The following is a 57,671-nucleotide window of genomic DNA, read 5'->3' as shown; positions in this document are numbered from 1 at the left end:
ATCGATCGATTCGGGATCGTCTGCATTCAAGTATTTTTGTGCCTTACTTAGGTCCTGCGGGTTATTAGCAGTGCCGACAACGTTCACCAGGTCGGCTTTCAAATCATCAATGAAGGCTTCAGAATCTAGGTTGTAATCACCTTCAAAGTCTTCTCTGGTGTAAAGAGTATTGTTGTTACTAAAATCGCGAACAAAAAGGGTGGCTTCATAAAGCGTGGCAAGCAGTTCTTCCTCTGAAACAAACACATCCAGCACCGCTGTATCGATCGCTGTTATGTCTGCTTCGGCTACATCGCCGCCTGCAACCGTTGTGGTTTCAATGCGGTAGTCCAGCACACTGCCAGAGAAGATTGCGGTGTCTTGGCCTTCACCACCCACCAAGGTGTCGTTGCCTTCGCCTGCGATCAGTACGTCGTCGCCTGTGCCACCATTCAGCGTGTCATCACCCAAACCACCAATCAGTACATCATCACCCGCGCCTGCGCGGATGTCGTCACGCCCGTCGCCACCAATGATGGTGTTGTCAGTCATGTCCACGAAAGGAATGAAATCGAGTGGAATTGGTGTGTCTGTGTTGATCACATCGTTTGTCAGGTCAATGATCGTGTCCTGCGCACCCAACACCACAATGGTTTCCATACCCTTGATGTTCTGGATGAATTGCGCTGGTGCAACCGGTTCTTCGAGTGTGCCAAGTTCCGCACTGCCCTGAATGACCAGCATGTCGTCACCGGCACCGCCATCCAGTTCTCGCTGAACTGCGTTGTCAACGTAGATCACGTCGTCACCAGTGCCCGCCTGCACAGAATGGTCGAAGCCGCCCTCAACTGAAATGAAATCGTCGCCTTGATTACCACGAACAATTACACCAGAGCCCGCGTTTGTGTTCACCGCCTGGATCTGGATCGTGTCATTGCCCTCGCCCGCATTAACAAAACCACCTCTTGCGCCTGTGATAAGAATGGTGTCGTCGCCCAAACCACCATCGGCCTGACCGGCATTTACGTTTGCATTGATCGTGATTTGGTCGTCGCCATTGCCACCCGATGCGAAATGAACTGCGCCACTGCCCTCAACGCCATTGATCTCGATGGTGTCGTTGAACATCGAGCCACGAACCTGTTCAATGCTCACCAAGGTATCGCTGCCTTGACCTCCACCAACAGCCTGTGGACCGCTGAGGCCCGTGTTGACCCTGATGCCGCTGGTGGCCTTGCTGTAGTCAACAAGGTCATCACCATCCCCACCATCAAAAAGATCATGCCCATCGCCCGCACTAATAGAATCGCTACCTGCACCACCGTAGATCTTGTTTGACCCTGTGCCGCCATCAAGGGTGTCATTTCCGCTTTCTCCGTAAATGAGATCGTTACCACCCCCACCCATCACTTGGTCATTACCAGATCCACCATAAATTAAATCGTTACCTGTACCACCATCAATCGTGTCGTTGCCGCCATTGCCTCGAATGGTGTCCGCAAATGCACTGCCCGTAATCAGATCGTCTTCACCTGCGCCAACAATCGTCTGCTTTTTTGTTTCGGTGGATTTATTGATAGTCGCCATTTTGTGTCCTTGATTTGAATTGCTTCCAAGCGGGCTGATGCACGCAAAGAACTATGAATTGGTGATGCCGGAAAGCCCAACTGGGGCATGTGGTGAGAATTTACAGAGACCGGATCAGGCGATGCAATCGAATGACAAAGTATTTGCAGGCCGTTAAGTAAATTACGGAAAAATATTGAGAGGAACTGTGAGAATTTTCACAAGACGTAATTCAGCAGAAACAAAAAAGCGGGCTTGTGGCCCGCTTTCCTTTTCTTCTACCGGGCAACCTCGCTTGGTCGATTGCCCGGTTTGTTCCCCCACCGCTTGTTTACAGAATGATGTTGCCGTTGTTGATCGCAACCTGCAGGTTCGCCGCACTCACCCCAATGAACTGGATGCTCATGTCCACTACCGCGTCATCATCAATGTACAGGTTGATTGTTCCCGTCGTCCCTGTCGTGCCACCAGACAATCTCAGTGTCCCGGCGTTACCCGATGCGGGTACTCCGGTTAGATTGAACAATGAATTGCTCGCGTTAACAAAGGCATTGTCACCCGACAGGATGCTGTTTGCATCTATACGGCTTAAGTCGACACTCTCACCTGACACAAAGTCCGTGATGATATCCATCGCAGCACGATAGGAGTTGCCACCCGGCACAAGGTTAAACAAAGAGGAGAGCTGGTAATCACCGTTCTCGAATACAAACGTGTCCTGACCCGCACTACCCTCAAGACGATCGTTGCCCGAGCCTCCATACAACACGTCATTGCCGGCCGCTCCGAGCAAAGTATCCGCACCGTCCAGCCCGCGCAACGTGTTGTTATTCGCATTTCCAACCACCCTGTTTGCAATGTCGTTGCCTGTACCATCAATTGCATTGGCGGAATTAATCAATGTCAGTCTGTCCACATGGGCTGACAAGGTGTAACTGACTGTCGCATTAACCGTGTCAACACCCTCGTTCGAGGACTCAATAACAATGTCACTCTGTGAGTCAACACGATAGGTGTCGTCACCTCGACCACCACTCATTGTGTCTGCACCGGCATCTCCAGTTAAGGAGTCATTGCCGTTGCCGCCAAACAGGGTGTCATCACCGTTACCACCACTGATAGTGTCATCTCCGTCATCACCATGGAGCATGTCTGCTCCGTCTCCACCGGACACGAAGTCTGTGCCTTCACCACCGTAAATGGTGTCGTCACCTGCCAGGCCCAACAGCTGGTTGTCGCCAGCATTGCCGGTAATCACGTTGTTGCCGCTGTTACCCACAGCCGTGAAGCTGTTGTCTTCGCCTTCTTCAACATCCAGCAAGGTCAGGTTTTCAAAGCTTGCACCCAGGGTGTACGTGGCTGCAATTTCAATGGTGTCCACATCGCCCATCAGACCAGCCCCTTCAACAATCATGTCGTCAAGGTCGATGCGGTAGGTGTCGGAACCGTCGCCACCGTTCAGGGTGTCGATTTCGCCGTCGTTGCCAATCAAGGTGTCGTTGCCTGCGCCACCCAGCAAGGTGTCCACACCGGCACCACCGGTCAGGGTGTCGTTACCCACACCGCCCACCAGGAAGTCTGCTCCACCTTGTGCAGTCACCGTGTCGTCGCCGGCACCGCTGTTGATGTACACATTCGGTGCAATGACCATGCCTTCTGGTGCAGCAATGGTGATGGTGTCACCTGCACTGGAGCCCAAGGTCACGCGGTTGAACTGGTTGCCACGCTGTGTGCCTGCAACCAAATCGCGAACATCAAATGTGGTGCCTGCCTCAGTCAGGAACGTGATGCCTTCGTCGTCGGTGCGAGCAATCGAACCCACCAGGTTGCCTTCTGCGTCTTCGGCCTGCAGGCGAACTGCCAGATCGCCGTCTTGGTTGGCCAATGGCATGGCTGACTTGGAGTCGGTTGAATCAAAGGCACTACCATTACCCACTTCGGCGCTGGTGAATGTCACACGAATTTGTGAAGCCTGTGTTTTAACAGGCGTGTCACCCAAGGTCATCGTGACTGAAGAAGTCACGTTGACCACGTCGTCGCCTGTGCCCAGGTTAATTTCATCTTCACCATCACTGACCAGGTTGTAGGCCACTACCGTGTCGTTGCCGCCATTCAGATCTTCAATGGTGTCGTCACCTGTGCCGGCGATGTAGCTGTCGTTGCCTGTACCACCCAGCAGTGAATCGTTGCCTGCACCACCGACCAGGAAGTCGTTGCCGCTGCCGGTGGTCACGGTGTCGTCACCTCGGCCGGCATTGACGTAGTAGTTGACTGTTGAAGCGCTTTCGTCGATTTGATCGTCGCCATCTGTACCCAGTTCCGCTGCATTGAATTGATCGCCACGGGATACACCGCTGACCAAATCACGCACGTCAAAGGTCACGCCGGTGGCGGCCTTGAAGGTGATGCCTTCGTCATCGAAGCGGCCAATGCCGGATTCTGCATTCAAACCACCCTTGGAGTCTTCAGCCTGTGCACGCACAGCCAAACCACCATCCTGGTTGGTCTGGGTGTTTGCATCAAATGCATTGCCGTTGCCCACTTCACCACTGGTGAAGGTCAAACGAATCTGTGTTGCACCGGTGGCTGACAGGTTAACCACGTCATCACCCACTCCAAGCTCAACATAGTCCGAACCATCGGTGGCCAGGTTGTAAGCCACCACCACATCATCACCGTCTGCACGGTCCTTGATCGTGTCGTCTCCCAAGCCGCCAATGTAGCTGTCGTCACCCGCACTGGCCTTAAGGGTGTCGTCACCCGAACCACCCACCAGGAAGTCGTTGCCTGATGTGCCTCGAACATCATCATCACCTGCGCCCGCGTTGATGTAGATGTCTTCCAGTGGGACCGATACAGATTCTCCCTGCTCATTCAGAGCAGCCTCTGTGGTGACCGAGCTATAAATCTCCGTAGTGATGTCTGGCTGGCTTCTTACGTGGAACCCTGCTTCAATATCACCAACCGGTTGACCGCTTAGCATCAAGGTTACTGAAATTGTGTAGGTTCCCTTCTCAAGGGGGAAAAACTCATCATCAAAATCATAAAGAAAACCATTTATTGCAGAGTCCGTGGTGTCCGAGCTGATTTCAAAGTAAGCAAAAACGCCACCAGTCATCGAAGAATAGAGGGAAACGAATTGCGATTTTTCCATCGTGAATTCATGTGTGAATGTCACGCTGGATACCCCATCGCTGTCTGCCGGCCCAAAGCTGGACTGATCAACAATCAATCGGTCAAATTCAACAATTGTAGGAGTGCCTTGAATATTAAACTCAAGCTCCAGAGAACCGCCTGGTCCTTCAAAAATTGACGAACGAGGCAACAAAATCGACTCTTCTACCGGCGCTTCAAAAATATCGTTCCCATTTGTACCCAGTTCAACGACCTTGAACTGATTTCCTCGCTCGGTGCCGCGCACCAGGTCGCGTACATCAAATGTGGTGCCCTCTTCGGCCACGAAACGAATGCCTTCGTCGTCCGTGCGGGTGACCTGGCCAGTCAAGCTGTCCATCGCACCCTCAGCTTGCACACGCACTGCCAGTTTGCCGTCCTGATTGGCCAAGCCCATGGCCGGCATGTCATCTGTCGCAGGCATGAAGGTTGTGGAGTCAACGGCAGAACCATCACCCACTTCCGCGCTGGTGAAGGTAATGCGGATTTGATCTGCTCCACCCAACACCACCGTGTCACGACCTGCACCCATGTTGATGCTGTCGCTGCCGTCTGTAGATACATCCAGCGCGGTAACGTCATCACCTTCACCTGCGGTGATGGTGTCGTTGCCTGCACCACCGATCAGGATGTCGTCGCCAGCCAAACCTTCCAATGTGTCGTCGTCGCTTAGGCCGTTGAAGAAATCATCTTCAGCGGTGCCTACGAACATGTCTTTCACATTGTCTTCACCAATGTCGGCTACGTTCAAAGTGACTTGCTGCTCAGACATATTGTCTGCGGCGTCTGTTGCAACTACAGTGAACTTGTACTGCTTCTTCAACGATTCGAAGTTGGGTGGTGTGGTTCCCGCTGCAAAGCTAACTTCACCTGTTGTTTCGTTGATCACAAACAAGGCACTGTCGTCGGCCATCATGTCGCCTTCTTCGAACACCTTCAAGGAGTACGTGACCTCACCCAGATTATCCGTGTCTGGGTCGAGTGTTTCCATGGTGGGCTCTTCGTCCATTGGCAACATGCCCAATGGCATGATTTCCGGTTCCATTGCTGGAATGGTGTCGTCATCGGCCTTTGCTGTGTACACAGTGATGCCAGCCTCGGTATTTTCAACCACAGTGGCTGTGGTTGCAGATACGAACAGCGGTGCACTTTCGTCCAGGTCAGTCACGTTTACCGTGACTGTCTGGAAGCTCGCATTGCCAGCTTCATCGACCGCGCGCACTTGGAATGTGTAAATAGGCTTGGATTCATGATCCAGCTCTAGTGGTTTTCCGTCCTTGTCTTCAGATGCCAGAGTCACCTCGCCTGTTGCTTCATCGATTTGCAATAAATCAAAATCGTTGACCAATTCGACAGGTGCGCTTGCGTTATCAAATGCTGTTTGTGCAGCATCAACAGCCTCAATCAAATCTTGAAATGTTTCTGCATCTGCAGCTATTTCTTCAAATTGAAGATGCGATTCATAAAACTCGACCAATTCGGCGATTTTTTCATCTTCTGTTGTTGCAGTACCCATCGGGAACGTCCCGGCGTACTCAATATCCACAAATGCTGTGAGCTTAGACTTGGCTTGATTCAATTCCTGTTGAGCTGCATCGACAACTTGAGCATCTGGTTCAATCAGGATAGGGCCACTAACCAGGTTGTATTTGACAAAGCCATCCATGCCAGCGGCTTCTTCATCGGTTTCAACATCGTACAATTCAGTCGTGTTTTCATCAGGTGTAGCCGTAGCTGCGGACTGAATGACTGGTGCGACAGTATCCAATGTGTAGTCAGTGTCTTTCTCTTGACTTATGGTGTTCAGTACGGTTTCAATGCGGGTTGAAAACTTGTATTCGCCATCGGCGGCTACAGGCATCATCTCTGGAGTAGTCGGTGTGCAGACGATCCAATCACCAGACTCTTCTGCAAGCAAATTCAAATCCACATTCACAAAGCCAGCTTCAACATCATCGGCAGTCAAAACGTGCTCAATGGTACGAATCACCACGAACTCGGTTATTGCAGGTTCAGTATCTGTCGCGGGTGTGGTTTCCTGCTCTTGCCTGATCACCACCACCACAGTGTCGCCCACGAAACGGGCAAACTCACCGAAAGTTACTTTCAGTGTTGGTGTGCGGTCGTTGCTCAAACCATCCAGTGAGCTTTCACCAGTGTCTGAACCCATGGCCAACGCAACTTCGGGTGTATCGGGCGTGGCCAGTACATCGCCAGTTGCGAAAGAGAATACTTCGATGTCACTCTGCAAACCACTTGGGGCAAGCTGATCACCAGCTTGACCGAAGATCTCTTCCCCATCGTTTTGAGCAGCCACAGTTGTAATTTGACCCGCGGAAAGCACAAACTCATGATCAACAACAACCTGAGATTCGATCAAGCTTGGAGTATCTTCAAGAGTTCCTTCCGCGAAATCAAAAGCCAGAAAAAGATTACTTAATTCGCTACCTGGCTCGAAATCACTAGAATCATACAGACCGTTAACGTTCGGGTTTTGAGAGTTTTCAAACGCTGCAGCTTGAAGAGCTTCGGCATCGTCACCTGGAATGCCAGATGGAATGATAAGTCCACCGTCATTCACGCCATACTTGTTGTTCAACATGTTGAACTGTACATAAAAAGCTTGTTTTGCTTCTGTCACTTCAGCCAAAGCTATTGCATAGGCTGGATTTGCAATCGACTGCGTAGCTTCAACCGCGCGCAATTTAACTACGTAGTCAATCACATTGCCGGAGAGAATCAGAGTGTCTTGGCCTTCACCACCCACCAGGGTGTCGTCGCCTTCACCTGCGATCAGAACATCATCACCTGTGCCACCATTCAGCGTGTCATCACCCAAACCACCAATCAGCACATCATCGCCCGCGCCTGCGCGGATGTCGTCACGCCCGTCGCCACCAATGATGGTGTTGTCAGTCATGTCCACGAAAGGAATGAAATCACCAGGAGGCAGTGAATCAGTGTTGGTCAGGTCAATGATCGTGTCCTGCGCACCCAACACCACAATGGTTTCCATACCCTTGATGTTCTGGATGAATTGCGCTGGTGCAACCGGTTCTTCGATTGTGCCAAGTTCCGCACTGCCTTGAATGACCAGCATGTCGTCACCGGCACCGCCATCCAGTTCTCGCTGAACTGCGTTGTCAACGTAGATTACGTCGTCGCCCTCACCTGCACGCACTGAGTGATCAAAGCCGCCCTCAACAGAAATGAAATCGTCGCCTTCTTCACCAACAACAATTACACCAGAGCCCGCGCGTTCGTTTACTGCTTGAATTTGTATAGTGTCATTGCCCTCGCCCGCGTTAACAACACCACCTCTTACGCCTGTGATAAGAATGGTGTCGTCGCCCAAACCACCATCGGCTTGGCCGATATTTACGTTTGCATTGATCGTGATTTGATCATCGCCATTGCCGCCCGATGCGAAATGAACTGCGCCACTGCCTTCAACGCCGTTGATCTCGATGATGTCGTTGAACATCGAGCCGCGAACCTGTTCAATGCTCACCAAAGTATCGCTGCCTTGGCGTCCGCCAACAGCCTGCGGACCGCTGAGGCCTGTGTTGACCTTTATGCCGCTGGTGGCCTTGCTGTAGTCAACAAGGTCATCACCATCCCCACCATCAAAAAGATCATGCCCATCGCCCGCACTAATAGAATCGCTACCTGCACCACCGTAGATCTTGTTTGACCCTGTGCCGCCATCAAGGGTGTCATTTCCGCTTTCTCCGTAAATGAGATCGTTACCACCCCCACCCATCACTTGGTCATTACCAGATCCACCATAAATTAAATCGTTACCTGTACCACCATCAATCGTGTCGTTGCCGCCATTGCCTCGAATGGTGTCCGCAAATGCACTGCCCGTAATCAGATCGTCTTCACCTGCGCCAACAATCGTCTGCTTTTTTGTTTCGGTGGATTTATTGATAGTCGCCATTTTGTGTCCTTGATTTGAATTGCTTCCAAGCGGGCTAATGCGTGTAGGAAAAAGTGTTTAGTAACTGGAAAAACGTGAGCGTTATTTGTAAGGTATTCCCCTACAAACCAGCAAGTGAAAACAAACCTGAAACTGTTAACCTTGGTTAAATCAGGGTTTTTCGGCAAACAAATTGAACGAAAATGTGAAAAAAATCACAGGGCTGTATCAACCCTGTGATTTTTAGTTCAGCAGAGGCAAATTTAAGAGGGGTAATTCTTCCTGGTTTTGTTGCCCACCCGGCACAGGCAAATCAAGCAAGCGGGGAATTTCTACCGGGCGAGATGCAGGATCGAAAGCACTAAACAGACTGGCCACTTCTTCAGGACCACCTGCACCAGTCAGCAACTTCAGCTTCAGCAACGCGGTCATGGTTTCATACCGGGTGCGCACATAATCTCGCTGGGTTTGATACAACTGCTGTAAGGCGTTCAGCTCATCAAGCTGCACCCGCAGGCCGGCAGACTGACCCAATCGGGCAGCTTTTACGGCCTCGTTGGCTGAATACACGGCTTGTTTGTAAGCCTCTATTTTCTGCTTGCCCAGTAAACACTGGGAGTAAGCCTTTCGAAGCTCGGTGTCTTTTTGCAAGACCATTTCATCAAGTGCGGCTTTTTCCTGTCGCACTTTTTCAACGGCTTGGTCCACTTGTGCAGTGGTACCAAAACCAGAAAACAAGGGCAACTGCATTTGCACCTGCATCACTTCTGAATCAGTTATCTGGTTGATGGTGTTTACAGTGTCATTCTCGGACAATGACTTCACCGCCACAAAATCAACCCTTGGGGTATGACCTGCAAAGGCTCGTTTTTTCTGAATTTTTGCCTGATCTATGCGGCTGCGTGCCACCAGAATTTCGGGGTTGGCGGCCAGCATTTGTTGGCGCAAATTGTCATACACCGTGTTTTCGGGCAGCGCGGGGATGTACTCATCCGTGGCGCCTGCAATATTCACCACCACAAGCCCGGTTAAACCTTCCAGATTTTTTACCTTGCTTTCAAGGTCGTGCTGGGCCTCCAGGTGCTGCGCTTTGGCCAGGTCGTGTTTTGCAGTGACATCCAACACATCCAATCGACTGCTTTCGCCGCCGGCTTTTTGCTTTTGCGTCAGCTTGAGCGACTCGGCCAGGGCAAGTTTTTGCGCATTGGCTGCATTCAGTTGCTCCAAGGCGATCAATACTTCGATGTAGGCTGTGGCAATACGCTGTATCAGATCGAACTCATTGAACTGATAAATGTAGTCGGCTTCTTCAGCCAATTCCTGACCCAAATCGTAGCGTGAAGCCGCGTCCAGACTGTACAAGGGCTGGCGAAGCTGAATACTGTAGGATTTCAAATCAACATCACTGGTTTGCGTGGTGGTGTTGGTACCGCCCAAAAACTCCCGGTCGTATTTGGCCTTGCCCTCGCTGTAGTTGGCCACCACCGAGGGCAATAGCAGCGAGCGGCCGATTACCTCATTCAATTTACCAGCCTTGCGTTCAGCCGCCGCAGCACGAAACGCGGGGTCGTTCACGCGTGCAGCATTCAGCGCTTCCTGCAGGCTGACAGCACCCGCGGTTGCGGGCGCAACAATGCAAGCGGCCAAGGCGAGCACTCCAAGCAAAGGCCTGGCATTCAATTTAAAACTCAATCATTCCTCCTTGAGGGCTGCGCCGAGATGATCCTGAATGGGCTTGACCAGGTAATTAAGCAAAGTACGCTCCCCTGTTTTCACCAGCAAATCAGCCGGCATACCCGGTTGCAAGTCCAAACCTTTCAACTTGCCCATGTCCTTTTCCAGCACTTGAACCTTGACGAGGTAATACGGCATTCCTGTGCGCTCCTCAACCACTCGGTCGGCACCCACGGCCCGAACAAGGCCAGTCACTTGCGGCGTAGTGCTGCGGTTAAAGGCCGGGAAATTGATTTGCACTTCAGAGCCGACAGACACCTTGTCGATCAACTGAACAGCCAGTTGAGCACTAATTTCAAGCGATTCACCAATTGGCACAACCTGCATCAACGATGCACCTGCCTGAACAACTCCACCTTCGGTGTGTACCTGTACGTTGGTGACAACCCCGTTAACCGGGCTTTTCAGTTCCCGGTACTGGTTGTCATATCCCGCAGTACGAAGGCGCTCATCAAGCTCTTCAACCACTCGCTGGGTTTCAGTGAGTTGCGTTTGGGATTCACGCATGAACTGGTTGTTGACCAAGGCAATTCGCTGCCTGATTTCGCCCAACTGCCCTTGAGTGCGGGAAATGGCCGAAAGATCATCGGATACCGCCGCACTGGCCAATGAAGATTGCCGCTCCGCTTCCAGTACCCGGTTGACAGGCAGGTAACCCTCGTTGGCCATGGTCCGCATTGCATCAAGTTGGGCTTTCGAAAGACGCAACTGTTCGCGCCTGTCAGCGAGACTTGCATTCATGCTTCTCAGGCTGCTGCCCAGCGCCACTTCTGTTTCACGCAACGCTTGCAACTCATTCCTCAACGTGGCCTTGCGGGATGCGAAAAGGTCACGCTGTAATGCAATGGCGGCGGTTACGCGTGGATCAGTCGAGTTTTCCTGAAGCCAGGGTGCAAATACTATTTCGTCCCTGCCGGCCAATTCAGAAGACAAACGGTTTTGATTGGCCATGGCGGAAATCCATTGCGTGCGGGCCACTTCAAGCGCAGAGTCAGACCGCACATCATTGAAGGTAATCAGCGTGTCACCTTCTTTGACTTCACTGCCCTCTTGCACATGAATTCGCTCAACCACGCCGCCATATGGATGCTGTATGGTTTTGCTGTTGCCGCTCACGACGACAGTTCCGGAAAGGGGCGCACCTTGATCCAAAGGCACCAACGCAGCCCAAAGAATAAAACCCACAAAACCGATTAGCAACACCGCCCAGCCAAAACGCAGGTGCGGCTTTTCGTCTATATCAAGAACCTCGGCCAGGTGTGCGGGTACGGGTGTAGGCGCTTGAGCAGGGAGCTTATTTTTTTTCAATTCAGGCAGCATTTTGTGCTCCATTTGTGGCGCGGGCTTGCAGTGCTTCCAGCACTTTGGGCGTGGGCCCATGCTGACTGACACGCCCACCTTGCAGCACCAGCAACGCATCAGTATTTCGAAGCAAATCGGCGCGGTGGGTCACCATGACCACTGCTTTTCCCAGTTGCCTGAAACGTGAAATTGCTGCCGACAGCGCAGCCACACCAGCATCGTCCAGGCTCGCATTTGGTTCATCAAGCACAACCAATGAGGGTGCGCCATAAAGTGCACGAGCCAGTGCAATGCGCTGGCGCTGCCCACCCGAGAGACCTGCCCCCTGGGGGCCAAGCTCGGTGTCGTAGCCTTTGGGCAAGCGCAAAATCATTTCATGCACGCCCGCTGCCATGGCCGCCTCGATGACCAAGCGATCATCATCGCCCTCGCGAAACCGAGCGATATTTACTGCCACGGAGCCTTCAAACAATTCGACGTCTTGCGGCAAATAGCCAATGTGTGCGCCCAGCTGTTCGCGATTCCATTGGTGAATGTCTGCCCCGTCGATACGTACCACGCCTTGCTTTGCTGCCCACACCCCCACCAAGGTACGCACCAGCGTACTTTTACCAGCGCCACTTGGGCCGATAACCCCTAACACTGTACCTGCGGGCAGAGTAAAAGAAATGTCATGAATCAATGGCTGATCGGAGCCCGGAGACCCACCAGTAACACCTGCAAATTGCACATTGCCTTTGGGCGCAGGCAGCTCAATTCCTTTTTGTTTTACCGGCGTGCTGTTTAGCAGCTCAAGCAATCGGGTGTAAGAAATTTTGGCTGAAGAAAACTGTTTGTAGGTTGCAATCAACTGGTCAAGTGGTGCCAGCGCTCTCCCCATCAAAATCGACGCGGCGATCATCATTCCAGGGGTAATTTCGTTTTGTAAAGCCAACAAAGCGCCCAAGCCCAAGGCTGCGCTTTGCAGGAAAATCCGAAAGTTTTTACTGGCACTGCCCCACTGCCCAGCCTTGTCGCTGGCTACCGCCTGGAGTGCCAAAAATTTGCCATGCTGTTGACGCCAGCGGTTCATGAAGGCACCCATCATGCCCATGGCCTCAATCACTTCAGCGTTGCGTGTATTTTGATCGGCAACCCGACCACTTTTGGCTGCCAGTTCACTGGCCTCGCTGATGGCCTTGCCACTGCTTTTGTCATTCAACCAGGTCAAGGTGGCTGAAACGATCATGCCAAAAACTGCAAGGACGCCCAGCCAGAAGTCGAAAAGAAACAACACCGCGAGATACAGGGGCATCCATGGCAAATCAAAAAATGCGAGCAGACCAGGGCCGGTGACGAACTGCCGCAAATTGGTAAGGTCACGCAAGGATTGGGAAGCAACTTGCTGACCGGTTTTCAGGTGATGCTGAAAGGCTGCCGAATACACGCGGCGATTGATGGCCATGTCGAACCGGGCACCCACGCGCACCAAGACAAACGTACGGGATGCATCCAGCAACCCCGACAACACCAACATACCCAAGGCCAACAATGTCAGCACTGTCAGAGTGGTGGTGTTTTGACTGGTCATTACACGGTCGTACACCTGCAACATGTATAGCGAGGGCACCAATGCCAGAATATTGACCACTGCGCTGAAAACCGCAACGCTGCGAATGACACTTTTTTCACCCTGTAACAGGTCGGTGAGCTCGTTCTTCTGAAGAAATTGGCGAAACACTGGACATTACCTAAAAGGATGAAAAAATTTTAAACGGCAACATCTTATACAGCAGCCCACCCTGAACAGGATTCAGAATTGTAGAAAACCTGACCAACTGAAATGTTAACTTTCAACAAATAACAAAAAAAGATGATAAAAATCACAGGTGGCAGTTTCAATAAGTAGCAACAAGCCAGACAAGCCCGTAGGGCATGAACTTAATTTGTTTTTAATAGTTGCCATTTCCTGTTGCGTTTCAATGCAAGGTATTATCATTAAAGGCGATTAACAAAATTTCCAAGAAAACCCATGAAGATTCAAAGGCGTTCAATCGTTGGCTACATTTGGCTTGGGTGTTTTGACAGGTAACAACACCTATGATTCTTGAGCATCTGAAGGCGATCGTCATTCTAAAAGATCTGGACGACAGATCCATGCGAAGCATTGAACACTTTTTCACAACCAAAGTTTTCAAAGCTGGGACATGTATTTTGAATTACGACAGCGAGACTGACTCGGTCATGGCTTTGTGCAACGGACTGATTCGCGTTAGCCTGATCACCCCCCAAGCGAAAGAGATGGTAATTCGTGACATCAAGCCTGGCGAGCTTGTTGGAGACTGGGCTGCAATCGACGACAAACCGCGCTCCGCACAGGTTGTAGCAATTCAGGACTCTGTAATCGCTTTGATCAAGAAAACGGATTTCCTGGCATTGGTTACACACCACCCACACATTGCCCTGCGACAAATGCAGGAATTGACCAAGCAATTGCGGGCGATGAGCTGGAGGCTTACTGAATTTGTAGCCATGAAAGCGGACCTGCGGGTGCAAAGTGTCATTCTCGACTTTGCCACACAAACCCCAGAGGGCCTCTTCATTCCGAAAATGGCAGGCCACCAGGAAATTGCAGCCAGGGCATTTACCCAAAGGGAGGTGGTTGCCCGCGAAATTACCGCCCTGCAGAAGGAGGGTGTATTGGTGCGGCACAACGAGGGTTTTCTGATTCCAAACCCTGAGCGACTCGAATTGCTACAAGAACGCAAGACCTATAAACATCAATCGACCTGATTCAACTCCTTAGGCATTGTTCGGCTTGGTCACCCCTTTGATCATCCAACAATCGGTCGCTGAACTCCTGGAAACGTTTTTGCGCCTTGGGGTGCAAGGTGAAATCTCCAATTCGGGTTTTCAACGCTGTTTGCTTGGCCGAATTTTGCCAGTGAATCAACCTGTACACCCGATAACCTGCTTTGTCCAAACGCCTGTCCATGGGGCGATGCCCGCAAGAAAAAGCGAGTAGATCTATTTCATCACGTGTAACAACGAGATCGAAACTGTCTGTTAATAATCCGCGGCGCGCTCTAAGGCGTAGAGATCCTGAGGGCAGTCTTGAAAAGAACACATTGTGCGTAAAGAAGCTTTTGCCTTGATTGAGCAGAATGCCCCTACTGAGCACAAACTTGCCCACGAAAAAAATGAAAATGGCGAAAAATAGAATTCCTGCGATGATCATCATCAATCCTGAATAGCAAGGTTGATGAGATCCTATCGAGTGACATGAATGTACATGAGATGAAGATTGCGGGCTTTAATGATAATTAACATTCTGTAATGTTTTTATCGAAAAAATTGTGAATTTTTTCACTGAAGGAATAGGCAGTGGTTGACCCACCACCGCCTATGCTTCGGGTGTACTTACAGAATCAGGTCTTCAGCGCCAAGTTGAGCGACACCAACCAGATCAATTACAAGCTCTGCTTCTGAATCTGCATTGGTACTCAAGAACAAGGTACCGCTTTCAAATCTGATTTGGCCACTTGCATCAGTTTCATCAAAAAACTCCTCGCGAATAAATACAAAATCGCCCCCAATATTCATGGCGGAAAGATCAATAACATCTACACCTGAAAGGAAGTCCAAGATGGAGTCCATGCTGTCGATACCATTGGAGTCATCGGCTGAAGTGAATACAAATCGATCTCCACCTGCTCCGCCGACCAACAGGTCTGAGCCCAAATCACCCACAAGTGTGTTGTTACCCGAGTTTCCGATAATTCGGTTGTCGCTTGAGTTACCGGTGAGCGAAATATTTCCAGCAGCAAGTGCAGTCAGGTTTTCAATGAAGTCAGCCAACTGATAACTTACCGATGAGTTGACAGAATCAATCCCCTCGTTCGCCACTTCAATCACAGTGTCACCGGCGTTGTCTACCCAATAGGTGTCGTTGCCAGTGCCGCCGATCATTTCATCGGCCCCTTGACCGCCATTGATTCGATCGTTACCAGCCCCACCATTCAACTGGTTGTTGCCAGTATTTCCGTTTAACGTGTTGGCAAGACTGTTACCAGTTCCGCTGGTAGCTGATGAGCCGGTCAGTGTAAGGCGTTCAACGTTGTTACCCAAGGTATAGCTGACTGACGAAAGAACGGTATCGGTCCCCGAAGAGGAAGACTCGACAACCACATCAGCTACATTTTCGACGATGTATGTGTCGTTTCCTGCACCACCCATTAACGTGTCTACTCCAATACCGCCATCAAGAATGTTTGCACTTGCATTGCCCGAAATTACATTATTAAGCGTATTTCCGGTGCCAGTAAGCTGCCCCTGCCCAACCAGGTTCAGGTTTTCTAGATTCGCTCCCAAAGTGTATGAAAGTAGAGAGTTGACTGTATCCGAACCACTATTGGCAGCCTCGATAACTTGATCAAGTCCGGAATCAACAAAAAAAGTATCATCGCCTGCACCGCCATTCATGCTGTCGTTACCGGTACCACCATCCAGCGTATCGTTCCCGTTCAGGCCCGATAGCGTGTCGTCCCCTTCTCCACCCAACAAAATATTGGCACCAGTGTTGCCCGAAATGAAGTTTGCAAGTTGGTTACCAGTACCGTTGAGGGCCGCTCCGCCCGAGAGGGCGAGTCGCTCCAGATTCGCGCCCAATGTGTATGAAATGCTTGAACTGACGGTGTCATCACCCTCGGCAGCATTTTCAATAACAGCATCGGCAGACGAATTGACAACATAAGTGTCATTACCTGTACCACCGCGCATATTGTCATTGTTGCCACCGCCATCCAAGCGATCATTGCCGCCCCCGCCAATCAAGATGTCGTTACCATTACCGCCTGCCAGCGAATTCGCTGCATCATTACCTATGAGGACATTGGCAAGTGTGTTGCCAGTGGCGTTGATCGCACCGTTTCCTGTCAAAGTTAAGTTTTCGACATTGACGGCCAGGGTGAAGGTGACTGAAGACAACACTGAATCATTGCCCTCATTTGTCGCCTCAATGACTTGGTCCAAGGTGCTATCAACACTGTAAACATCGTTACCCAAACCACCTTTCAAAGTGTCATTGCCCGCACCACCATTGAGGGTGTCGTTGCCTGCCAAACCTTCAACGGTATCGTCCCCGCCCAAGGCCTCAATCACGTCATCCTGAGCTGTACCAAGCAGCGAGTCTGCACCCTCTGTGGGCACATTGGTTACAGGCAAGCTAGCGGGTACGAAGTTTTCTTCACGCAATTGGTCAATTTGTACGTTTTGCAGCAAGGCCACTTGAACATAACTACCACCTACGCCGGTGAAACTGAATTCAAGAAGGGTATCAGCACCAGCTTGGCTTAACCGTGAGTGACCTGACTGAAATGGATTGCCACCAGCGTAATTTGTGGCGTATTTTAGATAGTCTTGGAAGTCAAGTTTGTCACCCATGGTACCCACAGTAAAGTCGGTGACGGTGAGGCTCATAGCCAAACCAATTGACGCATTGAATGCATTGGTAATGACCAAGTCGCTACCTGCACCCAATGTTAGAACATGACTAGCACCACTCAAGGCCACAGTGTCATTGCCAACACCCAGGTTAGCAACTGAGGTGCTTCCATTGAAATTGGTATGCAAGGACACGAAGTCGTCACCAATACCAGCGTCTACATTGGAGGAACCTGAGTCCATGGTTACGGTAATAGAGTCGTTGCCTGCCCCGCCGATTACAGTAACTTGACCGCTGACTGCAGTGATACCGTCTATTGAAGACACCACAATGGTGTCGTTACCTTCACCACCGTCTGCCAGGTCCGTACCAAAACCAGTATCAGCTACGATCAAACGGTCGTCGCCAGCCCCACCGAATAGTTGATCATTCCCGTTACCGCCATCAAGCGTATCGTTGCCATCAAGACCACTGATTACGTTGGCGGCTGAATTGCCCAGAATAAAGTTGCTCAAGCTATTACCAGTGCCATTGACTGGATTAGAGCCGGTCAGAACAAGATTTTCAACATGAGTACCTAATTCATAATCAATTGTCGACCTTACTGTGTCATTACCTTCGCCAGCTTTTTCAATCACGGAGTCGGTGAGGTCGTCAATTAGATACGTATCATCACCGAGGCCACCCAACAGGGTGTCATTTCCAGCCCCACCCATCAGCCTATCACTTCCAGCAAGACCGTAAATTGCATCGTCACCACCGAGACCATCTAGAATGTCGTCCGCGCTCGTACCTAGGATAATTTCGGAATTGACAGTAGGCGGATCTGCATAGGGCGAAGCAGGCGGATTGAAGTTCTCAGGAAGGAAGGTCGTGATATCGACATTCAATAGGGTTACGACAGTTTGGAAAGATGAGTCCAAACCACGTGCATCTCGATCAAATTGCAACAGAACACTTGAACCAGATTGAACCAGACGAAGGAAACCTGCAGCGAAAGGATTTGAACCATCAGAAGAAAACGGAAATACGAATAGGCGACTCAGGTCAATTACGTCACCGCCTGTGCCTGTTTGAAAATCAGTCACGATGATTGTATCTAGTGTGGCTTTATTGAAGACCATTTTGTTTGCATCAATCGAAATCGTGTCACTTCCAGACCCTGTTGTAACTTGCACCAATCCGCTTGCATTCAAATCGCCAGAAAAACCGCCTTCTATTTGAATTAAGTCGTCTCCGGCACCACCATTCGCTATGATTTGACTACCATCGAGAACTCCACGAACATAAACCCGGTCGTCGCCATCGTCCCCGTTAACACTTACTATTGCCCCGAATGAATCTCCGGCGAATAAAATGTCGTCTCCGTCGCCGCCATTGAGGGCGTCGCTTCCACCGTCACCGTAAATGGTATCTCGCCCTGTACCACCGTTAACTACATCGTTACCGGAACCACCTGACAAGAAGTCATCGCCAGATTCACCGTTAATAACGTCGTCCCCATCATCGCCAGACAAGGTGTCGCTTCCACTACCACCTTCTATGGTGTCATTGCCCTCTCCCCCGAAAATACTGTCGCGACCAGCCAACCCACGAATAACGTCGTTACCGCCAGCACCATTCAGATTGTCATCGCCGGTATTCCCGTTGATGGTTTGGTTTGTGCTTGCGCCGTTATTGATTACCTGGGCTGCATTTGCAGACCCAGCGGGCAAAAAGTTAACCCCGTTGTATGAGAAATTCTCTCGAACGAGTGACGAAGTGGTGGTATTTTTCAACGTGAGGACTGTGCGGAAACTGAATTCTGTGCCTGCGCCGTCTACATCGAACTGTAAATTAACATCTGAATTGTTTTGTACGATGCGTACAAATCTGTTGGCGCCTGCAAAGGGATTGGTGACACCATCATAGCCTTGTGTGTAACTGATCAAAGGCAATAAATCAACAACGTCACCACCAACACCTGCAGTGAAGTCATTGATTACAACCACTGTTGTTGTTTGTTTAAACAATGCATGGATTCCGCCGACACCAACAATATCGACGCCTGTACCAGTATTAATTGTGATGGTCCCCAAACCGCTGTTTGACAAGAACCTACTATTCACCTGAATGTTGTCATCACCTTCGCCACCATTCACGGTAGCCGCAACACCAAACCCACCCAGAATGGAGATGTCATCATCACCGGCACCGCCATTCAGCATTTGTACTGTGCTCTCTTCAGAGACTTCCACACTAAGAAAGTCGTCGCCCTCACCACCGCTCAAGATGTTATTGCCCGAATATTCGAACAATCGATCCCTACCTGCTCCTCCATTTAAAACATCGTCACCAAAGTCACCATACAACTGATCGTTTCCGGCATCGCCGTTCAAAACGTCGTCTGCTCCGCCACCAAAAACGATGTCGTCACCCGAGCCAGCATTAACCAAGTCCTCGCTTGAGCCACTTTGGATCGTCTCATTCAGTGCACTCGCATTCAGGGCAATTTGCCCCACAAACGGGTTGATTCCAAATCCATTCAAACTAAAGTTTTCAGAACTAAGAGAGGCAACTGTGAGATTTTGAAAGATGAGTACCGTTTGAAAGGCAGATTGATTTCCAGAGCCATCTGGGTCTAGTTGCAAGAGCACATCGCTGCCATGTTGCGCAATCCTCAGGTATTGGTTTCTTTCATTGAAAGGATTCGATATTCCGTCGTATCCGGAAACTGCAGCCATTAGAGGCAAAAGATCGATAATGTCGCCGGCCTCGCCGGCAGTGAAGTCTGTAATGATTACATTGGTCGGAAGTTCACCAAAAACGGGGCGAAGCCCACTTACACTGACGGTATCTACCCCAGCACCAGTCGCGATGGTGACGTTTCCACCATTTCCTGTTGAGAATGTAGAAGTTACTCTAATGTCATCTTCACCCTCGCCCGCGCTGATCGTGGCATTTACACCATGTCCGCCTAATACGGTGATAGTGTCGTCACCTGAGCCGCCGTCCAACAATTGAATGGAGTTATCTGTCCTGTTTTCGGAGTAAAGAAAGTCGTCCCCCGCGCCACCATTCAAGGAATTGTTACCTTCGGTGTCGTACAACTGGTCGTTACCGGAACCACCATTCAAAGTATCGTCACCAGCGCTGCCATCGATGTAATCGTCGCCGCCATCACCGTTCAACACATCGTTGCCATCCTGGCCATAAAGCTGATCAGCACCACTCCCGCCGTTTAACGTGTCATTCCCTTCGCCGCCCTGAATGAAGTCATTTCCGCCAGAGCCATTAACTATGTCATTACCACCAGCCCCATTGAGAGAATCACCGCCCGTACCACCGCTGATTGTTTGATTTGAATTGGCGCCATTGTTGGTGATTGGAGTGCCATTTGGGGCACCTGAGGTTAGATAGTTGATTCCTTGATACTCGAAATTTTCTCGCACCAATGAAGAAGAACTTAGGTTTTTCAGTCGAAGAATCGTTTGGAATCGGTACTCAGTTCCAGCCCCATCCACATCAAAAAGCAAAAGGGTGTCTGCTCCGCTTTGGGTCACAGTGACATAACGAGTCGCAGAAAAGAAAGGATTTACAGTACCGTCATAACCCTGCGCCCAATTCATGAGTGAATCTAACCGGATCACATCGCCGTTTACCCCAGCTGTGAAGTCATTAACTGTAACGTTATCCAAGGGTGCTCGGGCATTCGCCTGCGCACCGTTGACGTCGATTTTATCAACACCAGTACCGGTTTGAATGACATATGAGGACGCCTGACTGAATGAAGAATTATTCACTGAGAATACGTCATCACCCTCTCCGCCGTTTGCTTGTACCGATATCTCAGTTGGGCCATTGGACAAGAAAAAGCGATCATCTCCTGCATCGCCGTTCAGCACTATCGAGTCATTATTACCAACGCCAGAAAGGTAGAAAGAATCGTCCCCATCTCCACCATTTGCAATGTCATGCCCACCACCAACATAGAGTGAGTCTCGGCCAGAACCACCATTCAGAACGTCATCCCCGGCATCGCCAAAGACGGTGTCATTTCCTGAACCACCGTTAACAATGTCGTTTCCATTCCCGGCGTAAACAGCATCATTTCCGGAACCAGAATTGATTGTTTCGCTGTCATTCAAACCATAAATTGTGTCGTTTGTCTTGGTACCGTTTTTGATTCGACTCATGAACTCACCCATCCCTAAGGTTCTAAAAACCATTTAATTTAAGGGTCTTATACTAGGGAATACTTGTCGAAAATTTAATCCGAAAAACTACACCAAGAAAATCTTTAAATTTTGAAAAAAATTAAATAAATTTGAAAACCCCACCAACCATAATTCACTTAAAATCGACGAATAAACTAAAAAAATCCATCATTATTAGTTACTTAGAAAAATAAAACTATAACTCTTAATTGAAATTAGGTTAAGAAAATTATTAAACCAATATCTATAAAATACCTAATTTAGGCGACAAGATCATACGAAGCCAAAAACTTCTAAAATGTAAACAATTGTTATTAAAACTTAACAGATGGTCATTTAATCAAATGAATATGACACGGCTAATCAAAACGGGTTGTGTTCAACTCCCAAGTCCAAGCGTGTTGAACAATGACTGACAACTCGGTCAGATAGGGCTTCCACCCTAAGATGGCATTGGCAGCGGTGGAATCGGCAACCAAACGTGCAGGGTCGCCGGCTCTTCGGTCGGCATACGTTACCTCAATGGGTTTTCCCGTTACAGCCTTTGCGGTATCAATAACTTGACTCACCGAAAAACCTTGTCCATTACCTAGATTAAAGTTTTGACTTGTTCCGCCATTCCTCAGGTATTGCAATGCCAACCAATGTGCTTCGCAGAGATCTTCCACGTGGATATAGTCACGAATGCAGGTCCCATCGGGCGTGTCATAGTCAGCCCCAAAAACAGTAATGTTTTTGCGTCGCCCACTCGCTGCTTGCAACACCAAAGGTATCAGGTGTGTTTCAGGTTCATGCCTTTCACCGAGTAGCCCGTCGGGGTTTGCACCGGCGGCATTGAAATAGCGCAGACATACCGACTTCATTCCATAAGCATGATCATAGTCAGGCAGAACTTGCTCTATTAACCATTTACTACGGCCATAGGGATTAATCGGCAACTGCGGGTGTTTTTCGTCAATCGGAGTGTACTGCGGCTCACCAAAAGTGGCTGCTGTTGAAGAAAAAATGAAATTCTTCACCTCGAATTCCACCATAACCTGCAATAAATTCAGCGTGTTAGCGACATTATTTTGATAATAAATAGCAGGTTTATGAACCGACTCACCGACCTGAATACAAGATGCGAAATGCATGACTGCATCGAATTGGTACTGAAAAAAAAGATTGCGAAGAGCTGGGGTGTCCGAAAGACAACCTTGCACCAACGCACCACTTAAAACTGCATCTGCATGGCCGCTGGAAAGGTTATCAAAGGTGACTACATTACAGCCCTTGCCGCCCAACATTTTCACCATGTGCGAGCCAATATAGCCCGCACCACCACAAACCAGAATATTCATAGTCAATCTTTAGAATGAAAATCACTACCTGCCGGAGTGCATAAATAGTTAAACTGTCCAGAGGTATATTGTAAACAATAAGCGCTTGCTCTCTCATGAAAATTTCCATCATCACCGCCGTATACAACCGCGCAACCACGCTAACAAACTCGATTGATTCAGTTCAATCACAGAGTTACGGCAATACCGAACATGTATTAGTCGATGGTGCTTCCAGCGACGGATCTGTCGAATTGATTCAAGAGCGCCTGCGTTCACAAGATTTGTTTGTGAGCGAACGGGACAAGGGCATTTACGACGCACTGAACAAGGGCTTGAAAATGGCCACTGGTGACGTAATTGGCCTGGTGCATTCCGACGACTACCTTGCTGACTCCCATGTATTGAGGGATGTAGCGCATGCGCTGAGCCAACCCGGTGTTGACGGCGTGTATGGTGATTTGCAATACGTGTCGAAAGACGATACCAGCAAAGTCATTCGGCATTGGGAATCAGGCGAATACCACATCAGCAAGTTGAAACGCGGTTGGATGCCACCGCACCCCACGCTGTTTTTAAAGCGCGAAGTCATTGAGCAATGGGGGGGCTATGACACGAACCTGCGCATTGCGGCAGATTACGACGCGATGTTGCGCTACTTGCAAAAGGGTAAAATTCAGCTGGCGTATATTCCGCGCGTGCTGGTGAAAATGCGGGTAGGCGGGGAAAGCAATCAATCACTGAAGAAGATCATTCAGAAAAGCCGGGAAGACATCGTAGCCCTGCGCAACAACGGCGTTGGCGGGTTTGGCACATTAGTATTTAAAAACCTGAGCAAGGTGAAGCAGTTTTTTTGAACTGCTTGTTCAACCTTCACGCCGACGAAAAGAAACGCTCATTTCAAGCATGCGCCTGTACAAACGAATATAGGCCATGACGCTGAACAAAAGCCACGCCATGACCATGGCCAGGCTTTCTGGCCAAAACACGGCGCCCAACATGGGTACAGCAGCGTAAATCCACATCAATGGTGACGTGGCAGCATTGCGCTGCCATGCTGGGGCGTAAGGTAAAAGTGTTCGGTTTACCACGCGGCGGTAAACCAGACTGTGTAGATGCGAAGCGTCGGGCGCGCCAGGGTTGTGTCTTCTCTTGCGAGTGGCACGACGGTAAACGCTGAAAAGGGTTTCAATAACCGGGTAGCCACAAACCAGCAATATGGCCCATGGACTTACTTCAACTGGATTGCGCATGGCCAGCATAACGCCCAACATGGCTACATAATAGCCAAGGAAGTAGGCACCCGCATCGCCAAGAAACAGATGGCCCCTGGGGTAATTGATGAACAAAAAGCCCAAGGTAACCGACACACCCAGTAGTGCAAGCTGGATGATGACCAGATCATCCACGCGCCACGCAATAGTGGCTAAGGTAGCGAGCATCAGAACCACGACACCACCAGCCAAACCATGGAACCCATCTACAATGTTGACCCCATTCGCCAGACCACCCACGGCAAATGCAGTAAACAAGATGCCGACGGGAGCAAGTGCCAGCAACAGGTCAAGGCCAGGCACATTTACAAATTGAACCCAGTACCCGGTTAACAACGCCGCGATTAGGCCACTGCTGATTGTGGCAATCAACCGTGTTTTAACGCCGATTCGCTTGGTTAAGTCTTCAGCCAGACCAAAACCGAATGCTGGTATTGCACCGAGCAGCAACAAACCGAGTAAATATTGCGAGCTGCTGCCAATAGGCAAAAATGCCCAAGCTGCAACAAAACCTACAGCCAAGGCCAAGCCGCCAATGCGGGGAGTAGGCGTAGTGTGAAACTTTTGGATTCCTTGAGGAGCATCCAATGTGAGGCGGCCATGCCAGTTTTTGGTTAACACAATTAACAAGGCCACAAGAAAGCTACAAACCAACCCGATGAAGGCCGAAGGCCAGTTCAGGCTTAATGCCGCTGCTGTTTGCATGATGCACAACACCCATGAAACAGTGCTCGCAGGCAGGCAAGCACAATTGGAAACTGGAAAGGCAAAGATGCCCGAACGGCAAATCGCTACAGGTGGCGCATCTTCGTGATTACGACATCTTCCCCGGAAGGTTTAATACAACACACCTGCCGAAATTATACACACCCTATTCAGGGTAATGAGTTGGATTTTGGGGTGCCGTTGTTGCTTTTACTTCCATTTCAGCCATCTGGATTCACTACCTGAAACAGCCCTCAATCAAACTGAAAATACATCCACCGATGGGCTGAGGTAAAATACGCGCTTCCAAGGCTTTCCCGGACGCGCCTCCATGCCCGACGTCGTACTTCAAAACGGCACCCGCTTTACCTGCAAACCTGCCATTTCCATTTTGGACAATGCACTGGCAAATGGCATCTCTCTTGAACACAGCTGTAAAACCGGGCAGTGCGGGGTATGCGCAAGCCGCGTAATGGCTGGCAATACTGAGGTTCTGAAATCGGAGATCAGCTTGAATGCACAGCAACGCGAGCAGGGATTTGTTCTGACTTGCTGCCGTGCGGCCACCACCGACCTTCAACTGGATTCGGAAGACCTGCCCGAGTTGCAAGGTTTGACCGTGAAAACCTGCCCAGCCCGAATTGATGCCATTGACTATTTGAACAATTCAGTGATCCGCGTGGTGCTGCGCACGCCGCCCAACAACAGCCTGCAATTTTTGCCAGGGCAGTATGTTTCCGTGATCGGCCCAAACAGCTTGAGGCGCAGCTACTCGGTGGCCAATGCACCCCGAGCAGACAACAAGATCGAACTGCATATCAAAAAAGTTGAAGGCGGGGCATTCAGCCAGTATTGGTTTGAACAGGCCAAGGTGAATGACCTGCTGCGCTTTGAAGGCCCGCTGGGCACATTCTTTGTGCGTTCCCCTGCCCCGAAAAAGCTACTGTTACTGGCCACAGGAACTGGTTTGGCTCCGGTTAAATCCATTCTTGAGCAATTTATTCAAATAGATGCTGCAAAACGCCCGGAAATTCATGTGTATTGGGGCAACCGGAATGACGCCGATATTTATACCGACTTACATGACCTGGCAGGGCCAAATGTACAGGCCCATTTGCTATTAAGCCGCCCAGGCCCTGAATGGACAGGCCGAACGGGCTATGTACAACAAGCGGTACTGGAAGATGAACACGATTTAAGTGAGTGCGCTGTATACGCCTGTGGTTCAATCAGCATGATTGAATCAGCCAAGGCGGCCTTGATACAAAGTGGGTTACCATCCCACAAATTCCATTCAGATGCCTTTGTGAGCTCTAACCAATGAAAGCCGTAATTCTTGCAGGTGGCTTGGGTACGCGCCTAAGTGAAGAAACCAGTATCAAGCCCAAGCCCATGGTTGAAATTGGTGGCATGCCAATTTTGTGGCACATCATGAAAAGTTATTCAGCGCATGGCGTGAACGACTTCATCATCTGCTGTGGCTACAAGGGCTATGTGATCAAGGAATATTTTGCCAATTACTTCCTGCACATGTCAGACGTCACCTTTGACATGCGTAACAACAAGATGGAAGTGCACCAGAAGCGCGCTGAACCATGGACCGTGACGCTGGTGGACACCGGTGAACATTCCATGACGGGTGGCCGCCTGAACCGGGTGCGCAAGTACATCGAGAACGACGAGGCCTTCTGTTTTACTTATGGCGACGGCGTAGGCGACATTGATATTACGGCTTCAATTGATTTTCACAAAAAGCATGGCAAGGCCGCCACGCTGACCGCGACTTTTCCGCCGGGCCGCTTTGGCGCACTGGACATGAAAAATGGCCGTGTTTTGAATTTCAAGGAAAAGCCGAAAGGCGATGGCGCCATGATCAATGGCGGGTTTTTCGTACTCAGTCCCAAAGTGCTGGGCCATTTGAAGGGTGATGACACGGTGTGGGAACAAGCCCCCCTGCAGCAATTGGCTGAAGATGGCGAATTGATGGCCTTTGAGCACCACGGATTTTGGCAACCCATGGACACGCTTCGCGACAAGCACCTGCTGGAAGAACTGTGGGCCAGTGGCAAAGCACCGTGGAAAAAATGGGACTAGGATGAAAGCGCGCATGGATGGACAAATGCACGGCCAGGTGAACCCGAAGTTCTGGAAGGGCAAACGTGTTTTTCTGACAGGCCACACGGGCTTTAAAGGGGGTTGGGCTGCACTTTGGTTGCAACACATGGGCGCTGTTGTGAAAGGCTTTTCCTTGCCACCGCCAACCAGCCCTTCTCTGTTTGAACAAGCCCACGTAGCCACCTGCATGGAAAGCGAGCTTGGCGACATACGCGATTTGGCTGCCATCACGAACAGCATGGTGAGCTTTAACCCGGATATCCTGATCCACATGGCAGCGCAGCCCTTGGTGCGGCTTAGCTACCGTGAACCTGTTGAAACCTATTCAACCAACGTGATGGGTACCGTGCATGTGCTGGAAGCAGCGCGCAAATGCGCCAATCTGAAAGCCATTGTGAACATCACGACCGACAAGTGTTATGAAAACCGCGAATGGGAATGGGGCTACCGGGAAAATGAGCCCATGGGTGGACATGACCCTTACAGCAACAGCAAAGGCTGTGCAGAACTGGTAACCAGCGCCTACAGAAAATCGTTTTTCAGCAAACCGGGTTCTCCGGCCTTGGCCAGCGTGCGTGCCGGCAATGTGATCGGGGGCGGCGACTGGGCCGAGGACCGCTTGGTGCCGGATATTCTGCGTGCATTCGAGAAACAGCAAGCCGTGGTCATTCGAAACCCGAGTGCAACCCGACCATGGCAGCACGTGCTGGAGCCCTTGAGCGGTTACTTCGTGTTGGCGGAAAACCTGTACACAGGCGATCACCCTGACTTTGCAGATGGCTGGAATTTTGGCCCGAAGGACGAAGATGTACAACCCGTTGGCTGGATTTGCGACCACATGGTGAAGTTGTGGGGCCACAACGCAAGCTGGCAATTAGACGGCCAAGCCAACCCGCACGAAGCCAATTATTTAAAATTGGATATTTCCAAAGCAAAACGCCATTTGCAATGGCAACCCCAATGGAATTTGGGCACAGCCCTGGAAAAAATTGTGCACTGGCACAAGGCCTGGCTTGCCGGTGACAATGCCCGCGAGCTTTGCATTCAACACATCAACGAATACACCCATATCAGCAACAAGGAAGCAGCATGAGCGAGCCAGTCACATTCCACAAAACCAACCCGGAAGCACTGCGCGCTCAAATCGCAGAACTGGTTCAACAGTACGCAGAAGCCGTGCACGCGCCCAAGGCCTTTGTGCCAGGCGAAAGCGCAGTGCCTGTTTCAGGCAAGGTGGTGGGCACACCCGAAATTCAAATGATGGTGGAAGCAAGCCTGGATTGCTGGCTGACCACAGGCCGGTTCAACACGATGTTTGAGGCACGCCTGGCCAAGTTTTTGGGGGTTAAGCATGTGCTGACCGTGAATTCGGGTTCATCGGCCAACCTGGTGGCATTCTCAACCCTGACCAGCCCCAAACTGGGCGACCGGGCGATCAAGCCGGGTGACGAGGTCATTGGCGTGGCCGCGGGCTTTCCAACAACTGTGAACCCGATTCTGCAATTTGGTGCGGTGCCGGTATTCGTGGATGTGGACTTGCACACCCACAACATTGATGCCACAAAAATTGAAGCGGCCATTGGTCCGAAAACCAAGGCCATCATGCTGGCGCACAGCCTGGGCAACCCGTTTAACCTCGACGTGGTTACTGCCCTGTGCAAGAAGTACAAGCTTTGGCTGGTTGAAGACACCTGCGACGCCCTGGGCGCCAAATACAACGGGCAAACGGTGGGCACTTTTGGTGACATCGCCTCCCTGAGCTTTTACCCTGCGCACCACATCACGATGGGCGAAGGCGGCGCGGTGTTCACCAACAACGACGAATTGAAGGTGATTGCAGAAAGCTTTCGTGATTGGGGCCGTGATTGCTATTGCCCACCCGGCAAAGACAACACCTGCAACAAGCGCTTTTGCTGGAAGCTGGGTGAACTGCCTGAAGGGTATGACCACAAGTACACCTACAGCCACGCGGGCTACAACCTGAAAATCACGGACATGCAGGCTGCCTGTGCATTGGCACAGATGGACCGGCTGGAAGGCTTTATTGAATCGCGAAAAGCCAACTACGATTACTTGCGCAGCAAACTGGAAGGCCTGCAGGATTATTTCCACCTGCCGGTGGCCACACCAAATTCTGAACCCTCCTGGTTCGGCTTCCCCTTGGTACTGAAAGAAGAAAGCGGCGTGAAACGCGTGGACTTGCTGAACTACCTGGACCAGGCCAAGATTGGTACACGCCTTTTGTTTGCCGGCAACCTGACACGCCAACCTTACATGATTGGAAGAAACTTCCGGGTTAGTGGTGAACTGACAAACACCGACATCGTGATGAACCAGACCTTCTGGCTGGGTGTGTACCCAGGCTTGACCACCGCACACCTGGATTACGTGGTGCAGAAAATTGAAGAGTTTTTTGGGGTTGGGTTTTAAATTGCACACCCAATACAAGCCCGCACACCTGAGAAAAACAGTGCTGGACATGGCCTGGCACGGGAAAACCGTGCACATTGGCTGTGCATTTTCGATTATCGAACTGCTTGCTGTTTTGCACCGTTCTTTCTTGCGTTATACCGACAACAACCCACTGGCTGAAGGGCGCGACTACCTGGTGCTGAGCAAAGGCCATGGCGTGATGGCGCAATATGCCTGCATGCTGGAACGGGGCTGGATTGGCCCTGAGCATGTGACAGGCTATTTTGCGGATGGCAGCGATTTGAAAGGCTTGTCCGATTCCCGCATACCCGGGCTTGAAGTCACATCCGGATCGCTGGGCCACGGGTTCTCGGTAGGTGTGGGCATGGCCATGGGCGCAAAACTGAAAAATACGGACCAAAAGGTGTATGCCTTGGTGGGTGACGGCGAAATCAATGAAGGCCCCATTTGGGAAGGTGCGCTGTTTGCAGCCCACCACCAGTTGAATAACTTCATGCTGATTGTGGACGAAAACGGATTTCAGGCCATGGGCACGACCCAGGAAGTGCTAGCGCTGGGTTCAATCGCAGACAAGTTGACCGCGTTTGGATTTGAAACGCGAACAATTGACGGGCACGACGAAGTGAACATTGAGCAGGCAGTGCGTGAACTGTGGGCCAGCGACTCAACTCAGCCCAAAGCCATTGTGGCAAAAACAGTGAAGGGCAAAGGTGTTTCCTTCATGGAACACAACAACATGTGGCACTACACACGCTTGAATGAAGACACCTACGCGCAAGCCTGCGCAGAAGTGGCAGGTGCCCAACCATGAGAGCCGCCTTTTCAGATTCGCTTGTTGCGTTGGCCAAAAAAGACCCCAAGGTATTGCTGCTGACCGGGGACCATGGCTACGCCCTGTTTGATGCATTCCGCAAGGAATGCCCGGCGCAATACATCAATGCAGGCATCGCAGAACAGAACATGGTTGGCATGGCTGCAGGCCTTGCGCGCATGGGCTTCAAGCCCTTTGTGTATGGCCTGGCCGCATTCATTCCTGTGCGGGTGGTAGAACAGATCAAGCTGGACATTGCACACGACAATTTGCCGGTTGTGCTGCTGGGTGACGGTGCAGGTTTTGTCTACAGCCACTTGGGCACCAGCCACCAGTCCACCGAAGACATCGCCTGCACAAGGGCAATACCGAATTTGACTGTGTTGTCACCTGCCGATCGGTTTGAGCAAACACTGTGCATGCAATGGGCCTATGAATGCACAGGGCCGGTCTACATGCGCATGGGCAAATCAGACCGGGGCGATGTGCACCGTGAACCCCTGCAAGCACCTTTGGGCGCCCTTCTCCCCCTTCATGAACAAGCTGGGGCTGACATTGCATTGATTGCAACAGGCTCCATGGTGAAAACTGCCAGGGAGTTGCTTGAAAAGACTTTGCCCGGTGCGTCGGTGTACAGCGTGCCGGCCATTAAACCCATCAACACCCAGGCCTTGGCCGATGTGTGCAATCAGCACAGACTTTTGATTACCCTGGAAGAACACCACACGGACGGCGGGTTGGGTTCGCTGGTGTGCGAAGTCAGCAGCACGCATGCTCCGCGACGCGTATTAAGGATAGGTGTGCAAGACCGGTTCAGTCATGGCTGTGGTACCTATGCTTACTTGCTTAAAGAACACGGCATTGATGTTGATTCGATTGAAAAGCAGATTACTGCATTCGTGCAAGCCAATCCAAAATGAAAATCGCCATTGTAGGTGCCACCAGCCAGATTGCGGGGGATTGGATCAGTCACCTGAAGCATCAGAATGAGCATGCGGTATTTCTTTATGGCAGGACAGACAGGCCTGAACTGGGCATAAAAAGCTACGCTGTATTTGGGCAGGAAAACTACGATCTGGTTGCCAATTTCGTCGGGGTGGGCGACCCTGCACGTGCCGCCGCGCTGGGCACGAGTATTCTGGACATCACCCACCAGTTCGATGAGTTGGTGCTGGGCTACCTGAGGCAACACCCGGGTTGCAGGTATGTATTTCTCAGCAGTGGTGCGGCATTTGGCGGGGGGTTTGAGCTACCCATCAATGAATCCAGTTGTGCTTCCTTTTCCATCAATACCTTGGGTACGCAAGACTGGTATGGGGTGTCCAAGTTTTATGCTGAGGCGAAACACCGGTCTTTGAAAGACCTGGGAATTGTGGACCTGCGGGTGTTCAATTACCTGAGTGCATCTCAATCAATTGATGCGCGTTTCATGATCAATGATGCTGCCCGCGCCATACACAGCCGCAGTGTTTTCAAGACCAATTCGCTGGACCTGGTTCGGGACTATTTAAGTCAAACGGATTTTTGCTCACTCATGGACTGCATACTGCACCACGGGGCAATCAACATGGCTGTCGACTGCTTTTCCGCCGCCCCAGTGTCAAAGTTTGACTTGCTGAAAGCCCTGAATGTCCACTTTGGTTTGCAATATGAAGTGACTGAGCACATTGATTCCGTGAACGCCACCGGTGTGAAGCTCAACTACTTTTCAAGCAACCACGGCCCTGCCCACAAATTGGGATACACCCCAAAGCTCGGCTCAATAGACAATGCAGTTGAAGTGATTAGCGCTTGGGGTGTGCGGCAAGGCTGAGCGACCAAAACACAGCCACACCCAGAGCGAAGAGAACACCTTCACTCATGTCGAAGTGGAAGGAGTTGAATAAATTCCCAACTGCAAACGCAACAAAAAACGACCACACCACCGCAGGCATGGGTGAGTGGATCAAGGTATGCCGCATTACGGAGGCGTAGTAGACAAGATACACCAGCACGCCCACAAGCCCCACCTGCAAACTGAACAGAAGGTACTGGTTGTGGGGATTGTTCAATGCAAATATTCCACCCGCTACACCTTTCAAGTTCAAGGCATTTTCCACCCCACCCAAACCGTAGCCGAACCAAGGTTGTAGTGCAATGGCCTCGATCGCTCGTGCGTAATAGGTCAGCCGCATACCGCTTCGGCCTGCTGAAACACCGCCTGAAGCAAGCCAGGTTTGGTACTCCTGATGGGCCTGATCAACAAGTACCCGTACCTCCGGGAGAAACAAACCCATTGCGACCAGCACAACACTACCCAGCACAGCCGCCAAAACAAGGCCTTTCCAGCCAATACGACGGGCCAGCAAAACAGCGGGAAAAATCAGAAACACCAACCAACCTGTGCGGCCGTCGATCATCAACAACACGTTGATTGCAGCAGCAAGGGCCAAGGCAAACAACAAGACAATCAAGCCCACGCGCCCCTTGTTCATGAAGAGTTGATGCGCAAAAAAAGCAAGCAAACCTGCGCCCACTGCCATGAAAAAGCCGTGAGTGATGTGCGATTTGAAAACAAATGGATTGTCCGGAGGCCCGCAACCTTCAAGACCCACGTCAAGGCAAAAGTCGGGTACGAAGGCGTTGAGGTAGCTAAGAACCAGGGTCAACAGAACACCCGCCAGAAATGCATAAAGCACCCGGTAGGCGTCTTTGGGCGTCAACAGGGCCGCCGCAAGAAACGGTATGTAGGCCAGACGGGCATACTTGGTAATGTAGTCTGCGGCTTGCGTCCAAGATGACACCGAATAAAGCTGTGACAGGCAAAGCAAGGCAAAAAAAGCGATTGAACCCCAACCCACAGGGTGAGCCATCAACTCGACAAACCTGGTGCGCGTTTGCCGCCCCACCAACACAGCCAGCAGGCAAACAAGCAACAACAGGTTGGTTGGGGCAGGCTTGATGGACACAAAAAAAGCGGCACCGGCCACGGCATAGGCAGCAATGTTCATGGGTTTGCCACCTTCAGTAAAAGTTCACGGGCACTGGATTCATCGCGTTGCTCAAGGAATTGGGTGAGTTCCGCCATCAGGCGGGTGAACTCTGCTTTGCTGGCATTGGGCTCATGAGCTGCCAGTATTTTGGGGTGCAGGGTGCCCACAGCGTTGTTGTTGTCGATCAACAGCTCTTCATACAGCTTTTCGCCCGGGCGCAAACCACTGAACTCGATGGCGATGTCGCCCTCACCGGTGGCGGGGTCCAGTGGCCTGAACCCCGCCAGGCGAATCATGTTGTGCGCCAAATCAAGAATCTTCACGCTTTCACCCATGTCGAGCAGGAAGATTTCACCGCCTTTGGCCATGCTGCTGGCCTGAATCACCAATTCCACCGCTTCGTGAATGCTCATGAAAAAACGATTGATCTCGGGATGGGTAACCGTGACAGGTCCACCCTTGGCAATTTGTTCCTTGAACAGCGGGATCACACTGCCTGAGGAACCCAGTACGTTGCCAAAACGTACTGCACAGAATACGGTGCCTGAGTTGGACGCAGAAAGGTTTTGAATAGCGATTTCTGCCCAGCGTTTGGTGGCCCCCATGACATTGGTCGGCCTGACTGCCTTGTCGGTGCTAATCAGTACGAATGTTTCTGCACCCTGCTCCATGGCTGCGCGGGCCACGGTTTGGGTTCCAAAAATATTGTTTTTGACCCCTTCGGCAACATTGCCTTCAACCAGGGGTACGTGCTTGTGGGCCGCGGCGTGGTACACCGTTTGAATACCATGTTCCTCAAAAAGCTGTGTCACGCGGGACTTGTCTGAAACCGATCCAAGACAGGGCACAACCGGGCAAAGGTCGGTGGATTCAATTTTTCGATGCACCTGGTACAGGGCAGGTTCACTCTGATCGAAAAGAATGAGCTTTGCGGGACCCAGAGAAGCGATTTGACTGCACAATTCACTGCCAATACTACCGCCTGCGCCAGTGACCAAAACCACCTTGCCACGAATGCACTTGGAGAGGATGGACTGATCCGCGGTGACCGCATCACGACCCAGCAAGTCACCCACGTCAACATCGCGAATCAGGTTAACCAGATTTTTGCCAGTCGCCAATTCCGAGAGAGCTGGCAAAATTTTAACGCGCAACCGGTGCTTTTCCAGCAATTCAACCACCTCGCGTCGACGTGCACTGCTGGCTTGGGGAAGACAGACAATCGCTTCACGAATTTCGTAATGATCGATTAGATAGGCGAGTCGATTGGGGGGATAAACACGGATTCCCGAAACATCTTTGTGGATCAGGCTGGGGGTGTCGTCCACAAAACCTGCCGGAAAAAGATCTTGCCCGGCCATCAACGACTCGGCCAACTGGATACCTGCTGGATTTGCGCCGAAAATAAGTACCTGGCGGTCGCTGATACGCCGCCGAACCGGTAGCCAGATCAGCCAGCGCGCACCAAAACGACTGGCTGCTACAAGGCAGGTTCCCAACAACAGGTAAAGAGGAGGCACCGACCGCGGTGCGGCCTCAAAACGTTGAACATCCAGAAAAAATACCAGGGCGCTCCACAAGAGCACAGCCAGAAACATGGATTTGATAATTTGCCAAAGCGCCTTTTCACCCACATACCGAATGACCGAACGGTACAGGCCGTTGACGGCAAACACGGGTATGGCAACCAATGGCGCTGCAGCGAACAAAACCCATTGCCAAAAAGTAGGCTCGATGAATTGCCCGATACGCAGGGAGTAAGCGCCCCAAACAGCGAAAAAGAGGCAGGCACAGTCGACCAGGATCAGCACGACTTGTTTGACTGAGCGAGGCCAGGCGATCGGGCTGCTTGAATAACCAGGCAGGTTCTTTAGAAACCGGAAGAATGTCGAGAAAGCCATGTCAGTTCAATCGTCCAACTCGCCTGCCCTGAAGTACTTGGCAAGCAATACAAGGGGTAAGTAAGCAACGCCCAAGGCGACAAGACCGTGGACTTTCGTGGTTGCCACCGCCCAACCCCAGGGTGCCAACCACACCGTGATGATCAGGTAACACGCCAGTGTAACTGGCTTGTGCGCACCGAGTTGACGGCTGGCCCGTTGATAGCCATGAGACCGATGCGCCTGTGCAATATTCTGCCCTCGCAACAAACGGCGTGTAAGGGTGTAGGTAGAGTCCACCACAAAAACACCCATCAACAGCAACCACACATAAAGCCACTGCGAGCCCAAAGTGACCGAGTGCCAAGCGGCAAAACCACCAAGAACAAGCCCTAAGGTACCACTGCCCACATCACCCATGAAAATACGGGCCGGTGGAAAATTCCAGATCAAAAAACCCAACGCACTGGCTGCAAGTAAGGCCACAGGAAGAGCCGCTTCTGTACTTTGAGTGCAACACAAAACAAAAATGGCAATGAACCCGGATGCCAATACAACTTGCCCACCAGCAAGCCCATCAATGCCGTCCATGAAATTGGTCAGGTTCAGCATCCACACAATGCCCAGTATCGACAAGGGATAAGCCAGCCAGGGCAATTCGATGGGCCCCAACCCCAGGTCAAGGCGGACAGGCTCACCCATGGCAAACACCAGAATTGAAGCGCTGAGCAGGTGTATCAGCAATCGCCATTTGGCTGGCAAGCCCCCATGGTCATCCACAAAACCCACTGTTGCAACCAAAGCGCCTGCGACCAGCAAGGCGATCAGAAAAAAAGTGTGAGGTTGAGTACTGTCGCGCACGAGAATTGAATACGCAATTGACAGACCAAAGGCCAGAACCAAGCCCAAGCCACCGCCTCGTGGCGTGGGTCGCTCATGAGAGCTGCGGGCGTTGGGTACATCCAGAACACCCCGGCTGAGTGCGTAATGGCGAACCAAGCCCGTGAAAAGTACGGAAAGTACGCAAGTTACCAAAAGCATTAACAAGGAAGACTGGTTCATCAAGCCGTGGCCTTTAACAGGGTGCGATGATACTCCATGAAAGCGGCAATCACCATGTGCTGGTCGAACTGTTCTTGAACACGGCGTCTTGCAGCCTCACCCAAAGCGTTACGCAGTTGAGGATCAAGCATTTCAACCATGACCTTGGCAAGATCATTGTGGTCTTTGGGCTGAAACATCAACCCGGTTTGCCCTTCGACCAGTGCATCTGAAATGCCGTAAATCCGGCTGCCAATAGCGGGTACGCCCAGCGCAGCAGCTTCAATGATCACAACGCCAAAACCCTCTCGATGACTGGGCAAGACCAGCACGTCGGCCACTTGCAAATCGTGGTGAGGCGTTTTCGAAAATGGCTCAATCTGTATTCGCCCAGGGTGTCGGTCAATCAAACCGACATAGCTTTGCTGGATGTTGTCCTCGTCGGGGCCAACCAGGTGCAAACGGGCCTCAGGATGCAAACTTGCCACCCTGTCAAAAGCCTGCGCCAACTCGTGGAGTCCCTTTTCCCCAGTCAAACGGCCCAAATACATATAGACCACATGCTGATCTTCGTAACCAAACCGGCTTCGCAATTCAGACCGAGTCTTGGGCTCTGGCTTGAACCGGGCCAGATCAACACCACCAATTGAGCCATTGCCCAATACGCGGGACTTGCTTGCGCCAATGACCTTTTCAGCAATCAGAATGCGCCGCTCGGACTGGCTGACCACTGTCAAATTTGTGGCGCAAAAACTGACCAGGCGATCGAGGTTTTTCAGAATAAAACGCCACAGCCCTTGCTTGTTGGCCCACACCTCGCCTTGAAAAATGTGTGCGCGTACAGGCACCCGCACCAACCAGGAAGCAACGATGGCGAGAAGACCTGCTTTGGGATTCACGCTGTGGACCATGTCAAATTTCTCTTTCCTGAAAAAGAGGACCAACTTCGTCAACGCAGCCAGGTCTTTGACTGGCGATACTTTTCGCTGGATATCCATTAACTTGATGCGGACTGGCAAACCCAAACTAGCCAAAAGCTCTGGATAGTCGTTGTTCAACACCAAGGTTACATCGAACTCTTTTTGAAGTTCAGTCAGGTGGGGAACCAGAAAAAACTTGACCTGTAAAACGCTGGTGGTGACCACTGCGATTTTGCGTCTCATAGGTCTTCGTCCAATACTGACTTGAGCCCGGCGTAGAAACTGTCCGAGCTGAAAACATGGGCTTTTTCACTTTCAAGAAAACGTTGAATATTGGTCAAATAGTCCATGTACTGGGCTGAGCTCATCGTACTCAGATGGTCTACCAAGGCACGAACCGACGGAAAGTCATGCGCGGCAACGTAGCAGTTTTGAGGAATAAAGTCGTCGATGTCAGGTGGGCCCGAATAAACAGGAACAGAACCAGCCCACATTGCATCGAGAATTTTTTCAGTGAGGTAACCGGGATGCGAGAAGTTTTCGTTGCAATAAATGAACTTGTACTGGCTAATGGTTTGCAGTTTGTTGACCAAAGCGCCTTGATAAAAAGGCAGTGCCGTACAAAACCGGCGCAGCCAAGGGGCCTTGCTGCCGAACCTGGCGAATAGCCGGTTCAGCAACCGAGAGGCACTTACGTAAAACTCCCAGCCACGGCCATAGAGGTCGAAACCCTGCATCTTGGTCTTTCTGAAGTATTCGATCAGGTCTCGCCTGTCGTCATAGCCACTTCGCTGCCTCAAAATCACTTTGTTGGAAGCCACCAGGCACATGAACCTTGTTTTCGGGCTCTGCACAATGGTTCTACGCATGGAATAAGGCATGGCGTAGTTCAGGTATTTGCCGCCGCGCCAACGTGTTCTGTCGTAAGTGAAAACACGGTCAAAAATTGCATGCTGACTGCTTTCCCAGTCATCCGGGCGAATCAAGGGGCATTCAAAAATGAACAGGTACTTTGGCACGCTCAGTTTTGCGATCCTGGCCTGTAGCGCCACAGATGGCATGTCGAGACACACCACGGCGTTCGATGTTTCCAGCGGGTTCAGGTGGTAGGTTGCGAAATCATAGCCATCCAACCTTGCTGCATCACGCATTTCAGTGAAGGGCGTGAGCAACCCGTCTCCCAGCTCATAGGTTTCGGATTCAAAGAGACGATTCCCAACGTTGATCGCCTCATGGGTATTAATGAACGAAATTTTTTTCATTGTTGTTTAACTTGCTTCAATACTGATCTCAAATAACTTGCGCCCACCAGCGCCCACAACACCACCCACAACGCAGAATAAAATTGAAACTCAAGGTAAGGCTTCAGGACAACAAGACCGAGAAAAACAAGCACAAGCAGAGCAGCAGGGAAAACCTTGAACTGCCTTGCACCTGCAGTAAAAACATTGAGAAGCAGTGACTTGTCGAACATCAACACGAGCAGGAAAATTGCGCCTGCGATCATGCTCACCATGATGGAGACCAGTGTCAAATCCTGAATAGCCACCAGCACAATGATCAGTAGCAGGGCACAGAAAGCGGGCCATACCAGCCGGCTGGTCTGACGGGATTGGTGGAATCTTAAACCTGTTGCGTTGGCCACAACGCGAAAAGCCTCAATAAGAACCCCCAAGAGCAAATAAATTTTCGTGTCTTGATAAGCAGCGCCCAACATGATCTTGATCAGCAGGTCAGCACCGGTCAAAACTGCAAACAAAGCCAAAATGACCGGCGTTGCCATTGAACACACGTACTTCGCTGTGGCTTGCGACCGCACTGCAGGGTTGGGCGAGTCGCATTCGGCATAAAAGCGGGGCAGAAACCAGGTGTTGGCGATCTGTTCCGTGGCCGCAATGATTTGTATCGCGACGGAATAGCCTGCAACAACCAGGCCCAGCTCAAGGAGGGAAAAATATTCCTCAATCACAAACCGGTAAGCCTGAAAACTTGACCAGATCAACAGCGTGTAAAGAAGGACTGGCCAGGCATAAGGAAAAACTGACTTGGACAACACTTGAATAATGGGCTCGGCTTGGCTTGTTGTTTTTTTCAAGCCAAGGCGTTTGTAAAAAGCAAACGAAAAACATGTGCCGAGCACCTGGCTGAGAACCAGACCAGCCAGCCAATTACCTGCATTGGCTTCAAAAATCATGACAAACAGGGATGACAGCGCAAGACCCAAGGCAGATGTGACCACCGTGAGAATCACGAATGATTTGTCATGACCCAACAAATTCAAAGAGGGCACCAAGGTGTTGAACAAAGTGGAGGACAAGACCAGCAAGCTGCAAATTAAAAGAGCCCAAAGCGACTCGTCTTCGAACAGCAACCCCGCTGCACGCGCAACGATTAACCCGACGAAGCACGCGATGGCCAGAAATGCCCAGTAAGGCAGAAACAGACGGAATTTGGAATACAGCAACCCCTCGCCCTGCCACAAACGCAAATGACGATTGATGTAGGTTCCCACCGGGTTAACGAAGACAAAACCAAAAAACAGGTTGATTGCGAGATAAAGCGACATCAAGCCATATTGGGTGGGCACCAACAAACTTGTCATGACTTTGATGTTGACAAGCAACAAGCCAAATTGAACCAATCGACCCGCCAGGGTAATTAACATGGTGTCTTCCTATCGGCGGGCGCGATTGAAGAATCTGAGCCAAAAGCCTGGTTCTGTAAGCGCCAGGCGCAGTCCATTCAAAACAAGGAATCGTCGAACAACTTTCAACCGGTTGGGATGAATTCGTTCGTGCTGATTTTCCCGATACCACTTGGACCAATATCTGAATTTGAAATGTCGAATGGCCTTCGATTGACGTGTAAAAAGGGTTTGGGTCAAAAGGTAGCGCAACAGACGAAGACGTGACCCAACCAGTTCGCTGGCATTGTCATTGCCGGGATGAATCCGGTAACTCATCAAGGGCTTGCAACTGACCAGAATTGGGCCTCGCCTGGCGACTTCTGACAAAAACGACACATCAGCATACTTTCCACCCCACAAGGGGTTCAGGCAAAGACCTCCGATTTTGGAGCGGCGATACATGTAAGCCGGAAAAGGTGCGGGGCCGAGGCGCTGAAACTGAAGATAAGGCAGCAACAATTGCTCGGAGTTCAACAGGTGACGATCCACCTTGCTGCTGCCGATGAGCAATGTCGATGTGGGTATGTCACCTCGAATGATTGTTGCATCACAGGCCGCAGCAGATGCTTCGGGGCACTGATCCAGCATTCTGGAAAGCTCTGTGAAATAACCGGGGAGCAAAACATCATCGTCGTGAAACAGGGTGATGTATTCAGCGCTTGCCTCAGCCAACACAACTCGGAAATGAGTCAGCGCAGGCAAAACCGGTCTTCTGGCAATGACCTTTACTTGAGGAAACTCACTGGCCACCATGCTGACAATGTCATCATTGTCCGAATTGTCGGACACGAGAATTTCAATCCCCGGTGCAATTTGTGCACTGGCTGACAACAGGGTTTCTCTGAGGTATTCAGGCCTGTTTCTCGACAACACCCAAAATTGAATTTTGGGTGAATTCAAACCCACCCCCACTTCTGCCAGTGCATTTTTAGAAACGCATAGGTCACCGGCGCAGTGATCAACCCCGGCAAACCAAATGCCACTTCACCCAGCACAATGGCAATCAGCATTTCGGGCACGCTGGCACGTACGTTGCGGCCGATGATGTAGCCATTCACAAAGTATTCCAGCTTGTGGATGACGAACAGGTACATCACTGAGCCCAGAGCCACAAACACGCCGTAGCGAATGGTCAGTACCAGAATAAGGGTGTTGGCCATGATGTTGCCGGCGGCGGGTATCAAACTGGCCACCGCAGTGAACATCAACAGCAATTCCCGGAAAGGCAACACCACATCGAAGGCGGGCAAAATACCGTAAATGAAAACCGCGGTACAGAATGTGTTCCAGATACTGACATACACCTGCGCGCCCATGAGCAAGGTGAAACAACGCACGTAGTTCTCAAGGGTTTGGATCCATGCCGTGGCCAATGGACGGGGCGCTGTACCAACCACTGGGGCTGGCACCATCAATGCAGCAGAGACACCCAGAATTAGCGCAAACACAAATTGCAGGAAAATGAAGAAACTGGCACCACCAAAACTTCGAATGTAGCCCACGAAGTCGCTGTCGTCTTTGCTGATCATCTTGAACAGGTCGCTGGGCTTGCCGGGTATGTGCGCCCGAATGGTGTCGGGCAGGCTGGCAGTAACCGAGTTCAGATTGCGCAAGGCCTCTTCAACCAACTGTGGCCCTTGTTGGGTCATGGTTTGCAGCACGAACCGCACGCCACTGTTCAGGCCGACCCCCAGCAACACTACAGCAGCGGCCACCACGGCAGTGGTCATGAACGTGGGCAACCACCCGAACAGGCCGCGCATGAACGGGCCCTTGAACTTGTTGATGTGGGGTTGCAGCAGGCGACCAAAGCCACGGCGCGTGAAACGGGTAAGGGCAAAAATGGCCAAGCCGGCGATAAGGCCCACCCCGATTTTCAGGGACAGAATACTGACCCAGATCAGCAGGATGCCGATTACGGAAGCGTATTCCCAGCGGATGTCGGTCTTTTCTTGAAACGTGTCGGCGTTGGGCATGAATGGTCTTGGCTGATTGTCAATGGAGGTATGACCAAGTAATCATCAATTCTATCCCAATTTTCTGTTCACGCCCCCTTAAGCCCTGCTTGCGAGGACCGCCACAAGCCCAACCCGGCCCACAAGGCCAACAGCCCGTACAACCCCAAAGCCCCACCGCCACCGCCTTGCGAAGCTGAAGCCACAGGGGCTGCAGCCACACCATCGCTGTTGCTCTCGCCGACCGCAGCGCTGGGTGCAAACATGCGTTCATTCACCCCATTGCCAACAAGACGAACAACACTGGTGTGGATGCGATTGATGGAGGTGTCGGTCACGGTAAGGGCAAACTCGGCGATATTGCCAGCCAGCCCTGACTGAACCTGCAAGGTATCTGAATCAATGCCGGCCAGAACCACTGGCTGGCCAAAAACTTGCTGCCAACGGTAAGTCAGATTGCCAGCGCCACCTGTGCTGTTGCTGCTTAAGCCAGCATCAATCACAAAGGGTCCGTTGTTACCGACCACGGCAGACTGAGGCACATTGGCCACGGGCAGGGCATTGGACAATGCGCGAACAGCATTCAATGTTCCCAGCGGATTCAACAAACCGGCACCACAGCTGAATGCTGTGCAATTGCGGCGCGTTGGCCTGAAAATACTAGTCCCGAAATCTGCATTGGCAGGATATGCCAAAGCGTTGTTGCGCAACAGGTTTTCAATTTGGGCAGGCGTCAAATCTGGCCTGACCGCCTTCAGCAAGGAAATAGCCCCAGCGACCATCGGTGCGGAAAAACTGGTACCCGCCACCAACTGCAACGCTGTGCCGTTGGCTTGTGGGGTTGAAGACCCTGTGTTGCTGACGGCGGCATAAAAGCCATTTGCATTTCCTGGGGCATGCAGGGTCAGAAAACCATTACTGGTACCCTTTGCAGTATAAGTGGCCAATTGCCCATTCTGTTGCGCTGCGCCGGCTGCAATGGAGCCGGCGCAGTTGGCCGGGTATTGAACCGCACCACCCGAGTTGTTGCCAGCGGAGACAACAACCGACACATTGCGGGCACGGGCATCGGCAATGGCCAGTGCAACGGGATCGGCAACTGAGCAACCACCGCCCAGCAAGGGGGTATCAGTGGCAAAACTGAGATTGATGACATTGGCTGGGTTGGGATTCACGCCAATGCTGGGGTCAACCCGCCCCGAGCCGGTGGCCCAGTAAAAGGCATCCACGATGTCGGAGCTGCTTGCAATGCCGCAACGCCCTGAAACCCGAACAGGTAAAATTTTGGCATTCCAGTCCATGCCTGCGATGAACTGCCCATTGTTGGACTGCGCTGCCGCCACTGAGGCCACCGTAGTGCCGTGCCATGAACTGGTGTTCGAACCATCCGGGCAAGTGGTTCCATTGGGTGGTGCATCACCTGGATCGGAAGGATCGGGATCTCGGCCATTGCCATCATTCGAGCCTGAATCCAGCAAAGGCCCCGCTTCGCGATTGCCCGTGGGCGGTGTCACCTGGCTGACAAAGTCGTAACCGGGCAACAGGCGACCTTTGAGTTCGGGGTTGTCAAACAAAACGCCGGAATCAAGCACAGCGATGACCACACTACTGCTTCCGCGGGTTTGAGCCCAAACATCCTGCATTCTCAAGGATGCATACGCCCCATTGTGAAGATAACTGGCCTGGTTGGCGGCGTAACGTGTGTCACTGGGCGCAGGTACGGCGGCCCGCTTCAGTTGAATGTCCGGGCTGGCAAAGTTGACCCCAGGCAGGGCATTCAACACAGAGGCTATGGCCTGCGTGCCTTGTAAACTGCCCAACACGGGCAGACGCTGCATTTCGATCAGGTAACTGTTGGGTTGAAGCAGGGGGCGAACCATTTTCACAGGTACACCCAAAACGGCTTGAAGCTTGTTCAGCATGTCCGCAGATTGGGCGTTGGGCATATTGACCACCCAGCGCAAGTGGGTTGTGGAGGAGCTTTGTGGCGTAACTTGCGCGTGAGCGGGCAAGTGAATCAATGCCGGAATTGCACACAACGCAGCGATTAACAGCTTTTTTACAGACACAAGCATTACTCCAAACAACATGGCCTTGATGAATTGGTACCCCGGCAGTCGGGCAATAGATTCAAACAAGTAAAAACCCCGACCTCCTTTGGGGAAGCCGGGGCCAAATTCAGCCTGCAAATACAGTCTGATCACAACTTGTAACCGGAGCGGTTATTCTGCGCCGATAACCCCGCCATCAGTGCGACGAATCACAATGGTGGCTGAACGTGGGCGCAGGCTACCGGCCGGGCCGTAATTTCCAGCAGAGGCACTGCCAGCAGGCCAAGTAGACTGGAAGGTAAAGTCCGCTGCCATGCCCAAGGCAGCAGTACGCTCACCAGGGTGCTGAATATTGACGAAAATGGCCTTGCCATCGGGTGTCTCGGTAATACCCGTAATTTCACAGCCCTTGGGGCCCACCAAGAAGCGACGCAGCTTTGCATCACCCAAGGCAGCACCAATGAATGATTGCTGTGCTTCAGTGCCCCCCAGGGTGTTGTTGACAGTGATGGCTTGGCCATCACCCACCTTGCCTGGCAAGGCAGCCAGCAACATACAGTTGGTAGAGCCAGTGAAGGCGCCGTCGTCAGTTTGAATCCAGCAAATGCCGGTTTTCTTGCTGAACCACAAGCCGTCAGGGGAAGAGAAGTCGTTGTTCTCGCTCAGGCCGGACAAGTTGGCCGGTGCGGCCGCAGGTGCGCCGAACAGGAAGATGTCCCAGTCGAAGGCAGTTGCTGTGGCGCGTGTGCCGTCTTCCTTCAGACGAATGATGTGGCCATTGGGGTTGCCCGAACCGGTTGAACCGTTGCTACCAGCGTAAGCGCGCGGGTTGGCTGCATCGGTGTTACCGATGTTGCGGCTGCTGTTGTTGGTCATGGTGAAGTACACATCGCCATTGACCGGGTTCACAGCGCCCCATTCCGGACGGTCCATTTTGGTGGCACCCACTGCTGTAGCAGCGTGGCGTGCATTCACGAATACATCCGCCTGGTTGGCAAACACGTAGGTGGAATAGTTTTGAATGCGTGTGTCGGTAATGGTCAATTCAATCCATTCGCCACGACCTGTGTCATTGAATTTGGCGACGTAAAGCTTGCCTTCGTCAAGATACTTGTCACCTGCCACAAGGCCACGACCAAAATCGGCTGGGTCCCAGTTGGCGGCAGTCACGAACTTGTAAACGTATTCGTTTTGCGAATCGCAACCCATGTAGAAGGCCAGGGGCTGACCCGCTACAGGAATACCAACAACCGCTGCTTCGTGCGCAAAGCGGCCCATGGCCACACGCTTGCGGGGCAGGCTGCGGGGGTCCAAGGGATCAATTTCCACGTTGTAGCCGAAGGTGTTGGCTTCGTTACGGAAGTCCTGGCTGCCATCGGCGGCTGCGCCGGCAGCCGAGAGGTCCCAACGGTCAAAACGGTCATCGCCGCGGCTTGCCGTGAACCAGCCTTGCGACGTGGATGATGTCGCCGCCATTGCGATGGGGGCAGATGGTACGCCATAACGTGCACGGGAGGCTTGCTCACGCGGACTTACAGGGTTAGAGCCCTTGGGCATATTGAAGTAGAAGGCCCAGTTTTCTTCACAGGCCAGGTAAGTGCCCCATGGCGTGGTGCCATGGCCGCAGTTATTCAAAGTTCCGCGACTGGACACACCTGTGGTGTCAAACCGGGTCACCATGAAACGGCGAATGTCGTTGATGTGAGCGGCTGGGCCGTTGATGCGCATCAAGGTTTGTGCTGTCACTCGGCGGTTCCGGTTTGAGGCCAGGTCGACACTCCAGCGACCATCAGTGCCGCGAACAATTTCAACCAGAGACACGCCGTGGTGGTTGATCTCTTTCAACACTTCGTCCACGGGGCGGTCCAACAGGTCCCAGCCACCGAACTGGCTAAACTTCTTGCCATTCACACCACCGGTGGTTTGGCCACGCGGGTGAAAGAAGTGGGCATCAGCGGAGCTTTCATGGTTGACTGCCAACACGGCGCGACCGGTGTCTTCGCGTGTGGCACGACCTGCTGAGTCGATGAAGAAGATGTCCATGCCATCGTGGTGGTCACCAATGCGCTGGGCCCAATCGTCAGCTTCAGTACCCAGGTTGCTGTAAGCGGGAATGCTGGTGTTGATGCGATCGCCAGTGGCGTGCAGAACTTGGTAGGTATAACCGGGCGGCAGCATGACATCGTCGGCAATCGACTTGGCCACAGCGTTAAAAGTCAGGGCAGAAGCCTGCTGCAGGGGGGCAACACCTGTGCCGGTGGACGCTACCGCATCACCACCGCCACCGCAGGATGCCAGCAGCGGCAGTGTTGACGCGGCAGCCAGGCCGACGCCACCGCGCAACACGTTGCGGCGTGCGGGGTTGGCCAATGCACGGTCTACCACTTCCTGAAAATGTTCGTTGTCGGACAGATTGGTAATTACGTCATCTTGTTGATAATGCGACATCCTGACTCTCCCTTGAATTTGAGGCGCAACTAATTAACTCCGAGAATTTATGTGAGCCACATGACAGGCGTTTTGCAGCGGGAGTGTCAAAAACTGTCACAAAAGCAGAATGGAGATTACAAATACTGAAAATTTGCTCGCCTTTCAAGTAGATGGAAGGGAGTAGCCAATTTTTTGAATTTCATGGCAAACTACAGAAATGTTCGGTTGGAAGTGGAGGCAGTTTGACAATGTCCGATCAATCTCAGGAAGTACCCAGGCGAAAACCGCGTACAGACCGCGAAAGCAGTATTCGGCAACGAATCTGGAAACTGTGGCTTGTCTTTTTTGCGGCAGGTTTGGCCGCCGCCTTTACCACCAGCATGAGTCACGCTGGCGAAGCCGAAGACCGCCAGACATCAAGGGCAGTGATAGAGGCCCAACTTGAAGCTTTCAAGCAAGGCGATGGGCCCAGGGCCTTTTCTTATGCAACCCCCACCATCCAAGGCCTGTTCGGCAATGCGGACAAATTCATGCAAATGGTGCGCGATGGTTACGATGTGGTACTTGAACCCGCCTCGGTACGTTTTGTGAAGTTTCAAAGCGATGGGTCAAGCGCCTTGCATGCGGTGCAAATGATTGACCGACAAAAAACATTGTGGAACGTATACTATGTGCTTGAGAAGCATTCGGATGGCAGTTGGCGAATTGCCAGTTGCGAAACCGAAAAAGCTGAAACCAGCCTGATTTGACATGACCTCTGAAACACTTACCCCCACCTGCAATGTGTCCCTGACTGACTCAGCCCAGGAACGTATTCTTGACCTGCGCGACAACATGCACAAGCCCGCCATGATCCGCTTGTACGTGCAAGGGGGTGGCTGTTCCGGATTTGAATACAAAATCGATTTGGCGCGGGAAACCGACGAAGACGATATTCTGGTTCAGATCAACCCGTACATTCACCTGTACATCGACCCGGTCAGTGCGCCCTACCTTGAGGGCACCACAATCGACTACGAAACTCACACGCTGGCGTCACGCTTCGTGTTCAACAATCCGCAAGCCAAAAGCACATGCGGCTGCGGATCAAGTTTCTCGGTGGAATAATTCCGCTGCCGCACTATCCAGAACTAGCCCAAAAATAGGCACCGCCCGGTGCCCATGCTCTAATTCCTCTCAAGCGCAGCCCAATCTGAATCTACGCCAAGCGCGTTACCTCGTCTGGGCTAATTCTTCAAAATACTGAAACAAACCTGCTTTCCTCGCCCTTTTTGCCTCGAGCTTTTTGATCAAGATGGTCAAGACATCGTCAATCAGACATGGTCATGGCCAGCTGCCACCAACCCAGGGGAGAGATCAATTGTTGAGCAAAACAAAAGCCGGGCCCTATGGCTTCAACCTGAGAAAACTGTCATTTGGACACATCAGGTTCACCATTGGTGCGAAGCTTTTTCTGGCACCCGCGGTCCTTGCGCTGGTGGTGCTACTGGTCTGTTACCTGGCAGTCCAGTCCATTTTCGGCCTTCGGCAATCTCTTGAAGAGGCTTACAACGTTCGAATGCAATATGCGCAACAGGCCAGCGAAATTTATGGCGCTGTAATGAAAACTCAGGCCCAAACAGCGTCGATGATCAGCAAAGTGTTGTCCAATGCCTCTGAAGAAGTTGTCGCCCCACTCGCGCAAGCGATAGAAAGCGATCTCAGGACAGAGTCAACACGGGTAGCCGGGCTGGCACGAATGCCCGACCTGAGCCTGGAAGAAAAGACTTTGTTTCTTCAGGCTCACCAAGCCATTGATAACTACGCCAAGGTGATCAAGGAAACCATCGAGTTCAGCACGATTGATGCGTCCATGTCGGCCGTGTACCTGGTCAAAACCGAAGCCCAGTTTGTAAAGCTGTCAGACCTCGTCAACAGGCTGGTGGAACTTGAAACCCAATTGGGAATCGATGCGCAGAAACGGGCAGTTGCAGTGTCCGATTCGCAACTGCGTATTGGCCTTGGTGCGTCGGTACTGGCCATGGTGGTGGCGCTCTTGCTCAGTTACCTGATTCGCAGAAACGTACTTCATTCCATTCTTCGCATCAAGTCAGCCCTTGACCGCCTTGCAGACGGCAACCTGACTTTCGTGTGTCAACGCGAAGGGCGCGATGAAATTGCCCAGATCGAGACACAGCTGGGCGCGGTCAGCGGTTCGCTGCGGATGCTGGTGGGCAAAATCAAAGACTGTGCAGAATTGACTTCACGAGTAACGGGCGACATGGCATCGCGACTGGAAGAGATCGACAAGGGCTCATCCAATCAGTCTGACGCCAGCAAATCGATTGCAACCACTGTTGAGGAACTGACCGTCAGCATTGCCTCCATTTCCGACAATTCAACTGACCTCAAGGCCATTACCCACCGCACGGGTATGGCAACCAACGAAGGAAAAGCCAGCATGGGCAGCCTGGTTCACGAAATTGAACAGGTGAACCTGGCCTTCTCGCAGGTGCAATCCAACGTGGGTGAGTTTGTATCCAATGCAATGGCGATTGAACGGATGACTGCAGTGGTCAAGGAACTGGCGTCCAGAACGAATCTGCTGGCCTTGAATGCCTCCATTGAAGCAGCGCGGGCTGGTGAACATGGTCGCGGTTTTGCGGTGGTGGCCAACGAAGTACGAAGCCTGTCGGAGTCTTCTACCAAGGCCGCGAATTCGATCGAATCCATCACCCTCCAAATTTCCGCCAAGGCGGGAGATGTGCGGGGCGCCCTGGGGCAGGGAGAACAATCGCTCACGCAATGCAAAGACTCCCTGGCCATGCTGACCGAATCATTTGACCAGAACATCCAGAACATTCAATTCACAGAAATCAACGCGGAAAACATCTGTGCGTCGATTGCAGAGCAAAGCAAGGCCAGCCAGTGCATGGCGGCAGAGATGGAAAAAATTGTCGACATGATCGAGGTCAACTCCAGCCTGACTGGTCAGGCTGCCCAACTGGTGGGCGAGCTGCGGGGTTCGGTATCAGGCATGAACATTCAAATTGCGAAATTCAAGGTTTAGAACACTGAAGTCCATATGGACACCCGATCAACTCGGGGTCTTCAATCCACTACCTACACAGGAGAATAACCATGCGTAAAATTTTCTCGGCCGTTTTGCTTTCATTGAGTTTGGCTGGCACTTCCGCCATGGCGGATAACGCAACCAAGGAACAGGCCGTTGCCTTGGTGAAAGAGGCAGCAGCAGCGGTGAAAGGCAGCGGCAAGGACGCTGTGATCAAAGAGGTGAATGCCAAAGACGAGAAGTGGTTCAAGGGCGAACTGTACCTGATCGTACTGGACATGTCTGGAGCACACCTTGCACACCCGACCAATCAGAAATTGCTGGGCAAATCCATGTTGGACCTGCCCGATGTAGACGGCAAAATGTTCCGCCAGGAGCGCGTTGACATAGCCAAAGGCAAGGGTGAAGGCTGGGTTGATTACAAATACAAGAACCCGCAAAGCGGGAAGGTCGAGGACAAAACCCTGTATGTATTCAAACAGGGTGACGTGATTTTGTCAGCCGGAATTTACAAGTAAAAACACCAGGCGGGCATGGCCCGCCGCAGTCGCCTCATCTGACAGGCAAATCACACAATTTTTGCGTTTCTGAACAGCTGATCCACCGTAAGGCGGGCCAGGCTGCTTTCATCACGCGGGTCTGTCGAGGAAAACAGATTGACCTGCAAGGCGTCGAGCACCGCAAAAAAACGGTTGACGCTGATGGAGCCCGGGTTCTTTTCCAGAGAAGACACGGTTCGTTGATCAATACCCAACTTCTCACCCAACTGCTTCTGGGTCAGGCCGAGCTCTCTGCGGCGCGTGCGAATCAGCACGGTTACCTCGTTCAGATTTACTTTTTTCAGTGCCATAGTGTTTCGAGTTTGGAATGTAATTAAAGCTTGATGACCGCCATTTTTTCCTGAGTCATGTCACGCAAAGTGTGGCCGATGCCACCTACCCCGTAGCCTGAGTGTCGACGGCCGCCAAAAGGCATCCAGTCCACACGAAACGCGGTGTGGTCATTCACCATCACCGCGGTGGCATCCAGTTCACGTACACAACGCAGGGCCGCATTCAACTTCTGGGTAAACACTGCTGCCTGAAATGCAACTGGCAAGCTGTTGGCTCGCAAAATTGCATCCTCGAGAGATTCAGTGCCATATACACACACCACAGGTCCAAATACCTCCTGTGTACTGACTTTGGCCTTGGCCGGCGGATCAAGCAACACAGTGGGTGCGTAGGTGGTTTCACCCAGCCGGTGACCACCACACAACACTTGCGCACCTGCGCGTGCGGCCTCATCGACCCACTGTTCAACGCGGTCCACTTCCTTGGGGTTGACCAAGGGACCGCACTCGGTTTCGGTCACGATTGCATTGCCCACCTTCAACAACGAAGCCTTGTCAGCAATGGCCTGTGCCACAGACGTGGCCATGTCTTCCGGCACATAAATCCGCTGCACACTGACACAAACCTGACCGGAATGATAAAAGCCGCCTTTGACCAAGGCCGGGATCATGGCATTCACATCGGCACTTTCGTCGACAATCACAGGGGCCACGCCACCATGCTCAAGCGCACATCGGGTGCCTGCGGCCAGTTTGCTTTTCAGGTGCCAGCCCACGGCCCCGGAACCGATGAAGCTGAAAAACCCGACCCGGGGGTCGGTCACCATTTGTTCGGCCACCGCGCTTGTGCATGGGGCAAAACGACACCATTCTTCTGGCAAACCAGCTTGATACAACAGGTTGACGAAGGCTTGGCAGCTCAATGGCGTGGCACTGGCCGGCTTGACCAACACGGGGCAACCTGCCGCCACCGCCGGACCCACCTGGTGAACAATCAAATTCAGCGGGTGATTGAATGCAGACACAGCCACCACCGGCCCAATGGGTTCGCGGGTGGTGAATGCCATGCGACCCGCCCCGGCAGCCGTTAAATCCATGGGGATTTCACTGCCGGTAAGGTGACCGAGTTCCTTGATACACAGCTCTACGCCATCAATGGCGCGGGTCACTTCCACCTTTGCATCCACCAGGGGCTTTCCGCCTTCATTGGCGATTTGAAAGGCCAGTTCATCAAACTGGCCCTGCATCAGTTGTGCGGTTTTTTTCAAAATGGCGATGCGCTGGTGTGCGGGCAGCCAGTTCTTGCGCTGCCTGTGCAACTGGGTGGCGGTATTCAACCAGCCGTCAATGGTGGGCCAATCCACCAGTTTGACCTCACCGATGGATTTCAGATCATAAGGGTTGACCACTTCAAGCAGGGTGTTGTTCATATCAGGCATACCTTGGCAGCCAGCTCATCGATCAGCACTTTCTTGTTTTCCGAGTAATCCACCGGCACATCCACAATGTGCACGCCGCCTGATTTGAAGGCACGGTCGATGGTGGGCACCAGTTCAGCCGCACTGCCCACCCTGTGGCCGGTGGCGCCATACGCCTCGGCATACTTCACGAAATCAGGGTTGCCAAATTCAAGGCCCCAATCCGCAAAACCGGCGTGCTCCTGCTTCCAGCGGATCATGCCGTAAGAGCTGTCGTTGAGAATCATGACCACCAGGTTCAACTTCAGCCGCAGGGCTGTCTCGATTTCCTGGGAATTCATCATGAAGCCGCCGTCGCCACAGATGGCCATGACCCGGCGGTCGGGATACAGCATGGCGGCCATCATGGCCGAAGGCAAACCGGCCCCCATGGTGGCCAGAGCATTGTCCAACAGCACCGTGTTGGGTTCATAGGCTTTGTAATTGCGAGCAAACCACAGCTTGTAAATGCCATTGTCCAGCGCAATGATGTCTTTGGCGCCCATGGCGCGGCGCGTTTCAGCTACCAGGCGCTGGGGTATAACCGGAAAACGGTTGTCGTCAGCCCCTTCCTTGATGTGCAACTCGACTTCATCGCGAATGCGGTTGAAATAGGCGAAATCGCATTCCAGCTTGCGGCCAATTTTCTGGGTCAGTTTCTGGATTGAACGGGCCACATCGCCCACCACCTCACACTGCGGGAAATACACCTGATCCACTTTGGCGGACCGGTAGTTCACGTGAATGACTTTCTTGCCATTGTGCGTCATGAAGAACGGGGGCTTTTCAACCACATCGTGCCCCACATTGATGATGAGGTCGGACCGTTCAATGGCGCAGTGCAGGTAGTCTCCATCCGATAGGGCAGCAGTACCGAGAAAAAGCGAAGAACCTTCATCAACCACCCCTTTGCCCATCTGGGTGCTGAAAAAGGGAATGCCCGTGGTTTCAATGAATTCCTGCAAAGCGAGGCGGGCCTGTTTGCGGTTGGCCCCTGCACCCAGCAACACCAGTGGCATTCGGGCTGAGCGGATCATGGACACGGCCTCGTTCAACACGGTGTCGTCGGCCACGGCATAGTGCCGTTCACTGCGAGGAATAACAGTGGCTGTGGTGTCTTCGGCTGCAATGTCTTCGGGCAGTTCGAGCAACACGGCGCCTGGGCGCTCTTCTTCAGCCACGCGAAAAGCCTCGCGTACCAGCGCGGGTATGGTATTCCCGTGCACAATCTGCTTGCTCATTTTGCAAATAGGCGCAAACAGGTTGACCACGTCGATGATCTGAAACTGCCCCTGCTTGGACTTCTTGATGGGCTTTTGCCCGGTAATCATAATGAGAGGAAATGCGCCCAAGTGCGCATACGCAGCAGGCGTGGTGAAGTTGGTGGCACCTGGCCCCAGCGTGGCCATGCACACGCCAGCGCGGCCAGTGAGGCGACCATAAGTGGCCGCCATGAAACCGGCCCCCTGCTCATGCCGCGTGAGAACCAGCTTGATGCTGCTGTTGCGCAGGCTTTCCACAAAGTCCAAGTTTTCTTCACCGGGTACGGCAAAGATGTGTTTCACGCCTTCTGCTTCAAGGGCCTGCACGAGCAGATCGGATGCTTTGGTACCTTGCGTAGACACTGGCGCTCTCCTGTGGGGTGAACGCCTAGTGTCTGCCTGTTATGCATCAAGATCAATAGCCATGTCCATTCTGCATTCGGACGCCAAACCAGTATGAATCAGGCTGATTTCAGCGCCATCAAGCCTGTGCTGAGGTGGTCTGTAACACGCGGCTTGACGATTTTGCCGTTGCTGCCTGTCAGCACATATTCCGCCGGGTTGAACCTGGCCACGCGCATGCGGTACTCGGCATTCAAGCCGGGGTACAAGGTGTTGTTGCGGCCGTTGGGGCTGAGGTACCAACTGGCGCAACCACTTTTCCACACGGTGTGTTCACTGCGGAAATCCATGGAATTCACGAACTTCTGTTCCACTTCAGGCTTGACCGCGATGGCTCTCAGCTTGCGCTTCTGGCGCAGCTTGATGGCCTGAATAACATAACCAATTTGCGCTTCGGCATAGGCAATAACAGACGTGTGGCCGGGCCCCGTGAACGGACCAACCAGGAAATACAGGTTGGGGAAACCTGCTGTTGAAATGCCCTGGTAGGCTTCCGAACCTTCTTTCCATTTCTGGTTCAGGCTGGCGCCACCAATGCCCTTTGCATCGATGGGCGAACCCGTGTGGCGCACTTCGTAGCCAGTGGCGTAAATGATCACGTCCAATTCATGCTCCACACCGTCGGCAGTGCGAATACCCTTTTCGGTAATGGAGTCGATCGCATTGGTTTCCAAGTGCACATGCTCTTTCTGCATGGTGGGGTACCAGTCGGAGCTGACCAACACCCGCTTGCAACCAAACTTGAAAGTGGGCGTCAGCTTCTTGCGCAGTTCAGGGTCTTTGACCTTGCGCGCCAGGTAGCTGCTGGCCATTTTTTCAGGCTGGGCCTTGAACATGTCGTACTTCAGGATCAGGAAAGGTGCCGTCAGCTCGTTGAACCAGTACACGCCCAAACGGTTCATCTTCATGTTGATGGGGGCTTTGCGGTTCAGTGCCTTCTCGGTCTCTTCAATCGTGCGGTCAGGGCGGGGCATGATCCAGTTGGCCGTGCGCTGAAACACCACCAGGTTTTTCACTTTGCCGGCAATGGCTGGGCCAACCTGTACAGCGGTGGCTCCAGTGCCAATCAAGCCCACGCGCTTGCCTTCCAGCTCAACGGAATGATCCCAAGCCGCGGTGTGAACGGTTTTGCCCTTGAACTTTTCTGCGCCCTTGAATTCTGCAACCTTCGGTGCGCTAAAGGGGCCCACTGCGGTGACCACGTTGCGGGCCTGAATGGTTTTGCCATCGGCGGTGGTGATGTTCCACAAACCGGTTTGCTCGTCGAACGCAGAACCTGTGATGCTGGTGTTGAACTGGATGTGAGGGTACACACCGTATTTGGTGGCGCAGTGGCGCAGGTACTTGTAAATTTCGCCCTGCTTGGCGTAGCTGTTGCTCCATTCAGCCCAAGGCTCGAATGAATAGCTGTACAGGCTGCTTTTGACATCGCAACCGCAACCGGGATAGGTGTTGTCGCGCCAGGTGCCGCCCACATCATGGCCTTTGTCGAAAATCTTGAAATTGGTTTCGCCTGCTTTCAGCAACTGAATGCCCATGCCAAGGCCGGAGACGCCTGCGCCAACAATGGCGACTTCAAGAATGTTCTGTGCTTCTTTTTTCGGGCTGCCCATTTTGTTTGTCCGTGTGATTTGGTTTTCGATGCATTGCAGTGTAGGGGCTGAGCGGGGGGCAGCGTGAGTGTGAAAAGTGACTGATTTGGAGTCAATTTGGGCCAAGCACCTGTATGCTGGTGCAAAATACAGATTCGCAGTAACTCTATGGCAGGTGATGTATGGAATGGTTTCAAGCTTTGACAACCTTGGCGCTCGGCGGTTTGTTCGGCGGTATCCTGGCTTTTTCGGCCCTGTTCGCACCGCTGGTATTCACCAAGCTCCCCATGGAGCAGGCTGGCCCTTTCATTCGCGCGGTATTCCCCTGGTATTACCTGTATGTGATCGTATTTGGCTTTCTCAGCGCGATTTTTGCAGGCCTTGCTGGTGCAGGTTTTTGGGTGCTGTCTTCTTCAGCTGTTGTCGCCTTGGCCAGCGTGTACACACGACAAGTCCTGATGCTTCAAATCAATGAACTGCGCGACCGCGAACTGGCGGGCGATGTGGCTGCTGGCGCCGAATTCAAGTCGAAACACCGTTTGAGTGTGATCATTAACAGCGTGCAACTGCTGCTGGCAGGTGCCGCGCTGGTTTGCTGGGCATGGAACTAAAGGACTACCCGCAGCTTAGGCTGCTGGAGCAAACCACGGTTGCACAGGCGTACCCGCTGTTCTTCGTGAACTACGCCGTTCAGCGCGGGTTCCTGGCTGAAGACGTGCTTGAACACAGCGGCTTGACCCTTGCCCAGTTGCAAGTGCCCCATGCCCGCATTGCGGCCGCGCAACATGGCGTGATTGTCATGAACCTACTGGCCCTGTTTCAAAGCGAACACATTGCCATCGACATGGGTTTGCAAAGCAGCCTGACCAAGGCCGGCATGATCGGCTTTGGCTTGATGAGTTGTGCCAGCCTACGCGAAGCCGTTGAGCTGGGAATTCGGTTTTTGCCCACCAAGGTGCCCTTCTACACCATTGACACCACGGAGGACGAACGCACCTTTGTGTGTCACATCCGAGAGGCCATGTCGCTGGAACCGGTGCGCAAATTTGCCATTGAAAACTTTGTGATTGAAGTGTGGCGCCTGTTTGAAAGCCTGTTCAACCCCATCGGCAATTCCAATGAGGCCAGCGGTATTGAACTGTGGTTTGACTGGCCCGAACCGGCCTACTACGCAAGTTATGCCAGCAGCCTGCCCAGGTGCCGATTCAATGCGGCAGGCAATCAAATTCGCATACCCGTCAAATGGCTGGACCTGCCCCTGCCCACCGCCAACGCAACCACCGCCCAAATGGTGATTCAGCAGTGCGAGCAGGAATTGATCGCACTGGGTTTGGGCGACAATTTAAGCGGGCGCGTGAAAAACCTGTTGATTTGCCGCGACGGCAGATACCCCCAGCTTGAAGACATGGCTGAAACCCTGCACATGTCGGTGCGCACCTTGAAAAGAAAGTTGCAAACCGAGGGGCGAAGCTTCACCGACCTGCTTGGCGAAGTAATTCAACGGGATGCCTGCCTGTTGCTGGAAACCACCCGCCTGACCGTTGATGAAATAGCACAACGTGTGGGCTACCAAGACCGCGCCAATTTCACACGGGCATTTAAAAAGCTGACAGGCAAGACACCGAGTGAGTACCGGGACTGGGTCGTACTAAGGTAAGTTGAAACAATTCAGATCTGCCAGTTTGGGAGTTTTCAGTGAATTAGGGGAGTTTGTGAATTGATAAACCCTCGCCCATTCAAGATCGCCTTGGTTAACGGAAAAAACCACCCTGCATTGCTTGCGGGCATCCGGAAGTGCTTCACACAAGGACTCGATTTCTACTGGCTTGCCAACCATGTCGGCCAGCGCCCAAGCCACGTCTTGTGACAGAGTTTTCGCAACTGATGATCGCTGTGAATCAGGCTGATATGGCTCACAAGCCGGTTGCATGCTGATCACCAATTGGCCATTGCCCAAAAGTAGTGTCAAGGCTTCCTGATTGGCCAAAGCCAGGTTCGAAAACGTAGCCAACCAGGTACAGACCCATACGACAAGTAGCTTATTCATTGCCCAACACACCAAAGTAAAGTTGCGTTTTTGACCCATACAGTCCGTTGAACTTGACTAAAAATCGCTCTGGTGAATCGGTAACCACCTTGTCCCTTGGTATCCCATGACATATTTCCGCACAGCATGCCAAAACCCAAATCAAGTGCATGTGACACAAAATGTGCGCAGTGATTCAACCCAGCTGAATCCAGTCCGGTAGAACAAATATCCTTGATGTCCAACCCTTCATACTTTTCAAGGTCAGCGGTCTTCAAACCGTCCAGCCTCAGTTTGCTTTGGCAAACCAACTCCATGTTTTACCCTCCCATATTCATTCGAGACCGCAAAATTACCGGATTAGGACCAAAGGTGAGGAGTTGTTGTTTGTGTACATCCCCCGGGTTTTCAGGAAAAATTCCCGGGACACATCGCAGAAACTTCCGTACCGTTAAGGTAATTTGGAAAAATGTTGGCAGGGAGAAGACACATGAAGTTGAAAATGACCGCCTTGGCTTTGAGCACGGTTGTGGCATTGGCCGCGTGCTCCAAAAAAGAGGAAGCCGTGGCACCGGAGGCCGCCGCACCAGCCGAGCAAGCAGCACCCGCTGCCGTGGCTTATGTCACTCACCAAGATGGTCCGGTGACCATTTACTCCTTGGCTGACTACACAAAAATTGGCGAAATTGTGGTGGGTGAAGGCGGTCGTGGTGTGGGCCTGACCGAAGACGGCAAATTGCTGGTAGTGGCCGTGAAAGAAACCAAAGACCTGGCTATTGTGGACACTGCAACCAACCAGGTGGTGCGCCGTGTGCCGGTGGGCATCAACCCCGAATTTGTGCGCGTGCTGGGCAACCTGGCTTTTGTGGCCTATGAGCCCGCATCAAAGGGTGGCCCCCCACCGAAACCAGGGTCAGCCGAAGCCAAGGCCATTGAAAAAGAACGCGAGGAAGGCGATGAACTGCCAGCCCAGGTTGCCATTATCGACTTGGTCAAAGGTGAAAAAATCAAGGAGATTACAGCTGGATTTGAAACAGAAGGCATCGAGTTTTCCGGCGACGGGAAGCACATCATCGTGACCAACGAGGCCGATGAAAACGTGTCAGTGCATGACATTGAAACCGGCGAGAAAATCAAGCAGATCGACACGGAAAAGTATGG

40 protein-coding genes (2 of these 40 cut by a window edge) are annotated in these 57,671 nt (G+C 52.1%); 16 read left to right on the top strand and 24 right to left on the bottom strand.

All coding sequences use genetic code 11. The features are described 5' to 3' along the window. The 5 genes from RGQ30_RS01260 to RGQ30_RS01240 form a co-directional block, all read right to left on the bottom strand. Nucleotides 1–1,566 carry the 5' portion of a hypothetical protein gene (locus RGQ30_RS01260; protein ID WP_338284635.1) on the bottom strand. The gene continues 5,715 nt to the left of window position 1, outside the view, so only the first 1,566 of its 7,281 coding nucleotides appear in the window; it begins with the start codon at nucleotides 1,564–1,566; its stop codon lies beyond the left edge, outside the window. A gap of 310 nt (nucleotides 1,567–1,876) precedes the next feature. Further along, nucleotides 1,877–8,662, bottom strand: coding sequence for a hypothetical protein (locus tag RGQ30_RS01255; RefSeq protein WP_338284634.1), 6,786 nt, complete (start codon nucleotides 8,660–8,662; stop codon nucleotides 1,877–1,879). A 222-nt stretch (nucleotides 8,663–8,884) separates the two neighbouring features. Beyond that, complete coding sequence (locus RGQ30_RS01250; protein WP_130557017.1) at nucleotides 8,885–10,333, bottom strand: TolC family outer membrane protein; 1,449 nt, start codon at nucleotides 10,331–10,333, stop codon at nucleotides 8,885–8,887. Next, on the bottom strand, nucleotides 10,334–11,695 hold the full coding sequence (locus RGQ30_RS01245; protein ID WP_338284633.1) for an HlyD family type I secretion periplasmic adaptor subunit: 1,362 nt from the start codon (nucleotides 11,693–11,695) through the stop codon (nucleotides 10,334–10,336). Next, the gene (locus RGQ30_RS01240) at nucleotides 11,685–13,397 is read right to left on the bottom strand and encodes a type I secretion system permease/ATPase (protein ID WP_130557019.1); all 1,713 of its coding nucleotides are present in this window, start codon (nucleotides 13,395–13,397) and stop codon (nucleotides 11,685–11,687) included. Before RGQ30_RS01240 ends, RGQ30_RS01245 begins: the two co-directional genes overlap by 11 nt. Before the next feature lie 359 nt (nucleotides 13,398–13,756). On the opposite strand from RGQ30_RS01240, the gene RGQ30_RS01235 reads away from it, so the two are divergent. After that, the gene (locus tag RGQ30_RS01235; protein WP_130557020.1) at nucleotides 13,757–14,449 is read left to right on the top strand and encodes a Crp/Fnr family transcriptional regulator; all 693 of its coding nucleotides are present in this window, start codon (nucleotides 13,757–13,759) and stop codon (nucleotides 14,447–14,449) included. Nucleotide 14,450: 1 nt separating this feature from the next. On the opposite strand, the gene RGQ30_RS01230 is transcribed toward RGQ30_RS01235, so the two are convergent. From RGQ30_RS01230 to galE, 3 genes are all read right to left on the bottom strand, one after another. Then, the gene (locus tag RGQ30_RS01230; RefSeq protein WP_130557021.1) at nucleotides 14,451–14,897 is read right to left on the bottom strand and encodes a hypothetical protein; all 447 of its coding nucleotides are present in this window, start codon (nucleotides 14,895–14,897) and stop codon (nucleotides 14,451–14,453) included. Between the two features lie 179 nt (nucleotides 14,898–15,076). Then, a complete protein-coding gene (locus RGQ30_RS01225; RefSeq protein ID WP_338284630.1) occupies nucleotides 15,077–21,274 on the bottom strand; it encodes a hypothetical protein in 6,198 nt (2,065 codons plus the stop codon). Between the two features lie 380 nt (nucleotides 21,275–21,654). Next, nucleotides 21,655–22,635 carry a UDP-glucose 4-epimerase GalE gene (galE, locus tag RGQ30_RS01220; RefSeq protein ID WP_130557023.1) on the bottom strand — a complete coding sequence of 327 codons (981 nt, stop codon included), beginning with the start codon at nucleotides 22,633–22,635 and terminating at the stop codon, nucleotides 21,655–21,657. Nucleotides 22,636–22,730: 95 nt separating this feature from the next. On the opposite strand from galE, the gene RGQ30_RS01215 reads away from it, so the two are divergent. Further along, complete coding sequence (locus RGQ30_RS01215) at nucleotides 22,731–23,471, top strand: glycosyltransferase family 2 protein (protein WP_130557024.1); 741 nt, start codon at nucleotides 22,731–22,733, stop codon at nucleotides 23,469–23,471. 9 nt (nucleotides 23,472–23,480) lie between these two features. On the opposite strand, the gene RGQ30_RS01210 is transcribed toward RGQ30_RS01215, so the two are convergent. Next, nucleotides 23,481–24,593 (bottom strand): MraY family glycosyltransferase, encoded by a 1,113-nt coding sequence (locus RGQ30_RS01210; RefSeq protein ID WP_130557025.1) that lies wholly within the window; start codon nucleotides 24,591–24,593, stop codon nucleotides 23,481–23,483. Nucleotides 24,594–24,924: 331 nt separating this feature from the next. Between RGQ30_RS01210 and RGQ30_RS01205 the strand changes: the two genes are divergently transcribed. The 7 genes from RGQ30_RS01205 to RGQ30_RS01175 are packed head-to-tail and all read left to right on the top strand — an operon-like array spanning nucleotide 24,925 to nucleotide 31,765. Next, nucleotides 24,925–25,917, top strand: a complete 993-nt coding sequence (locus RGQ30_RS01205; protein ID WP_130557026.1) for an FAD-binding oxidoreductase — start codon at nucleotides 24,925–24,927, stop codon at nucleotides 25,915–25,917. Next, on the top strand, nucleotides 25,914–26,687 hold the full coding sequence (gene rfbF / locus RGQ30_RS01200) for a glucose-1-phosphate cytidylyltransferase (RefSeq protein ID WP_130557027.1): 774 nt from the start codon (nucleotides 25,914–25,916) through the stop codon (nucleotides 26,685–26,687). The genes RGQ30_RS01205 and rfbF overlap by 4 nt, the downstream gene beginning before the upstream one ends. 1 nt (nucleotide 26,688) lies before the next feature. Continuing rightward, nucleotides 26,689–27,801, top strand: a complete 1,113-nt coding sequence (gene rfbG, locus RGQ30_RS01195) for a CDP-glucose 4,6-dehydratase (protein ID WP_338284629.1) — start codon at nucleotides 26,689–26,691, stop codon at nucleotides 27,799–27,801. After that, nucleotides 27,798–29,138, top strand: a complete 1,341-nt coding sequence (gene rfbH, locus RGQ30_RS01190) for a lipopolysaccharide biosynthesis protein RfbH (protein ID WP_130557028.1) — start codon at nucleotides 27,798–27,800, stop codon at nucleotides 29,136–29,138. Before rfbG ends, rfbH begins: the two co-directional genes overlap by 4 nt. Continuing rightward, a complete protein-coding gene (locus RGQ30_RS01185) occupies nucleotides 29,110–29,952 on the top strand; it encodes a transketolase (RefSeq protein WP_338284628.1) in 843 nt (280 codons plus the stop codon). Before rfbH ends, RGQ30_RS01185 begins: the two co-directional genes overlap by 29 nt. Beyond that, nucleotides 29,949–30,872, top strand: a complete 924-nt coding sequence (locus RGQ30_RS01180; RefSeq protein WP_130557029.1) for a transketolase family protein — start codon at nucleotides 29,949–29,951, stop codon at nucleotides 30,870–30,872. Before RGQ30_RS01185 ends, RGQ30_RS01180 begins: the two co-directional genes overlap by 4 nt. Beyond that, nucleotides 30,869–31,765 carry an NAD-dependent epimerase/dehydratase family protein gene (locus RGQ30_RS01175; protein WP_130557030.1) on the top strand — a complete coding sequence of 299 codons (897 nt, stop codon included), beginning with the start codon at nucleotides 30,869–30,871 and terminating at the stop codon, nucleotides 31,763–31,765. Before RGQ30_RS01180 ends, RGQ30_RS01175 begins: the two co-directional genes overlap by 4 nt. Here RGQ30_RS01175 and RGQ30_RS01170 read toward each other — a convergent pair. From RGQ30_RS01170 to RGQ30_RS01125, 10 genes are all read right to left on the bottom strand, one after another. Then, nucleotides 31,737–32,942, bottom strand: a complete 1,206-nt coding sequence (locus RGQ30_RS01170) for an O-antigen ligase family protein (protein WP_130557031.1) — start codon at nucleotides 32,940–32,942, stop codon at nucleotides 31,737–31,739. The genes RGQ30_RS01175 and RGQ30_RS01170 overlap by 29 nt on opposite strands. Next, a complete protein-coding gene (locus tag RGQ30_RS01165; protein WP_130557032.1) occupies nucleotides 32,939–34,825 on the bottom strand; it encodes a polysaccharide biosynthesis protein in 1,887 nt (628 codons plus the stop codon). Before RGQ30_RS01165 ends, RGQ30_RS01170 begins: the two co-directional genes overlap by 4 nt. 6 nt (nucleotides 34,826–34,831) lie before the next feature. Further along, on the bottom strand, nucleotides 34,832–35,866 hold the full coding sequence (locus tag RGQ30_RS01160) for an MraY family glycosyltransferase (RefSeq protein WP_130557033.1): 1,035 nt from the start codon (nucleotides 35,864–35,866) through the stop codon (nucleotides 34,832–34,834). Continuing rightward, nucleotides 35,866–37,008, bottom strand: coding sequence for a glycosyltransferase (locus RGQ30_RS01155; RefSeq protein ID WP_130557034.1), 1,143 nt, complete (start codon nucleotides 37,006–37,008; stop codon nucleotides 35,866–35,868). Before RGQ30_RS01155 ends, RGQ30_RS01160 begins: the two co-directional genes overlap by 1 nt. Continuing rightward, nucleotides 37,005–38,027 carry a glycosyltransferase family 10 domain-containing protein gene (locus RGQ30_RS01150; protein ID WP_130557035.1) on the bottom strand — a complete coding sequence of 341 codons (1,023 nt, stop codon included), beginning with the start codon at nucleotides 38,025–38,027 and terminating at the stop codon, nucleotides 37,005–37,007. The genes RGQ30_RS01155 and RGQ30_RS01150 overlap by 4 nt, the downstream gene beginning before the upstream one ends. Then, on the bottom strand, nucleotides 38,024–39,430 hold the full coding sequence (locus RGQ30_RS01145; protein WP_130557036.1) for a lipopolysaccharide biosynthesis protein: 1,407 nt from the start codon (nucleotides 39,428–39,430) through the stop codon (nucleotides 38,024–38,026). Before RGQ30_RS01145 ends, RGQ30_RS01150 begins: the two co-directional genes overlap by 4 nt. 9 nt (nucleotides 39,431–39,439) lie before the next feature. Continuing rightward, nucleotides 39,440–40,351: a glycosyltransferase family A protein gene (locus RGQ30_RS01140; RefSeq protein ID WP_338284625.1), complete on the bottom strand. Its 912-nt coding sequence runs from the start codon at nucleotides 40,349–40,351 to the stop codon at nucleotides 39,440–39,442. Next, on the bottom strand, nucleotides 40,348–41,427 hold the full coding sequence (locus RGQ30_RS01135) for an AI-2E family transporter (RefSeq protein WP_130557038.1): 1,080 nt from the start codon (nucleotides 41,425–41,427) through the stop codon (nucleotides 40,348–40,350). Before RGQ30_RS01135 ends, RGQ30_RS01140 begins: the two co-directional genes overlap by 4 nt. Before the next feature lie 68 nt (nucleotides 41,428–41,495). Further along, nucleotides 41,496–43,544 (bottom strand): S8 family serine peptidase, encoded by a 2,049-nt coding sequence (locus RGQ30_RS01130; protein WP_130557039.1) that lies wholly within the window; start codon nucleotides 43,542–43,544, stop codon nucleotides 41,496–41,498. 84 nt (nucleotides 43,545–43,628) lie between these two features. After that, the gene (locus RGQ30_RS01125; RefSeq protein WP_130557040.1) at nucleotides 43,629–45,905 is read right to left on the bottom strand and encodes a PhoX family protein; all 2,277 of its coding nucleotides are present in this window, start codon (nucleotides 45,903–45,905) and stop codon (nucleotides 43,629–43,631) included. A gap of 230 nt (nucleotides 45,906–46,135) precedes the next feature. On the opposite strand from RGQ30_RS01125, the gene RGQ30_RS01120 reads away from it, so the two are divergent. The 4 genes from RGQ30_RS01120 (at nucleotide 46,136) to RGQ30_RS01105 (ending at nucleotide 49,457) form a co-directional block, all read left to right on the top strand. Beyond that, the gene (locus RGQ30_RS01120; protein WP_298218588.1) at nucleotides 46,136–46,636 is read left to right on the top strand and encodes a DUF4864 domain-containing protein; all 501 of its coding nucleotides are present in this window, start codon (nucleotides 46,136–46,138) and stop codon (nucleotides 46,634–46,636) included. A gap of 1 nt (nucleotide 46,637) precedes the next feature. Continuing rightward, complete coding sequence (locus RGQ30_RS01115; protein WP_130557042.1) at nucleotides 46,638–46,994, top strand: HesB/IscA family protein; 357 nt, start codon at nucleotides 46,638–46,640, stop codon at nucleotides 46,992–46,994. Nucleotides 46,995–47,250: 256 nt separating this feature from the next. After that, the gene (locus RGQ30_RS01110) at nucleotides 47,251–48,936 is read left to right on the top strand and encodes a methyl-accepting chemotaxis protein (protein ID WP_338284624.1); all 1,686 of its coding nucleotides are present in this window, start codon (nucleotides 47,251–47,253) and stop codon (nucleotides 48,934–48,936) included. Nucleotides 48,937–49,007: 71 nt separating this feature from the next. Beyond that, the gene (locus RGQ30_RS01105; RefSeq protein WP_130557044.1) at nucleotides 49,008–49,457 is read left to right on the top strand and encodes a cache domain-containing protein; all 450 of its coding nucleotides are present in this window, start codon (nucleotides 49,008–49,010) and stop codon (nucleotides 49,455–49,457) included. A gap of 50 nt (nucleotides 49,458–49,507) precedes the next feature. Here RGQ30_RS01105 and RGQ30_RS01100 read toward each other — a convergent pair whose 3' ends face one another. From RGQ30_RS01100 to RGQ30_RS01085, 4 genes are all read right to left on the bottom strand, one after another. Beyond that, nucleotides 49,508–49,789: a helix-turn-helix domain-containing protein gene (locus tag RGQ30_RS01100; RefSeq protein ID WP_130557045.1), complete on the bottom strand. Its 282-nt coding sequence runs from the start codon at nucleotides 49,787–49,789 to the stop codon at nucleotides 49,508–49,510. A gap of 23 nt (nucleotides 49,790–49,812) precedes the next feature. Continuing rightward, a complete protein-coding gene (locus RGQ30_RS01095) occupies nucleotides 49,813–51,201 on the bottom strand; it encodes an aldehyde dehydrogenase family protein (RefSeq protein WP_338284623.1) in 1,389 nt (462 codons plus the stop codon). After that, nucleotides 51,198–52,853, bottom strand: a complete 1,656-nt coding sequence (locus RGQ30_RS01090) for an acetolactate synthase large subunit (RefSeq protein WP_130557046.1) — start codon at nucleotides 52,851–52,853, stop codon at nucleotides 51,198–51,200. Before RGQ30_RS01090 ends, RGQ30_RS01095 begins: the two co-directional genes overlap by 4 nt. Nucleotides 52,854–52,951: 98 nt before the next feature. Further along, complete coding sequence (locus RGQ30_RS01085) at nucleotides 52,952–54,505, bottom strand: flavin-containing monooxygenase (protein ID WP_130557047.1); 1,554 nt, start codon at nucleotides 54,503–54,505, stop codon at nucleotides 52,952–52,954. A 161-nt stretch (nucleotides 54,506–54,666) separates the two neighbouring features. Here RGQ30_RS01085 and RGQ30_RS01080 point away from each other — a divergent pair, with 161 nt between their 5' ends. Further along, nucleotides 54,667–55,095, top strand: coding sequence for a DUF4149 domain-containing protein (locus RGQ30_RS01080; RefSeq protein ID WP_130557048.1), 429 nt, complete (start codon nucleotides 54,667–54,669; stop codon nucleotides 55,093–55,095). Beyond that, entirely contained in the window at nucleotides 55,086–56,141 is a 1,056-nt protein-coding gene (locus tag RGQ30_RS01075) for an AraC family transcriptional regulator (protein ID WP_130557049.1), read from the top strand. The genes RGQ30_RS01080 and RGQ30_RS01075 overlap by 10 nt, the downstream gene beginning before the upstream one ends. Here RGQ30_RS01075 and RGQ30_RS01070 read toward each other — a convergent pair. Beyond that, a complete protein-coding gene (locus RGQ30_RS01070; RefSeq protein ID WP_130557050.1) occupies nucleotides 56,133–56,531 on the bottom strand; it encodes a hypothetical protein in 399 nt (132 codons plus the stop codon). The genes RGQ30_RS01075 and RGQ30_RS01070 overlap by 9 nt on opposite strands. 469 nt (nucleotides 56,532–57,000) lie before the next feature. On the opposite strand from RGQ30_RS01070, the gene RGQ30_RS01065 reads away from it, so the two are divergent. Further along, nucleotides 57,001–57,671, top strand: partial view of a cytochrome D1 domain-containing protein gene (locus tag RGQ30_RS01065; protein ID WP_130557051.1) — the 5' portion only. It continues 439 nt past the right edge of the window; 671 of the gene's 1,110 nt are visible here — the first part of the coding sequence; the start codon lies at nucleotides 57,001–57,003; its stop codon lies beyond the right edge, outside the window.

It is taken from the genome of Limnobacter thiooxidans (genome assembly GCF_036323495.1).
GTDB classification, from domain to species: Bacteria; Pseudomonadota; Gammaproteobacteria; order Burkholderiales; family Burkholderiaceae_B; genus Limnobacter; species Limnobacter thiooxidans.
Note: the sequence above shows the minus strand (reverse complement) of the source record. Positions and strands in the feature narration are given on the sequence as shown.

Excerpts from the sequence above, each read along its gene's own strand:
- RGQ30_RS01255 (WP_338284634.1), bottom strand. The coding sequence starts at position 8,662 with ATGGCGACTATCAATAAATCCACCGAAACAAAAAAGCAGACGATTGTT.
- RGQ30_RS01245 (WP_338284633.1), bottom strand. The coding sequence starts at position 11,695 with ATGCTGCCTGAATTGAAAAAAAATAAGCTCCCTGCTCAAGCGCCTACA.
- RGQ30_RS01235 (WP_130557020.1), top strand. The coding sequence starts at position 13,757 with ATGATTCTTGAGCATCTGAAGGCGATCGTCATTCTAAAAGATCTGGAC.
- RGQ30_RS01230 (WP_130557021.1), bottom strand. The coding sequence starts at position 14,897 with ATGATGATCATCGCAGGAATTCTATTTTTCGCCATTTTCATTTTTTTC.
- RGQ30_RS01225 (WP_338284630.1), bottom strand. The coding sequence starts at position 21,274 with ATGAGTCGAATCAAAAACGGTACCAAGACAAACGACACAATTTATGGT.
- galE (WP_130557023.1), bottom strand. The coding sequence starts at position 22,635 with ATGAATATTCTGGTTTGTGGTGGTGCGGGCTATATTGGCTCGCACATG.
- RGQ30_RS01215 (WP_130557024.1), top strand. The coding sequence starts at position 22,731 with ATGAAAATTTCCATCATCACCGCCGTATACAACCGCGCAACCACGCTA.
- RGQ30_RS01210 (WP_130557025.1), bottom strand. The coding sequence starts at position 24,593 with ATGCAAACAGCAGCGGCATTAAGCCTGAACTGGCCTTCGGCCTTCATC.
- RGQ30_RS01205 (WP_130557026.1), top strand. The coding sequence starts at position 24,925 with ATGCCCGACGTCGTACTTCAAAACGGCACCCGCTTTACCTGCAAACCT.
- rfbF (WP_130557027.1), top strand. The coding sequence starts at position 25,914 with ATGAAAGCCGTAATTCTTGCAGGTGGCTTGGGTACGCGCCTAAGTGAA.
- rfbG (WP_338284629.1), top strand. The coding sequence starts at position 26,689 with ATGAAAGCGCGCATGGATGGACAAATGCACGGCCAGGTGAACCCGAAG.
- rfbH (WP_130557028.1), top strand. The coding sequence starts at position 27,798 with ATGAGCGAGCCAGTCACATTCCACAAAACCAACCCGGAAGCACTGCGC.
- RGQ30_RS01180 (WP_130557029.1), top strand. The coding sequence starts at position 29,949 with ATGAGAGCCGCCTTTTCAGATTCGCTTGTTGCGTTGGCCAAAAAAGAC.
- RGQ30_RS01175 (WP_130557030.1), top strand. The coding sequence starts at position 30,869 with ATGAAAATCGCCATTGTAGGTGCCACCAGCCAGATTGCGGGGGATTGG.
- RGQ30_RS01170 (WP_130557031.1), bottom strand. The coding sequence starts at position 32,942 with ATGAACATTGCTGCCTATGCCGTGGCCGGTGCCGCTTTTTTTGTGTCC.
- RGQ30_RS01165 (WP_130557032.1), bottom strand. The coding sequence starts at position 34,825 with ATGGCTTTCTCGACATTCTTCCGGTTTCTAAAGAACCTGCCTGGTTAT.
- RGQ30_RS01160 (WP_130557033.1), bottom strand. The coding sequence starts at position 35,866 with ATGAACCAGTCTTCCTTGTTAATGCTTTTGGTAACTTGCGTACTTTCC.
- RGQ30_RS01155 (WP_130557034.1), bottom strand. The coding sequence starts at position 37,008 with ATGAGACGCAAAATCGCAGTGGTCACCACCAGCGTTTTACAGGTCAAG.
- RGQ30_RS01150 (WP_130557035.1), bottom strand. The coding sequence starts at position 38,027 with ATGAAAAAAATTTCGTTCATTAATACCCATGAGGCGATCAACGTTGGG.
- RGQ30_RS01145 (WP_130557036.1), bottom strand. The coding sequence starts at position 39,430 with ATGTTAATTACCCTGGCGGGTCGATTGGTTCAATTTGGCTTGTTGCTT.
- RGQ30_RS01135 (WP_130557038.1), bottom strand. The coding sequence starts at position 41,427 with ATGCCCAACGCCGACACGTTTCAAGAAAAGACCGACATCCGCTGGGAA.
- RGQ30_RS01125 (WP_130557040.1), bottom strand. The coding sequence starts at position 45,905 with ATGTCGCATTATCAACAAGATGACGTAATTACCAATCTGTCCGACAAC.
- RGQ30_RS01120 (WP_298218588.1), top strand. The coding sequence starts at position 46,136 with ATGTCCGATCAATCTCAGGAAGTACCCAGGCGAAAACCGCGTACAGAC.
- RGQ30_RS01115 (WP_130557042.1), top strand. The coding sequence starts at position 46,638 with ATGACCTCTGAAACACTTACCCCCACCTGCAATGTGTCCCTGACTGAC.
- RGQ30_RS01105 (WP_130557044.1), top strand. The coding sequence starts at position 49,008 with ATGCGTAAAATTTTCTCGGCCGTTTTGCTTTCATTGAGTTTGGCTGGC.
- RGQ30_RS01100 (WP_130557045.1), bottom strand. The coding sequence starts at position 49,789 with ATGGCACTGAAAAAAGTAAATCTGAACGAGGTAACCGTGCTGATTCGC.
- RGQ30_RS01095 (WP_338284623.1), bottom strand. The coding sequence starts at position 51,201 with ATGAACAACACCCTGCTTGAAGTGGTCAACCCTTATGATCTGAAATCC.
- RGQ30_RS01085 (WP_130557047.1), bottom strand. The coding sequence starts at position 54,505 with ATGGGCAGCCCGAAAAAAGAAGCACAGAACATTCTTGAAGTCGCCATT.
- RGQ30_RS01080 (WP_130557048.1), top strand. The coding sequence starts at position 54,667 with ATGGAATGGTTTCAAGCTTTGACAACCTTGGCGCTCGGCGGTTTGTTC.
- RGQ30_RS01075 (WP_130557049.1), top strand. The coding sequence starts at position 55,086 with ATGGAACTAAAGGACTACCCGCAGCTTAGGCTGCTGGAGCAAACCACG.
- RGQ30_RS01070 (WP_130557050.1), bottom strand. The coding sequence starts at position 56,531 with ATGAATAAGCTACTTGTCGTATGGGTCTGTACCTGGTTGGCTACGTTT.